At 50.4% G+C, this 57,671-nt stretch carries 42 protein-coding genes and 2 pseudogenes (2 of these 44 only partly in view); 31 read left to right on the top strand and 13 right to left on the bottom strand.

Annotation, left to right across the window (positions count from 1 at the left end; all coding sequences use genetic code 11):
• The 3 genes from F4V51_RS26825 to F4V51_RS26815 form a co-directional block, all read left to right on the top strand.
• Positions 1 to 666, top strand: the end of a protein-coding gene (locus F4V51_RS26825; protein ID WP_153980230.1) for a DEAD/DEAH box helicase. Its footprint begins 825 nt before the window's first position; the window shows 666 of its 1,491 coding nt (coding positions 826–1,491); its start codon lies off the left edge, out of view; the stop codon is at positions 664 to 666.
• 339 nt (positions 667 to 1,005) lie between these two features.
• Positions 1,006 to 2,205, top strand: a complete 1,200-nt coding sequence (locus F4V51_RS26820; protein ID WP_153980229.1) for a hypothetical protein — start codon at positions 1,006 to 1,008, stop codon at positions 2,203 to 2,205.
• Positions 2,206 to 2,236: 31 nt separating this feature from the next.
• A complete protein-coding gene (locus F4V51_RS26815) occupies positions 2,237 to 2,407 on the top strand; it encodes a hypothetical protein (protein ID WP_153980228.1) in 171 nt (56 codons plus the stop codon).
• A gap of 443 nt (positions 2,408 to 2,850) precedes the next feature.
• Here the strand turns inward: F4V51_RS26815 and F4V51_RS26810 are convergent, their stop codons facing one another.
• Complete coding sequence (locus F4V51_RS26810) at positions 2,851 to 3,783, bottom strand: hypothetical protein (RefSeq protein WP_153980227.1); 933 nt, start codon at positions 3,781 to 3,783, stop codon at positions 2,851 to 2,853.
• 433 nt (positions 3,784 to 4,216) lie between these two features.
• Between F4V51_RS26810 and F4V51_RS26805 the strand changes: the two genes are divergently transcribed.
• From F4V51_RS26805 to F4V51_RS26755, 11 genes are all read left to right on the top strand, one after another.
• Complete coding sequence (locus F4V51_RS26805) at positions 4,217 to 6,010, top strand: vWA domain-containing protein (protein WP_153980226.1); 1,794 nt, start codon at positions 4,217 to 4,219, stop codon at positions 6,008 to 6,010.
• Positions 6,011 to 6,235: 225 nt separating this feature from the next.
• On the top strand, positions 6,236 to 9,625 hold the full coding sequence (locus F4V51_RS26800) for a tubulin-like doman-containing protein (protein WP_153980225.1): 3,390 nt from the start codon (positions 6,236 to 6,238) through the stop codon (positions 9,623 to 9,625).
• A 1-nt stretch (position 9,626) separates the two neighbouring features.
• Complete coding sequence (locus F4V51_RS26795; RefSeq protein ID WP_236146649.1) at positions 9,627 to 12,071, top strand: transcription initiation factor TFIID; 2,445 nt, start codon at positions 9,627 to 9,629, stop codon at positions 12,069 to 12,071.
• Positions 12,072 to 12,144: 73 nt separating this feature from the next.
• Complete coding sequence (locus tag F4V51_RS26790) at positions 12,145 to 13,428, top strand: vWA domain-containing protein (protein WP_153980224.1); 1,284 nt, start codon at positions 12,145 to 12,147, stop codon at positions 13,426 to 13,428.
• 21 nt (positions 13,429 to 13,449) lie between these two features.
• Positions 13,450 to 14,097 (top strand): beta-mannanase, encoded by a 648-nt coding sequence (locus tag F4V51_RS26785; protein WP_153980223.1) that lies wholly within the window; start codon positions 13,450 to 13,452, stop codon positions 14,095 to 14,097.
• Between the two features lie 47 nt (positions 14,098 to 14,144).
• Positions 14,145 to 15,404: a TRAFAC clade GTPase domain-containing protein gene (locus tag F4V51_RS26780; protein WP_153980222.1), complete on the top strand. Its 1,260-nt coding sequence runs from the start codon at positions 14,145 to 14,147 to the stop codon at positions 15,402 to 15,404.
• On the top strand, positions 15,401 to 18,589 hold the full coding sequence (locus F4V51_RS26775) for a GAP1-N2 domain-containing protein (RefSeq protein WP_153980221.1): 3,189 nt from the start codon (positions 15,401 to 15,403) through the stop codon (positions 18,587 to 18,589). Before F4V51_RS26780 ends, F4V51_RS26775 begins: the two co-directional genes overlap by 4 nt.
• 43 nt (positions 18,590 to 18,632) lie before the next feature.
• Complete coding sequence (locus F4V51_RS26770; protein WP_153980220.1) at positions 18,633 to 18,902, top strand: hypothetical protein; 270 nt, start codon at positions 18,633 to 18,635, stop codon at positions 18,900 to 18,902.
• Between the two features lie 323 nt (positions 18,903 to 19,225).
• Entirely contained in the window at positions 19,226 to 20,113 is an 888-nt protein-coding gene (locus F4V51_RS26765; RefSeq protein ID WP_153980219.1) for an ABC transporter ATP-binding protein, read from the top strand.
• Positions 20,114 to 20,204: 91 nt separating this feature from the next.
• A complete protein-coding gene (locus F4V51_RS26760) occupies positions 20,205 to 21,017 on the top strand; it encodes a ferric iron reductase (RefSeq protein WP_153980218.1) in 813 nt (270 codons plus the stop codon).
• A gap of 143 nt (positions 21,018 to 21,160) precedes the next feature.
• Entirely contained in the window at positions 21,161 to 21,640 is a 480-nt protein-coding gene (locus tag F4V51_RS26755) for a glutathione peroxidase (RefSeq protein WP_153980217.1), read from the top strand.
• A gap of 73 nt (positions 21,641 to 21,713) precedes the next feature.
• On the opposite strand, the gene pelA is transcribed toward F4V51_RS26755, so the two are convergent.
• Positions 21,714 to 22,886, bottom strand: a complete 1,173-nt coding sequence (pelA, locus tag F4V51_RS26750) for a pectate lyase (RefSeq protein ID WP_227779673.1) — start codon at positions 22,884 to 22,886, stop codon at positions 21,714 to 21,716.
• Positions 22,887 to 23,426: 540 nt separating this feature from the next.
• Between pelA and F4V51_RS26745 the strand changes: the two genes are divergently transcribed.
• The 6 genes from F4V51_RS26745 to F4V51_RS26720 all read left to right on the top strand — a co-directional run bounded on the left by F4V51_RS26745 (position 23,427) and on the right by F4V51_RS26720 (position 31,369).
• Positions 23,427 to 24,788, top strand: a complete 1,362-nt coding sequence (locus F4V51_RS26745; RefSeq protein WP_095360026.1) for an FAD-dependent oxidoreductase — start codon at positions 23,427 to 23,429, stop codon at positions 24,786 to 24,788.
• Positions 24,789 to 24,934: 146 nt separating this feature from the next.
• A complete protein-coding gene (locus tag F4V51_RS26740; protein WP_153980216.1) occupies positions 24,935 to 25,405 on the top strand; it encodes a DinB family protein in 471 nt (156 codons plus the stop codon).
• Between the two features lie 163 nt (positions 25,406 to 25,568).
• The gene (locus F4V51_RS26735) at positions 25,569 to 26,408 is read left to right on the top strand and encodes a formate/nitrite transporter family protein (RefSeq protein ID WP_153980215.1); all 840 of its coding nucleotides are present in this window, start codon (positions 25,569 to 25,571) and stop codon (positions 26,406 to 26,408) included.
• Between the two features lie 390 nt (positions 26,409 to 26,798).
• A complete protein-coding gene (locus F4V51_RS26730) occupies positions 26,799 to 28,862 on the top strand; it encodes a molybdopterin-containing oxidoreductase family protein (protein WP_153980214.1) in 2,064 nt (687 codons plus the stop codon).
• Between the two features lie 172 nt (positions 28,863 to 29,034).
• Positions 29,035 to 30,258, top strand: coding sequence for an MFS transporter (locus F4V51_RS26725; RefSeq protein ID WP_153980876.1), 1,224 nt, complete (start codon positions 29,035 to 29,037; stop codon positions 30,256 to 30,258).
• A gap of 196 nt (positions 30,259 to 30,454) precedes the next feature.
• Positions 30,455 to 31,369, top strand: a complete 915-nt coding sequence (locus tag F4V51_RS26720; protein WP_153980213.1) for a class I SAM-dependent methyltransferase — start codon at positions 30,455 to 30,457, stop codon at positions 31,367 to 31,369.
• A 100-nt stretch (positions 31,370 to 31,469) separates the two neighbouring features.
• On the opposite strand, the pseudogene F4V51_RS26715 reads toward F4V51_RS26720, so the two are convergent.
• A pseudogene (locus tag F4V51_RS26715) lies at positions 31,470 to 33,181 on the bottom strand (ABC transporter ATP-binding protein).
• 223 nt (positions 33,182 to 33,404) lie between these two features.
• Entirely contained in the window at positions 33,405 to 33,533 is a 129-nt protein-coding gene (locus F4V51_RS29330; protein WP_268893526.1) for a hypothetical protein, read from the bottom strand.
• Positions 33,534 to 34,116: 583 nt separating this feature from the next.
• Between F4V51_RS29330 and F4V51_RS26710 the strand changes: the two genes are divergently transcribed.
• The 3 genes and pseudogenes from F4V51_RS26710 to F4V51_RS26700 all read left to right on the top strand — a co-directional run bounded on the left by F4V51_RS26710 (position 34,117) and on the right by F4V51_RS26700 (position 39,525).
• Positions 34,117 to 35,133 (top strand): LacI family DNA-binding transcriptional regulator, encoded by a 1,017-nt coding sequence (locus F4V51_RS26710; RefSeq protein WP_153980212.1) that lies wholly within the window; start codon positions 34,117 to 34,119, stop codon positions 35,131 to 35,133.
• Between the two features lie 114 nt (positions 35,134 to 35,247).
• Positions 35,248 to 36,015, top strand: coding sequence for an alpha/beta hydrolase (locus tag F4V51_RS26705; protein ID WP_153980211.1), 768 nt, complete (start codon positions 35,248 to 35,250; stop codon positions 36,013 to 36,015).
• A 130-nt stretch (positions 36,016 to 36,145) separates the two neighbouring features.
• Positions 36,146 to 39,525, top strand: a pseudogene (locus tag F4V51_RS26700) (GH36-type glycosyl hydrolase domain-containing protein).
• Positions 39,526 to 39,665: 140 nt separating this feature from the next.
• Here the strand turns inward: F4V51_RS26700 and F4V51_RS26695 are convergent.
• On the bottom strand, positions 39,666 to 40,856 hold the full coding sequence (locus F4V51_RS26695) for a methyltransferase domain-containing protein (RefSeq protein ID WP_416226497.1): 1,191 nt from the start codon (positions 40,854 to 40,856) through the stop codon (positions 39,666 to 39,668).
• 196 nt (positions 40,857 to 41,052) lie between these two features.
• Here F4V51_RS26695 and F4V51_RS26690 point away from each other — a divergent pair, with 196 nt between their 5' ends.
• The gene (locus F4V51_RS26690; RefSeq protein WP_153980209.1) at positions 41,053 to 41,556 is read left to right on the top strand and encodes a GNAT family N-acetyltransferase; all 504 of its coding nucleotides are present in this window, start codon (positions 41,053 to 41,055) and stop codon (positions 41,554 to 41,556) included.
• 26 nt (positions 41,557 to 41,582) lie between these two features.
• Entirely contained in the window at positions 41,583 to 42,371 is a 789-nt protein-coding gene (locus F4V51_RS26685) for an SDR family oxidoreductase (RefSeq protein ID WP_153980208.1), read from the top strand.
• Positions 42,372 to 42,506: 135 nt separating this feature from the next.
• Here the strand turns inward: F4V51_RS26685 and F4V51_RS26680 are convergent, their stop codons facing one another.
• From F4V51_RS26680 to F4V51_RS26670, 3 genes are all read right to left on the bottom strand, one after another.
• Entirely contained in the window at positions 42,507 to 43,088 is a 582-nt protein-coding gene (locus F4V51_RS26680; RefSeq protein ID WP_153980207.1) for a hypothetical protein, read from the bottom strand.
• Positions 43,089 to 43,302: 214 nt separating this feature from the next.
• Positions 43,303 to 43,851, bottom strand: a complete 549-nt coding sequence (locus tag F4V51_RS26675; protein ID WP_095291130.1) for a GNAT family N-acetyltransferase — start codon at positions 43,849 to 43,851, stop codon at positions 43,303 to 43,305.
• A 32-nt stretch (positions 43,852 to 43,883) separates the two neighbouring features.
• On the bottom strand, positions 43,884 to 44,141 hold the full coding sequence (locus F4V51_RS26670; protein WP_095291132.1) for a DUF2164 domain-containing protein: 258 nt from the start codon (positions 44,139 to 44,141) through the stop codon (positions 43,884 to 43,886).
• A 191-nt stretch (positions 44,142 to 44,332) separates the two neighbouring features.
• On the opposite strand from F4V51_RS26670, the gene F4V51_RS26665 reads away from it, so the two are divergent.
• Positions 44,333 to 46,060, top strand: coding sequence for a glutamine--tRNA ligase/YqeY domain fusion protein (locus tag F4V51_RS26665; RefSeq protein WP_153980875.1), 1,728 nt, complete (start codon positions 44,333 to 44,335; stop codon positions 46,058 to 46,060).
• A gap of 78 nt (positions 46,061 to 46,138) precedes the next feature.
• Here the strand turns inward: F4V51_RS26665 and F4V51_RS26660 are convergent, their stop codons facing one another.
• On the bottom strand, positions 46,139 to 47,332 hold the full coding sequence (locus F4V51_RS26660; RefSeq protein ID WP_153980206.1) for an MFS transporter: 1,194 nt from the start codon (positions 47,330 to 47,332) through the stop codon (positions 46,139 to 46,141).
• Between the two features lie 150 nt (positions 47,333 to 47,482).
• Here F4V51_RS26660 and mobA point away from each other — a divergent pair, with 150 nt between their 5' ends.
• Positions 47,483 to 48,097 carry a molybdenum cofactor guanylyltransferase gene (mobA, locus tag F4V51_RS26655; protein WP_236146849.1) on the top strand — a complete coding sequence of 205 codons (615 nt, stop codon included), beginning with the start codon at positions 47,483 to 47,485 and terminating at the stop codon, positions 48,095 to 48,097.
• 86 nt (positions 48,098 to 48,183) lie between these two features.
• On the opposite strand, the gene F4V51_RS26650 is transcribed toward mobA, so the two are convergent.
• On the bottom strand, positions 48,184 to 49,674 hold the full coding sequence (locus tag F4V51_RS26650) for an aminotransferase-like domain-containing protein (protein ID WP_153980204.1): 1,491 nt from the start codon (positions 49,672 to 49,674) through the stop codon (positions 48,184 to 48,186).
• Positions 49,675 to 49,853: 179 nt separating this feature from the next.
• On the opposite strand from F4V51_RS26650, the gene F4V51_RS26645 reads away from it, so the two are divergent.
• On the top strand, positions 49,854 to 50,462 hold the full coding sequence (locus F4V51_RS26645; RefSeq protein WP_153980203.1) for a LysE/ArgO family amino acid transporter: 609 nt from the start codon (positions 49,854 to 49,856) through the stop codon (positions 50,460 to 50,462).
• Positions 50,463 to 50,571: 109 nt separating this feature from the next.
• Here F4V51_RS26645 and F4V51_RS29430 read toward each other — a convergent pair whose 3' ends face one another.
• The 3 genes from F4V51_RS29430 to F4V51_RS26630 all read right to left on the bottom strand — a co-directional run bounded on the left by F4V51_RS29430 (position 50,572) and on the right by F4V51_RS26630 (position 55,080).
• On the bottom strand, positions 50,572 to 51,408 hold the full coding sequence (locus F4V51_RS29430; RefSeq protein WP_153980202.1) for a methyl-accepting chemotaxis protein: 837 nt from the start codon (positions 51,406 to 51,408) through the stop codon (positions 50,572 to 50,574).
• A gap of 320 nt (positions 51,409 to 51,728) precedes the next feature.
• The gene (gene moaA, locus F4V51_RS26635; protein WP_095291142.1) at positions 51,729 to 52,730 is read right to left on the bottom strand and encodes a GTP 3',8-cyclase MoaA; all 1,002 of its coding nucleotides are present in this window, start codon (positions 52,728 to 52,730) and stop codon (positions 51,729 to 51,731) included.
• A gap of 127 nt (positions 52,731 to 52,857) precedes the next feature.
• The gene (locus F4V51_RS26630) at positions 52,858 to 55,080 is read right to left on the bottom strand and encodes a methyl-accepting chemotaxis protein (protein ID WP_153980201.1); all 2,223 of its coding nucleotides are present in this window, start codon (positions 55,078 to 55,080) and stop codon (positions 52,858 to 52,860) included.
• Positions 55,081 to 55,658: 578 nt separating this feature from the next.
• Between F4V51_RS26630 and F4V51_RS26625 the strand changes: the two genes are divergently transcribed.
• The 3 genes in view from F4V51_RS26625 to F4V51_RS26615 are tightly spaced (each overlapping or abutting the next) and all read left to right on the top strand, a layout consistent with a single transcriptional unit that may run on beyond the window.
• Complete coding sequence (locus F4V51_RS26625; protein ID WP_323131792.1) at positions 55,659 to 56,474, top strand: ABC transporter ATP-binding protein; 816 nt, start codon at positions 55,659 to 55,661, stop codon at positions 56,472 to 56,474.
• The gene (locus F4V51_RS26620; RefSeq protein WP_153980200.1) at positions 56,455 to 57,267 is read left to right on the top strand and encodes an ABC transporter permease; all 813 of its coding nucleotides are present in this window, start codon (positions 56,455 to 56,457) and stop codon (positions 57,265 to 57,267) included. Before F4V51_RS26625 ends, F4V51_RS26620 begins: the two co-directional genes overlap by 20 nt.
• Positions 57,264 to 57,671 carry the 5' portion of an ABC transporter permease gene (locus F4V51_RS26615; protein WP_236146648.1) on the top strand. 528 nt of this gene lie beyond the right edge of the window, so the window shows 408 of its 936 coding nt (coding positions 1–408); it begins with the start codon at positions 57,264 to 57,266; its stop codon lies beyond the right edge, outside the window. The genes F4V51_RS26620 and F4V51_RS26615 overlap by 4 nt, the downstream gene beginning before the upstream one ends.

Genomic DNA, 57,671 nt, shown 5'->3' with positions numbered 1-57,671 from the left:
CTGTCCCAGTCCAAGCGTGAGAACGTTATGAAAGCCTTCCGTGATGCAAAATTGCAAATCCTCGTGGCTACCGATGTGGCGGCACGCGGACTGGATGTGGAAGGCGTAACGCATGTATTCAACTATGACATTCCTCATGATGCAGAGAGCTATATCCACCGGATCGGCCGTACAGGTCGTGCTGGCGGAACGGGTCTTGCCGTGACGTTTGCAACGCAGCATGACAGACCGGAGCTTGCACGTATTGAGGAAGGCACCAATCAGAAGCTGACCCGCATCCAGTGGACAAGCGAAGGTCCAGTGGCCTCCACCGGAGCAGCTAGACGTTCCATCAACAGTCAGGATAATGATGAACGTTCAGGTGGACGCTCTGCCGGAACAGGCAGTGCCCGTCGCGGCGCAGGCCGCAGCGGACGTAATGAAGGTGGCCGCGGAGGTCGTGGTTCCCGCGGCGGTGAAGGTGGACGCAGCGGTGGTCGTAGCGGCGGCCGCAGTGGCGACAGCAGTCGCGGTGCAGCAGGCCAAGGTGGCCGCGGCGGGCGCGGTGCAGGTCGCAGCGGTGATGAGCGCAGCAGCGGCTGGGCTGGCCGCAGTGCGGACAAGCGTAATTCAGGTGGACGCGGGCCAGCCAAAAGTGACCGCCGCGATTCTCGTCGCGGACGGTAAGACCTTGTCGTCCGCGGCAGAGAAGCCGCGCTGGACGATCAGTTTGACGCCATGCATAGGATAACGGCATGGCGAGAATACGAGAGCACTCAGGTACCAACGTACCGAGTGCTTGATGAGAGGGTCGCGACGAATTTTGTCGCGGCCCTTTTTACATATGCGGTATTGCACGCAACGCTCTGCTACTTGGAACGTATTGGATAGATATGTTGAAATATGTGAAAGACCCATTGCTCGGATTCCATGGTGCATATGTGGATCATGCGGGTATACAAGAAGTGAAAAAATCTCGCCAGCGGGCCTGTTGGACGTGATGAAGCAGGCAGATCGGAGGTTTTCATGAATACATATCCTCTAATACAGGAACAGCGCAAGATCCTGCCATTTTACTGGCGGTTTACACGATTAATGATGGGCATCGCCCTGCTGATTGCACTAGCTTTGGTTGCTGTACCCCTATACCTAATCTGGGAGGTAGCTGCGGTGTGGACCTGGTTTACGATAGTGTTCATTCCGCTCGGGGGATGGATCTTCTATACCGTTTTGCACAGGATGAGACACTTGTCCTGGAGAAATCAGCATTTGAACCGAACGGAGATGGATAGTTATCAGATTCTCTACATCAGGTGGAACCCGGATTCCCATACTCTTGAAAAACACCGATTTGAGCGGTCAGCCATCCAGCGCGTGTATTATGGGCGTTATTTGACGAAGGAGGCACATTTCTACCAACGGGCAGAATTCAGGGAACCGGTACGTACCATTCAATTTTGGCCTGAAATACATATCCTCTATCAGCAAGGTCTGGAGCACAGACTATGTACAGTACGTTTCTATGAAGAAACAGAGGCCAATGCTTGGCTTAGCCAGCTGGCATCACAGGGAGTTGAACTAAGATTCACTATGTATTCCACCGGGAACCTTGCTCCGGAAGCTGAAGTACGTGCTGCTCTGGAAAAGGATGAGCATCAGGAAGTGGTACCTTGGAACATACCGGTTGAGAACAACTTCGAAATCTATCGGCAGAGAGTGGTAGAGGATCTCATAAGTCACAATCATCCGTCCATTCGGATCACGGAAGAGAAGAAACAGGAGAAGGAGAAAAGGAGCGCAGCACGAAAACAGACCAAGGCATTTCGGAGTGTGGGGTGGGCCTGGATGGTGTTTGTGCTTCAGTGGGGGATTGCATTCCTGCTAATGGAACTGGCGAAGAAGGGTCAGCTCAATCCGGACACCATGTTCATTCCGTTCATAATCTGGGTAGGTATGGGTGTGCTGTTTGCATTCTTGACCAAAGTTTTTGTGTGGAAGCATGTGCTCATCTACTCGGCATTTACATTCGTGAATGCAATTATCATGAGTGTTTCGCTATATGAAACCGAGGATATCAGTCCAGGTGCCCGGATGTTGGATTCACTGGGCAGCGCCAGTCTGCTGGGTATTCTCTTTATCTGTGTGCCGCTCCTGGTCTATCGATTCAAGGTGGCTGCAGGTGAAGCATTGAACAAAAAGTACAATAACAAATCAACACACAGATAGGTGTGAACAGAAGGAAACGAAGGAGGCGGGCATGGATACAGATGATAACTCCCTGAACAGCTTTCAGGAGCTGATTGAGACACCAAAGCCAATGAGGCCATCTGTGAAGTCGAAGCTAACCACACATCGGATCGTGGGGATCGCGATGGTTATCTTGCCGCTGGTGCTGATTGTGCACCTAGTATATATATCATGGGATTAAGTTTGCTGTTTTATATATTGGTCAAAAGGCTGCGTTGGAAGCAGATTCTCATATACACCATCGGTTCCTTTATCAATCTGATGGTTGCAAGTATGGTCCTGGAGCTTCTGGATCATACCGAGCCCACAGCACAAATGTACGTTTCCTTATATGGGAGCGTGTTGTTGTGCTCCGTGCTGCTCTGGATTCCATACGTCCTGATCTACCCCTTGAAGGCAAGAAAAAGAGATTAACATGGCAGACAGATTCGACTTGAGTCGTTATGCAATTGTTGAAAAAAAGCACCCTACTCTCATGTGAGAATAAGGTGCTCTTTAGGTTGTGGTCAGGTAGATATGGTATAGGATTGCTCTTGCATATTCTTGTCCCTAAAAATCGATGCAGGGGTCCTTGGGAATCACATCGTCTATATATTAGGGAATTGTTGTGCATGAACATGCTCTTTAGGAATGAACCTCGGTAACGTTGTCCCGATATTTCTCGTTATATACTCTCCCAACGGATTCAGCCAAACCGCCACGTGCCTTGCCAGGATACAGTTCAAGCGTACGATAGAGACGCATGAACCGGTCTTTGGGCAAGAAGCGTGCGTAGCGGGTAATAAGACTTGGGAATAACTCGATATATTTGCTTTTACGCACAGCCGCTGCAGCTACAGCGGTCAGAATCTGAATTCCGTTGTGCAGCTGCAAAATATTAACTTCGTATGTGGCGATATACCGGATCGCATCTTCACGAATCAACTCCGGCTTAAGCCTGGCGATTTCACCGATGTATTCGGCGAGCAGCCGCTCGAAGCTGCGCAGCAGCAGGGGCTGGAGCTGCAGATCCATATCACTTCGCAGCACGAAGGATTGCAGCAGGGCAACCTGCTGAAGGCGAATCCGGTCATTATAGACGAGCGATCCAATCTCGCGCAGCATCTCGTAAGCGAGCGCCTCGTCTTCTTTGCGGGCTTCGGCGACGAGTGCCCAGTTTCGGTTGATCCCCTGACGGATGTCCTCCCGGTCTTCATTTAACATGCGCTTCATCTGCCGATTTTGCTGGGCAGGGAAGGTACGGTGATGCATGAAGATGAGCCATCCGATCAGCAGCAGGGTCACGGTGGCTGCCATCATGGTCTGATCCGTGGTTTCACCGAAGTAGGTGGCGGCAGCTCCGAGTATAACGGCAAGGAACAGATCGCGTGCAATCCGGCGCTTCACTCGTGAGCCGGCACGCTCCTGGACAGAAACGAGGGCGCTGCGACCACAGGAGGTACACTCATCCTCCCACAAGCAGGTATATTGTCCACAACGCTTGCAGACGTGCAGCTTCTCAAAAGCATAGGTCGTTCGGTTAAAAGGTCTGATGGATACCACTTGTTTGGTACTCATGCTTAATCACGCTCACCATTCAGTATAGTGTATAGGGTACGGTCCGAATCCTCCCTAGTCACGGGTTTGCGACCCTGGAAAAAGAGCGAGATTCCTTTTATAAGGACAAAAAGAAACAATATGGCGAGGCATCCGTATGTAACCATAATCGATTCCTTTCTAGGCATAGTTGTTATGCAGAATAGTGTAAATCTGAAACAAGGTTTCGTTATATTGCAGTTTGCTGGCAATAACTATATCATATTTCCATAGTTGGAATTAAAATGCCAGTAGAAGCGCCGAATAGGTCGATTTTTGTCAGTCATTACAAAACTGTAACTCAAGATAGGGGTGCTTTTCAGAATATATTAGTAGACTGTTAAGATTTCCTTAAGGCTTGACGCCTATAATAAACTATTCCCATTTTAATCTCAAACGTGAAGGAGTACACCCAATGCTGCGGACACGCAAAATACGCTGGCTTAGCGGAACCCTGGTTCTGCTGACATTTCTAACGCTTCTGCTGCCTAAGGCGTTGCTGCCCCAAGCTGCAGCTGCTCAGGCACAGACGAGCGGGATCGACGCCGTACTTGTAGCCGATGTAAGTAACTCGATGAATACAAGTGACCGTGACAAGATCAGTAATGAAGCCATGAAAATGTTTATTGATATGCTGCCGGTCCAGGGGGACAAGGTAGGGATTGTTGCTTATACCGATCAGGTAGAGCGGGAAAAAGCACTGCTGGAGATTCAGTCCGATGCGGACAAAAGCAGTCTGAAGGACTTTATTGATCAGCTCGGCCGCGGGCCATACACTGATATTTCCGTCGGGGTGGCTGAAGCGGTGAATGTGCTGAATCATGGTGCAGATGCATCGCACTCACCCATGATCGTACTGCTTGCAGACGGCAACAATGATTTTAACAAAACCAAAGGCCGCACCCAGGCACAGTCTGATGCAGATTTGGCGAAGGCTGTTCAAGAAGCCCAGGATCAGGGCATTCCGGTCTATACGATCGGACTGAACGCAGATGGCAAACTGAACAAGGATGCATTAGCTGATCTGGCCAGTCAGACAGGAGGCAAGTCATTCATCACGGATACGCCGGATGATCTGCCGCAGATTCTGAGTGAGATATTCGCAGATCATGCCAAGCTGAATGTGGTGAAGTTGCCTTCCATCACAGGCGACGGCAATTTTCAGGAAGTTACGGTCAACGTGCCGAATGACAGCGTGCTTGAGGCTAATATCTCAATTATGTCTTCCAAGCAGGTAGAGATTGAATTGACCGATCCTTCGGGCAAAGCGGTGGATCTGAACTCGGATGCGGCCAAGCTCTCGACATCCAAAAGTTATTCACTGGTCAAGCTGCTCAAGCCTCAGGAAGGCGACTGGAAACTTCGGGTAAAAGGGGCTCCGAAAGACAGCATCGATATCAACCTGCTGTTCAACTATGATCTGCAGCTCGTCGTGGACCCAATTAAGACCAAGTCCTATACGAAGGGTGACAAGGTGGATCTGACAGCCAAGCTGGAGAATGGAGGTCAGCCGCTCCAGGATAACGATCTGTATGCAGATATGAAGGCGACGTTGGTCGTAAACGATCTGGATACGAACAAGAGTGAGGAGCAACCGCTGGAGAATACAGGCAGCGGCTTTGCAGGTACCTTTGAAGTGCCGGACAATCATAACTATGAACTGGTGATTCGTGCGGAGGAGGACAGCTTTTACCGTGAAAGTGCGCCTATTACCATTAATGCAGGGGGGACGGCAGGTGCGGGAACACAGCCAACCACCTCAGGTGGTGAGCAGGACAAGCCGTTTCCATGGTTACCTGTGATTTTGGGAGTCGTAGCCTTGCTGGTGATTGGAGTGGGTGCCTGGTTCCTGATGGGCTGGCTGAAACGCAAAAACCGCGGCTTTGTCGGCCAGATCATTGTCGAGATTCGGGATGAGAACACCGGGGACAAGTCCTATCCACAATACAAAAAACTGGCATCCTTCCGGGGCAGATTCCATCTGCACCAGCTTTTACAGCTGGATCCGGAATTGAAGGAAACCGAGAAATATATATTTACGCCCAGCAATGGGGACCGAATTATTATTCGCAATACCGCAGGCGGTACATTGGAGAAATCCGGACGTGCCGTGGATGCAAGCTCAGGCGTTGAACTGAAGAACGGTGACCGGCTGAGCATCCCGCTGCAACAGGCGGATAAGACGATTTTGATTGAGTATCTGGTCTAAAAGGAATGCCAATAGAAGTTGGTACTAACCGTTTACACGAGAACGCAGAGGACAGAAAAAAGCTGTAGAAGCGAAGTGTTCGCCTTTATCCCTAGATTTTCACCTTTGAAAAAGAGAATCAAAAAAATCTGGGGATAACAGCGATCGGAAGCTTGTTCTGTCATCGGAGTGGTAAGTGTAATTATGTTGTAGTTCCGACTGCGTTAACCAAAGGGAGGATATGGAATGAAACCAATTGTCAGAGAACATATTCAGCAGCTGGATGTATCGCTAGGCGGAGGGATTGTCAGCGAGAAAATCAGGGTCGATACAATTGATAACCCGATCCTGATTATCGGTCTTGGAGGAACGGGAATTGATGCGCTGCTGCGTCTCAAATATCAGATTAACCGCCGCTTCAAGCTGCCTCAGGACCCGGTATCCAAGAAGAAAATGGACAAGCCGGACAACGTGGAATTTCTCGCGTTTGAAACCAACGAGCAGGACCGTGCGAAGAAGTACAAAGGCATCGGGCTGGACCCGATTAACGAATTCGTGCTGCTGTCCAATGCGGAGATCGGTGGACTGCTGCAGAACCGCAGTGTGCTGGAGCCGTATATTACGGACTGGCTGTCTCCGGAACTAAGCATCACGGACGGCATGAATGGAGCAGCAGGGGTACGCCAGGCTGGACGGTTGCTGCTGTTCACCAAGATCAACCAGGTCGTGCAGGCGATCGACAAAAAGATCAAAACATTATCCGTAGGCACCAACAAAAAGCTGATGGTATTCCTGCTTACCGGTTTGTCCGGTGGTACAGGGAGTGGATGCTTCCTCGATATCTCCTATATCGTGCGCGGCATCATTGAACGGGATCACGGTTCTGCCGGGATCGACCGCGTCAATACGCTGGGTTACCTGTTTACGCCAGACGTGAATCTATCGAACAAAAGTTTAAGCGAGCACACACGCGAATATATTCGCAAAAACGGCTATGCTGCGCTCAAAGAGCTGGATTACTGGATGAATGTCGACAGCCGCGGCGAGCGTTTCACGCAGAAATACGGCAACATCCTGAATGTTAATTCACCGCTGCCGCCGTTTAACCTGTGTCACCTGATTTCGGCAACGAATACGGAAGGTAAGCTGCTGGAGAATGCCTATGACTACTGCATGAACGTGACGGCCGAGAACATCACCAACTTCATGGCCAGTGAGGAGAAACAGTCGGGCGAAGAATTCGCGATTCACGATTATATCAGCAACATCCGTACCAACATTGCACAGATGAACAAGGCGTATCCGGCCAACTATGATTACAACATTATCGGTGCTTCCTCAGCGGTACTGCCGATTGAAGAGATGACGACGTATCTTGCTTACCGGATGTTCGACAAAATGAGCACCATGTTCTCCAAAGCTCCGAACCAGGAGGACACGGAGAAATTCGCCCGCAAGCTGGGCATCGATCTCGAAAGTGTCGTGAAGTCCTTCGAGTCCCGCGTGCCGGAGCCGCTGCCGGGTTATCAGAACAGTGAGCGTCTGTCATACGGCAATGTCGTGAAATCACAGGTCGTGAACATGGACACCGAGCTGGAGCAGAACTTCCTGGCCCGTGCCCGTGAAGAATATATCAAGGCGAAGAAACAGCTGCCGGGCGAGATTGCCGGTCAGTTTACCGAACAGATCCGGCGCATGTTTTTGCATCCCGAACAGGGTCCGTTCTACGTTTCCCGTCTGATCTACACCGAAAAAGGCTTCTGTATACTGAAGATGATTCAGTCGTATATCGAAACGCTGCGCGAGAATGCATTCCGCATTCCACGCGACATTGAAGCTGCGCAGGAGCAATCGGAGGAGAAACTGGGTGACGCGAAGAGTGCCTTCGTCTCCAAAGAGAAGAAAAAGAATGCTTATATTGAAGCTAAAATTCATGAGTACTGGCTGCACGCCGACGTGGAACGCAACGATCAGATGATCGAGTTCTATGAGGATCTGTATGAACTGTTGAATCAGGAAAACAGCCGCATCTATAACGTATTTACCGAGACGCTGAATGCGCTCAGCTCGATTTTCTCCAAGAACGGAGATATTCTGACACGTGGTGAAGAACAGTCCGATCACAAAGGCAACAAAACCTACTACTGGAACGTTGTTAGTGTACCGGATATCGTCAATGTGGTGGATGGGCTGCTGGACAAGCGCGACACGGATGACCTGATCCGCGATTTCTCCCGTGAGCTGCTGGAGAACTCCAACCAGTGGGTGAAGGAGAACGAAATTGATGTGGTTAGTTCCATTTCGGACTTCCTGACCGAGAAGTTCGGGGACCTCATTACCCGTTCCATGGAAGATTTCCTGGTGATCAAATACGGGCAGGATGAGTCTGTAGAGAAATTCGTGGAGCGTTACATCGCTGGCAAGCTGGATGATGAGGCCGTTCCGGTGTTCAATCTCAGCAACAGCACAGGCAGTCTGCATTTCCCGTCATGGGGATTCGTCTCTGTGCCGACACAGGCGCCAGGCATTCTCAAAGGGATTCGCAATTATCAGAACAATGCGGTGGGCAAATCCCACTTTACCGTCAAGGAAAGCGAAGTCCGCAACCGGATTTTCTGGCTGAATACGCGCAACGGGGTGCCGCTGTTTGTGTATACGCCGCTCAAAGTATATGAGGAAAGCTATGAACGTACCATTTTGGACAAGGAAGGCATCGGACGCCATCTGGTACAGACGGAGAAAAACAACTGGACCTACCTGCCATCTCCGATTCCCGAAAAGTCCTGGGGCGATGTCTACGAGAATGCCCGGGTGAAGCAGTATAACGCGCGGGTACGTACCGAATTCGAGCAAGCGATTGGATACAACATCATTACGGCCAAAACAATCGATGAAAATACGAGCAATCGTTATGCTGTTGTCACAACGGAACCGTTTGACCTGGCCGCGAAGCTGAATGCTTACGACATGCGTCTGACGTCAACGACCCCGAATCTAGGTGAGGTAAAACGGGCAGTGACTGAACTGAAACGTCTGCAATCCGAAGGATTGCCGCGTGTAGGGGTGAAGGATATTTTCGGCAGTATTAATGAAGATATGGCCAAAGAAAACCTGGTACGTTCCCCGCAGCTTATCGCACGGGTACGTGAAGAACTGGCGAAGATGAATGCCATCTCGGCCAAAGTGGCTGAACTCGAAGGCATTCTGGCACAGCATCAGGATGAGGAACAGTGGTATGATCGCTTCATCGAAGCTCTGTATACCGACACGATCGTCAAGAAGGGCGCACTTTACGTCTACGACCGCGATCCGGAAGAGGATGCCTGGGAGCCGTTCGCGAACCTGATGAAGAGCCGCAACTTTGCCGAGTATGAAGTGTTTGGCAACTTCCGCGGTCTGTCTGAAAAAGATCGCAGTACACTGCTGCGCAAAGCTTCCCGCCGGGATAACGAACTAACGGCTTCAGAGGACATCGCTCCGCTGCTGGCCAAACTGGATGACCTGGCTGCCCTGTTCATGGAATCGCGCGATCGTCTGGAATATGAACGCGTGGAGCTGGCGAACGGCGAAGACATCTATCAGTTCTACAGAACAATGTCATCGAAGCTGAATGACATCCGCAGAAGGCTGAAGTAACATGGGTGCCGGGATGGAGTTCAAGCTGAACAATACCCTGAAGCGGGATCTGGAGAAGTACGCAGCACAGTATGCGGCAGAGCAGGAGCGGCAAGGCAGCCTGGGTGATGGACGAAGCAGTATCCATTACCCGGCCCTGTTTCTGTTTGTTGGTGACATGGTCGAACCGGCCATGGATGCAGTGCGCGAGATCAATCAGTTGAAGTGGGATAACGGAGAAGGTGTGGTGTATCTCCAGATTGGAACAGAGGGCCGGGAGAAACAAGGAGGACGGGAGCATCGGGATTCATCGGAAGACGGTCAGGTGACCCGTCATATCCTGCCTTTATCCACCGAACAGGCTGGACGTCCTTCGAAGACGATGCGCAAGGATGTACACCGCAGTTTTCACGATTCGGAGCAGGCCCTCTTTGGTCTGAATCGCACGCTGCGCCGGGTGAGCAATCGGATCGCTGAATACGGCCGGTTATATTCATCGTTTGACCGGATCTATGTAACCGTCGTGACAAGGGCAGATGATCCACTGAACGTGCTCCTGCCTGAACTGACCAAGCTCACCGAGAACATTTTGGCCCAATCATTCAAGTCGGTTCAGACGGATCTGCATGTACTGGTCAGCGAGATGGAGCAGGTGGAGTCCTTCGGATATGCAAGTGCAGCCGGACTTGCCTTCTTGAGGGAACTGGATCATATGCAAGCACTGGACTATACGTTCAGCGGTAATCTGCTCGTAACGGAAGATGGGATCTCCATTCCCGTTGTGCACCCTTCTTCGCCTTTGTTTGATCTCGTCTATATCCTGTCTGACAAAAATGAGCGAGGAACCGGCGTGGCCGGGGGATGGATAGAGAATGCCGAGATTATCTGCCGCATCTGCCTGCTGAAGAACCGGAAGCATGATCCGGATGCACTTGGTGCGGTTGCAAGTACAGGGGCCAATACCTACAATAATACGTCGTTCAAAAACAACATTCGAACAACCTCGGATCAGCATGGCTATGCCAGTGCGGGTTTTGCCGAGATCAGACGGCCCAACCAACCCATTGCGCTCGCGGTGTTGTACCATCTATACCGCTATCTGTTGAACCTTATGCGACAGGAGCCGGATTGGAGCATGAAAGACAAGCTTGCTTTCTTCGGTCTGGACGCTTCATCCGTAGAGCGCAAGGTGGAAGGGCTGCTACCCGAGCAAGATCTGGTGGGTGGCATGAGCGGCATTATGACGCATAACGTCAGCTTCTCCGATCTCAAGCCGCTATCCCTGCGCGAAGCAGAGCGGGCGCTATTTGGTCAGGGTGCTGAGGCGTACTTCCGTGACAATATGGTACGTCCAGCGGAAGAGCGTCTCCGTCAGCGCAGCAGTCAAAGTTCCTTACTCCGCCGGGCAGAGCAGTCACGGACGGAGTATCCGGAGATTGGCTATTTCCAATGGGCTTCATGGAGTGACAGCAACCCAGGGAGCGTACGTGAGGCTTTGCTGGGACTCATTCGTGACAAATCGGTTCAGCTTGAATCGGCACGTGCCCTGCTGGAACAGCGTCAGCAGGAGCAAGTGGAGGATCAGCCAATTAAGCGGGCATTATTCCGGGACAAGCAAAATGTACGGAATCTGATCGATTGTTTGTTGGAACGCGTGTATGTGCCCAAGACAGAGCTGTTACGACTGGAAAATGAACTGCAATTGCTTCGCCTCTACGATTCGGAGATGGAACAGCTTCATAACTTCAGTCGCAATGTAACGACTGCTCTCGAAGCGCTGGAACGTACGCTGCGTGAAGCGGCAGAAGAGCGTATCGCAGCCGCGGATGAATATATCGGACAGAATGTGATGGAGTATTACGGGAAGGTAACGGAAGCATTGATTGCCGATTTGGAGGCCAAGCGGGGCCGGGATGTTTGGTTCGAGGAGCGTTATATGGGAGACATTAACCGGCTTGCTGCCGAAGGCAACGAGCGTCTGCTGCAACGTTTGATGGAGGTATGCCATGCGCTGCTGCTCACAGCAGAACCACTGAGATTGCCTTTTGAGGAAGAACTGCTGCAGCGGGCGAATGTAACGATTGCCTATGGGGACAAAAACGTATTGACCCGCGATGATCTGTTCCGCAGATTATACCGTACGCTGGAAGATCAGGCGGTTGTGAGAATACGGGTATTCGATTATACCCAGGAACACCGGTATGAAGAAAAGTATTTCTTTGGCGATCATCACAGTGCTTTCATGGATTATGCGGCACATGCCGAGGAAACATCCCGCATCTATAAGCTGGGAGTTGTGTACGAAGAACGCAGCAGTGGTGTGGAAAAGCTGAACCTGATGGGAGGGTTCCATCTGGAGGATCTGATGGTCTATCGCAATGGTAAGGTGTATTACGACTCGTATACGGAGAACGGTTATGAGCTTCATCCAGCAGGCCTGGCTGATAAGCTATCACCTATGCGATAGAACGACATGTCATGATCAACTCCGGTATTAATTCAGCCTATGGTGGGCTGGTTTGGAAAGGATGCATGCGAACATGCAGCGAAAAATCAATCTTCTCCTGGTCCTGTTCAGCCTGATTGGCGGAGCCGTGGGATTTGCGGCAGGAGAAACCATGCTGCATCAGTGGCTTGGGGAGATGCCTCGCCTGCTGCTGATGGGGTTATACTTCGGCGTGCTGGCGCTTAGCGTAGGTCTGTTCTGTCTGCTCGCCGAGATGATCTCGCCGAAGCTTAACGGAGCTTCCTGGAAGCTGAGATATCTTGGCTTGTCGTGGAAACTGCTCGTTCCGGCAACACTGGTGTTCCTGTTTGTCGTTGGGCTGGTCTTTCAATTGTTGTATCAGATCAATCCAGGCGGTGTGAAGCAGGTGAAGGACATTGTACTGATGATCGATAATTCGGGCAGCATGTCGGAAACGGACCCGGATAATGGACGTTTCGAGGCAGCCAAGACGTTAATTAGTCAGATGGAAAGTGACAAGCAGGTCGCAGTCTTTACATTTGATGATCAGCCGCAGTTATTGCAGCCTTTTATTGCACTAGATAGTGAAGCCGCAAAGGCAGAGGTCAACGGTAAGATCGACGGGATTGTCACAACGTCGGGTGGTACAAACTTCGATGCCGTGCTCCGGGAAGCCATGGAGCAGATCCAAAACAAGCAGGATCCCAAACGCGGTACGGTAGCCATTTTGCTGTCGGATGGATTCAGTGAAGCAGATACTTCGGATATCTTATCCCAGTACACGAACGAACAGATTGCTGTGAATACGGTAGGTCTGAGTCTGGTCGACACATCGGGTACCGACTTGCTGCGCAGTATTGCTCAGCAGACAGGTGGCATGTACTATGACGTACCGGATTCTGGTGGTCTCAGCATGGCATTTCAGCAAATTTACGATACGATTGATGAACGGACATTGGTGACGGAACGTACAGGCATGATGGAACACAGTACCTATCTGGCCATCTTCCGCGTTGCTGCTATGCTGTTCATTGGTGTAGCATTGGGCGTATCGCTTGGGCTGGTGTTCGATAACCGCCATCTGGCAGTCAGCTTCGGGATCGGTGGAGCGGTGTCAGGCCTGCTAGCGGGCCTTTTGCTGGAGTGGGGACTGGACGGTTCTTCTGTAGGGGATGCATTGGTGAGACTAGGTGCGATGTTCATATTATCTGGGGTACTCACCCTGTTCACCTGGATCATTCCGGTCAAGGAGAATACGCCGCGGAAGAGCAAGGGCCGCCGTGAGGCGGGCAGGGGAACTCCGACCGCAGACGGATTCGGTCAGCGGGGGAGAGACACACGTAGCAAAGGATTTTAAACATCGGGAGGTTGGCGACACATGCGATATGCAGATGCGGACCCTTCGGTACCTCTGATTCGCAGACTTACACTTGCTGTGGATGATGGTTACTGTACCCTGCGCTGGCTCTGGCCCGAAGGCGTAGAAGCCGTGTACGTGGAGCGGTTTGAGCTGGAAATGGTCGAAGGTGGACAGAGCAGGGATCAGGCTGTGAATGGCAAGCTGAAACTGTATACAAGAGAAGAATACAAGGCGAGTAACGGATATACAGACCGGATGACAGGGTTTGGTGCCATCCGGTACACGATACATGTTTGCCGAATGGACGAAGACGGTCCTGTGCTGCTGCGTCAGCAGAATGACGAGAATACGGTCACCGCCAGTGCAGGGAAAGCAGATATCCGTTTCTCCATTCGTTACAAAAGCGGCTTTTTTCAAAAAAGGAAGACAGTTCTCATGACTGTGACGGCTGAAGTACCCGTGCCGAAGGAAGCCCTCTGTTATGTACGCAAGCAGGGCGGAGTTCCTCTCAATAAGGAAGATGGCACGGTCTATCCTTTTGTCAGTGATTTTACTCCAGGGAGAAATGAGATGCCGCCCGTGGAAGTGGCCAAGGATGACTATGTGAGGCTGTTTTTCACGGACGGACCGAGATACGGAGCCGTTTACCGCCTAATATCAGACTAGATGAATGTGAGGCAGTACAGTCTGCCTGAACAGGGAGGGGAGTGGCTATGAGCTTTTTTAGTCGGTTTTTGAAGAAACAGCAGCCCGTAGAACGGCCGCTGTTTTACGATATTGTCTGTCCATATTGCTTCAGCAAGTTTTCGCCGGAAGAAGTGGTGTTCCGTGCTGCGCATCACCGGGATGATGATGAGGATTATGCACTGGGGGAAGATGCGAAGCTTAATCGGTATCGTGAACGTTTTGGGCTGGACACAGTATTTGATATGGAGGCCGTTCTGGCTCCACATGATGTGCCTGAGGAACATCGCATTTATTCGGATAACATCGTGATGGGACTGAACGACCGATATGGTGTGGTTACACGGCGCCGGCTGTGCCCGCATTGTCATAATGAGCTGCCGGTGACGGCAGGCAAGGCACCAAGCAATATCATTTCCATTATTGGGGCATCCCAGGTGGGGAAATCGGTGTATATGACATCGTTGATTCATACGCTTCAGCATTATACGGCTGACCACTTTGGTGCGGCCTGCATGCCGCTGAATGCGGAAATTAGCCGCAGATTCCGCGCAGATTACGAAGAACCGCTGTTCGAGCGGGGAGATCTGCTGGATTCCACGCAGAAGGAGAAGCTGCAGGAGCCGTTTATTTTCCAATTTGTATTCAAGGATGAAGATAAGGCACCGCTGACGCTGGTTTTCTTTGATGTGGCGGGTGAAGGTATGGTCGAGCAGGATTATCTGGGACTGCATGGTCAGCATATCAAGAACTCAGCGGGTATTTTGTTTATGGTGGATCCGCTCCAGATTCGTTCCATTCGGGACAAAATCCGCATTAACCTCGGCAACGAGCCGGGCGAGTGGACGCCAAGATATGATGAACCACGTGATGTTGTGCTGACCCTGTTCGGTGATTTTATCGCTTATCAGGATAAAGCCAAGACAGATATTCCTACAGCCGTTGTGCTGACCAAGAGCGACATGCTGCACTCCCTTAAGGATGAAGAGGGGGATTATATCAAATCCAACAGCAATGTATTCCGCAATATGGTTCACCGCGATTGGTTCGATCTGACCGAATTCGAGAATATCGACGGGGAGATTCGGCGCTTTATCGAGAAGGTGGACCGTCCGTTCAAGGGCACGATGGATGTGTACTTCAAGGATACGGCCTATTTCGCAGTATCTGCGCTGGGCAGCAATCCGGTGGATATGAAGCTGCAGGGCGTCGTGAGTCCCATTCGTGTGGACGAGCCTTTCCTATGGCTGCTGTACAAGCTGAAGTACATTGAGGGGAGAGTGGAATGATGCGTTCTTCCATGACCCCGCCCATTGAACAACAGATGTACACAAGAGAGCGGCGCGGGGTGTTTCGCACAACGGAGGGGTTCGATACGGTTGCAGCATCACCGGGACTGGACCCTTCCTTTATTAAAAAAGTACTTCATCCTTATTGCGTCTATGACGCTCCAGCGGAATTAACGGCGCGAAGCGAGAAGGACCAGGCGAAATTCCCGCCATCCATCCATCTGATTCATCTGGAGAGCGGGGAGACGATCCTTGGTCAGAATGTGTACCAGTCTGCTGATTTTACCGGGCTGCGCAGCGCCTTTTTTGCACACAACTATGTCCTGTCTCCGGAGCGCTCCGAGGAACAGATGAAGCAGGGGAACTGGCTGGATGCCGTATTCGCCACGTCATATGACATCGAACAAGGCACGGTATTGCCTGCCCTGACGGAATTGCCGGGTGCACCACTGAATGGCCGGGAGGCCGCCACCGGAGCAGGCATAAGTGCCCGCTCTGTAGCGCCAGCAGATCTGCTAGCCTCACTGAAAATGAACGAAACTCTCTTCAAGCGCCTGCTCTATGCCGTCATGCAGGCAGTAGCAACCCGGCGGAAGGTATACATTGCATTCGATCTGCCTGCTGAGGAGATCACAGCCGGAGCCAAGGAACTGCTTCGCCTGCTCTACGCGGCACTGCCCTATGCGTTTAGGCGGCAGCTCGGCTTCATGACATTTGCCAAGGAGCCTCAGGCCAAGAAGGGAGTCCATCTTCAGTTTGTAGAGCGGGGCACGCTCCGTCCTAAAGACCGGAATACGGAGAAGGACTTTACCTTCGACTTGGCTACGGGCAGGGTAACCCATGCGGAAGTGTCGGTTGCCCAGCTTCCTTATGCGGAATTTGCCTGGTCTCTTCTGCAGGAGCCAGATGTGGCGGATGCGTTTTATACTTTTGCCGACGAGATGTTAGCCGGCACAGAACCGGGACGCGAGCTTTCCATCCAGTCCTATGGAGAGTTGTCCATGTTTTATCGTCTCGAGCAAGGGATGGAAGACCTCTACCTGAATGATAAAGGCGGGGTTCTGAGTGGGCTGCTTACTTATCTAAAACCTGAAGGTGGAGTGCAGCGACGTTCACGGTTGAACGAACTGTTCCTCACTCTGCTCAGCCGGGAACTGGACAGCGTCAAAAGAGAGAACGTACCTGAAGAGACGGTTGCTTCACGCATCGCGGAATATTTCCGCGTCGCTGCGCCTGTCGTTCAATCCCGCATCGTGGATTATTTCATCTATGCGGTGAACAATGCCAGGTCTCAGAAGCGGATGAGGGCGGTACAGGAATTGTATGATCTGCTCGACCGCGATTCCGGGCTGAGTCGTGCGTTCTTCGATAAGGTACTGGCCAATGAATCACTAACAAAATTGCTGTTTGAGCCTTATCTGGACAATCAGCTAAAACGTACCGAGACTGCTTCCGATGTGATCGGCGTAATCGAACGCTGGGTAACCACGCATGTATCTGCGGTATACAACAGCTTCCTGCTGGACCGGACCGCGACAGAGCTGCGTGAACGATTATGTTCGGCGCCGAATCCGGTTCATGCTGCGAATGAAGCACTGAAGCGGGTTAGTGTGCTGGATCGCCTTTCTTCTGACATGCTCGTGGGTGATGGAATTAAGGCTCGAATTGGGCAGTCTCAGACCGTCACCCGATCCGGCCGTTCGAGCGGAGCCGAGTCAGCGGGATTATCCGCGTATCAGGAAGAACTGACACGCCTGGCTGACAAGCTGGCCTATGTCATTAACCTGTTTTTGATACAGGATCTTGATCTGGAACGGGTGAACCGTGAGCAGTTACTGAGCATTGATATTTTGCTGCATGACAGCGAAGTGCGTGATTGGGCGGCGCGTCAGGGACAGGATGTAACGGCTCGTACGAACATGATGCTGGCAGCCAGAGCATGGCTGAGCGGCGAAGACCGTGAAGAAGAGGTGCTTGAATCACTTAGCCTTGCGGAGCGGAATGAACTTCAGCGTTGGGTACGCAGATGGCTCGCAGGGGAACTGCGGGACCAACCGGGAACACCTGCATATGAGGCGCTTCCGCTGGCTTTCTACCGCGGAGGAAGCGGCAGCAAACTGGACTATGCAGGGCTGATTGAGTTTGTCCGCAGCATTGCTGACAGTAAGGAAGTATTGTATTCATTTTTTGAATGGTCAGGAAGCCAAAGGTTGTTCTTACGGAGTTCCCAGGCGAGCAAAGCCTACTCAGACGCCATTGTAGCCTATTTCAAAGATCATGACCGTGAAGCGTTCAAGTCCAAATCGGCATTCAAGCCGTATTACGCGAGAGCGAGTAAAACAATGAAGCCGGTCTATGATCGGGCCAAGAGCGAACTTTCATCACCGCTTGTCCGCATGCTGACAGGCAAAAGAAAGAATCTTTTTCTAGGGTCGGTTATCGTTATCCTGATCCTGGGGATCGCCGGGGTAACGTATGCCCTGACGAATAAGTCGGACGCGCCAGAAGAGGCTGCGCCATCGACACAGGAACCGGTAGTTCCGGCAGAGCCTGAGGTACAGTTAGCTGAGCAGATCGCCTATGTCATACCGGGAGCCGAGGTGGATGGCACGACGACCGAAGCGCAACTCGTAATCCGTTTCATGAATGAAGCGGACAGCAATGCGTTATTATCTGGTCCGGTTCAATTAACGTTGCAGGATGGCACAACGCTGGAGATGGATGCCGCGTCGGACTGGGAGAGTTTTAACCGGAATGAGGACCCGGATACGGCAGGTTCAGCAGGCGGTACATCTTCTACGGAGGAAACCGATGAGGAACCATCCACCGGATCGGTGAATGACAATCAGCAGGGTGAGGAGTCTGTTCAGGGAGCAGATTCGACTACGTCCGATGATTCTGCTGCAGATTCGGCGGAAGGCACAGAGGCGAGCGGGGATGTGTCCGGTTCTGCGGACACGAATGAAGATCTTGGAGAAGTAACAGGCACCACATCGTCCGAACCTTCAGGTCCAGCAGGCGAGTCAGGACGTTCCTCTTCAACGGAATTGACGCCTGCTGAGGCAGATCGTCTGTATCCTTATGGTCAGCAAGTGCTGCTGCCTGATGAGATTAATCCGGAAGATATCGTAAGTGTCCAGAGCGGTACAATGACTATCCAATTGGTGCCAGAGCCTAAGCTTTAGGATCGTTAAGATTTGTTTTTGACCAAAATGAAATCATTGCAGGATGACCTTCGATTGTAAATCGGGGTCATCTTTTTATATTTTCCCTGCAAGAACAACAACGAATATCGGTCTCACAACGGAATTGACGAATGAGGATTGGTACACGGAACCGTATGAAATAACATTGACTCAAGCACAGCTCGAAAAGATTGATGGATCAGAAGCCAACATTGTGCTGCATGCCTATTTTCAGGGCGGACGGTCAGGTTATAAGGACGAGAAGAAGATGATCCTAAGTGCTTCCCAAGCTCTGCTGCAGGAAGAAGAGTAGATGTTTTCTTTTGTTCACAAATCAGACACAACCTCCGGATTCATCATTCTTGGACAATCCCCAACAGGGACCAACTGCACGTATACGTTGAGAAAAGCTCTCATATAAATGAGATGAATTCTGATCGAAAAGTCCTCTGAACTGCTATATAATCGCTCCAAACAAGCAAGAAGTTTGTTATTTCTTATTGACAAATGATAATGATTATCAGTATCTTTGTTATAGAAGATTTGTTGCGCCGGAAATACGCTGAACATATAAATTCGTTTTCGTTATCGATAGCCGGAATACATAACCGGGATAAATGAGAGAGGGATGATCGCATGTTTCGTCTGGAGACGTCCAAGCTGGATATCGCTTATGAAGAAAGACTGATTGTTGAAGATCTGAATATTCAAATTCCCCAAGGAAAAATTACAGCGCTTGTTGGAGCCAATGGTTCAGGTAAATCAACCATCCTGAAGACGATGGCACGGATCATGAATCCAAAAGCAGGCAGTGTTTTGCTCGACGGGAAGTCCATTCATAAGCAATCCACCCGTGAAGTAGCCAAGCAGCTTGCGATTTTGCCGCAGAATCCTACAGCACCAGAGGGACTCACAGTAACGGAACTGGTATCCTACGGAAGATTTCCTTATCAAAAAGGCTTCGGTTCCATGCGTGCGGAAGACAAGCGCATGATTGAGTGGGCCATCGAAGTAACGGGCATGACGGAGTTCCACGACCGCCCAATTGATCAATTGTCAGGCGGACAGCGTCAACGTGCCTGGATTGCCATGGCTCTTGCACAAGAAACAGATATCCTGTTCCTGGACGAGCCGACAACGTTCCTCGACATGGCTCATCAGCTTGAAGTATTGCAATTGCTGGAGATGCTGAACGAGACAGCGAATCGCACGATCGTTATGGTTGTGCATGACCTGAATCATGCTTCCCGCTATGCCCATCACATGATCGGCATTAAAAAAGGTAAAGCAATCGCTACAGGCTCCCCTGTAGAAGTCATGAACTGTGACGTGCTTCGCGAAGTGTTCAACATTGAAGCGGATATTGTGATTGATCCACGTTCCGGCGTGCCGCTGTGCCTGCCATATGCTCTTGCCGGCGAACGCCAGCAAACGGCGGTGCCTGAGCAAATGGTGATGAACGGTGCCATGATGAATGCTGCCGGACGCTCCGAACAACGTGTTCGCACTGCAACAGGAAGTTAATATAGCGGACCATTTGTGGTCTTGAAATATAGAATAAGCCGCTTTGCATATATGCAGGCGGCTCATTCGCATTCATGGGAGGCATGCTGAGATGGGAGCAATCAACTATACCTGGTTACAGCAATATGGAAGAATTACAACCGTTCCTGGGGATGAACCAGTTTGGGAGATTCACATGACTGAGCTTAGACAACCGGAGAAGGCGAGAGAGCTGCTGGATGTGTATAATCAACATCTTCAGGCAGATTCATTCCGAACCGCAGCGGTGTACTTCATGCATTCGGTGCGTGGGCTGATGCTGGGGATTCATTATATGACGGCACTATGTGATACATGGCTTGATCTTTCACTGGAGAACATGAAGCTGCAGCTCGAGGTTCAGGATGGCCGTGCAGCCTTTCGTTTTCAACTGCTGGATGGAACAGAACATCCTCACCCTGAACCAGTGAAGCTCATAGATACAGCCCAATCCTCATGGCGAAAAGATATCCTAACCGCATACTATACGGAGCAGCTGCGTCCTTTGATTGAAGGGGTTGCTTCTGCCGGAGAAGCGAGCTTTGGTCAGATGTGGTCACAGCTTGCCTCCATGCTTCGCTGGTACAAGACGACAGCGTTACAAATGAACATCGAAGAAGCTGAGCGAAACGCGGTGATGGAAGGGTATGAGCATGTCATTGCTCTACCTGCCAGTCTGCTCGGGTTGAAGAAGAATCTATTATCGTTCAAGCCGGTAGAGATTGATAATCCACATCAACCGGGAGAGACCATGCTGATGAAGCCGGTATGCTGCCTTCATCACCAGGTGTACGGAGGCCAAAATTATTGTTATAGCTGTCCCAAACTTAGTAAGGCCGAACGGCAGAAGCGTTATGATGACATCCTGGCAGCCAAGTCTGGATAACAGGCAGGAAGGCTTCAAGGCTGAATTTGGTAATTGGTAAGCACCGGGTCTATAATATGGAGACAGGCGCTGTATTATGTTGTATACATACAAGGTAATGACAGCTGCCCCAAAACCAACACCGATCATGGGAGGAATCAGTCATGTCCGTATATTCATATCAGGCCGTAACACCAGCCAATCAGGAAGTATCACTGGATCTGTACCAAGGTAAAGTTCTTGTCATCGCCAATACAGCCAGCAAGTGTGGATTGACTCCGCAATATGGAGAGCTGCAGAAACTGTATGATCGTTACCGCGATCAGGGTTTGGTTGTACTGGGTTTCCCTTGTAATCAGTTTGGAGAACAGGAGCCGGGTACAAGCGAGGAAGCCGAATCCTTCTGCCAAATAAACTATGGTGTGAACTTCCCTGTATTCGCCAAAGTGGACGTGAACGGTGAGGATGCACATCCTTTGTTCCAGTATCTTCGCGAGCAGCAGCCAGGGGCAGCTGAAGACGACACGATTCAATGGAATTTCACCAAATTCCTGGTCAATCGTGAAGGTGAAGTGGTGGGACGCTTTGAACCCAAAGAGTCTCCTGAAGCGATGACTGCAGAGATTGAGAAACTGCTGGGATAATTAAATAGAACAGATCAAGCCTGCCTCCAGCTGGAGGACAGGCTTTTTTTTGATGCTTTGTTTACCATGAAAGTTAAGGCAGTGGTTTGCTTAAATTGTAATATCCCTGATCCGAGGCAAGCTGCAGGAGGTTACGGGCATAGTTGCCTGCCCAGGAATAGCCGTGCCGGCGCTCCTCGCTGATCTCCATAATATCCATGTACTTCTTGCCGTCACGGTCCGCGTAGAAGGGCACATCTTCATCTACATTGTAGAAACGGTACCAGATCACACTGGACGGGTCAGGCTCGAAATACACCGGTCCTTGACGATTATATTTGGTTCCATCCTCTCGGACCTGATCAAACCAGCGGAGGACGCTCTTGGCTGCATGTTCAATCTCAGGTGTCTGAGGTCTGGACATGAGGAAAGCTGTAATAGCCACCGATTCGGATCCGGATTTCGAGGGCAATTCATAGGCTCTGCCGGATACAGGCGCGTAGGTTACCGGGTCATGCTGGGCACCCCAAACTGTAGGCACACCGTCGTTTTTAATTTGAGCTTTCAATGTATATGCGATTCCTCGATCCAAGGCTGCAGCCAGTTTCGACCGTGTATCCTCACTCAAAATATCGTTGTTGAAGCCTTTACGCTTCTCAATGATGTCATCAATGAGCACCATGGTTCGCACCATGGCATTGTCATTATATGTAACGCTGTCGGAGTAATTGCTCCGCTGTGGATAAACCTGAGGCCATCCGCCTGAAGGATATTGGGAGACCAGGATAAAATCCACCGCTTTGCGGACACTGTCCCGGAAGAGGGGATTGCCCGTCTTTTCGTACATATCAGCCAGGAAGCGGATCTCGGTTGTCGTTGCATCATTATCAAACGTTCCGAGCTCTACGCCTTTGGGGTCTTTCCAATCCGAACGCGGCGTAACGCCATCCCATGAAGACTTGTATTTCTCCTCCATTGCTTTGAAAAAACCACCATGCGGCAGCTGCCAGGATACGATGTTTAGCGCATAAGCGGTGTCCTTGACCAAGTCACCTGTGGAGAATGTGCTGTAATCCCTGAACTTATTCAGTAGTGAAGATACATCAACCCCTGCAGAAGTTTTGGAGGATAACACCTCGGTTTTAATGGTGACAGGCGGGGAATCTGCAAAAGCAACCACGGGCCTGGCGATATCTGCGGTCAACATGGCGATGATTGCAGTGACAGGAACCAGCGTTAATGAAACAGAGATGGAACGTTTCTTCAAAGGAATGCCTCCCAACATAATTGGTATTCTATTCATATAAAATCCAAATAAAGGGCTAATATTATTGTAAGCGCTTTCTAATATAAAAATCAACTGATAAGCTTAAAATTTATATTTGTTATCGCTCAGCGATCAGCCGCCAGCCTAACTATGCGGTGAGGATAAGGGCCTTTTTTCTCCAAAAGGTTCAATAGCATAAACCGTTATTGGTCAGGGGACAATAGGTTTTAGAGGTTGAAGCAGCGGCTCGTTCACAGGGCGATATCCTATTTTTTAAATAAATTTAAGAAAACACTTGTAATGTGAAAAAGATCACATTATAATAAGGACATGAAGTGAAATAAATCACAAAGTCGCCAGGTTGGTAGTGAATGTTTTCACATAATCGTTTAGCTTCATTAGTGAATGTATTCACAAACAATTAACAAACAATTAACAAGAGAGTATACCATTGTCGTTTTTAAATTCTAGGAATCAAGCGCAGCAATCTAATACATGAAGCACGGTTTATATTTTATAACTTCAAGGGGGACCTTTATTATGAAAATCGCAGTTATCGGATGTACACATGCAGGAACCGCAGCCATCATCAACACCGCCAAATTGTACCCGGATGCTACCATCACGGTATATGAGCGCAATGATAACATTTCCTTCCTATCTTGCGGTATTGCCCTTTATGTAGGCGGGGTTGTGAAGGATCCGGATGGACTGTTCTACTCTTCGCCAAACCAGCTGGCTGAGCTGGGTGTAGTCACCAAGATGCTGCATGAGGTTACAGCAGTGGATGCCGCGAATCATAAACTTCAGGCTAAAAACCTGAAGACAGGGGAAGAATTTGAAGATACGTTCGACAAACTCATCGTGACAACAGGTTCATGGCCTGTCGTTCCAAAACTTGAGGGGATCGAGATGGAGAACATCTTGCTCTGCAAAAACTATAACCATTCCAATACGATCATCGAAAAAGCCAAAGAAGCCAAACGCGTTACCGTTGTCGGTGCAGGGTACATCGGTATTGAACTGGTTGAAGCATTCCAAATGAACGGTAAGGAAGTCACCTTGATCGATAGTGTGGACCGGATTCTCAATAAATATCTGGACCCCGAGTTTACAGATGCCATTGAGGACACACTGACTGAACGCGGGATCAAGCTTGCACTGGGTCAGACTGTACAGAAATTCACCGGAGAGAATGGCAAGGTAACGAAGGTCATCACATCGAAGGGTGAATTCGAGACAGACCTCGTAATCCTGTGCATCGGTTTCCGTCCGAATACCGAACTGCTCAAAGGGCAGGTGGATATGCTGCCGAACGGCGCAATTATCGTCGATAAATATATGCAAACAAGCCAAAAAGACGTATTCGCTGCAGGTGACAGCTGTGCCATTCACTATAATCCAACAGGCAAGGCTTCTTACATTCCACTGGCAACCAATGCGGTAAGAATGGGTACCTTGGTAGCTCGTAACCTGGTTCGTCCAACAACGCCGTACATGGGTACACAAGGGACATCAGGAATTAAAATTTACGACCAGAATATTGCAGGTACAGGATTGACCGAAACATCTGCTACAGATGACGGGCTGGTGGTGGAAGCTGTAACGCTTGAAGATGCTTATCGTCCGGAGTTCATGCCAACGGCTGAGAAACTGCTGCTCAAAGTTATTTACGAGCAGGCTACACGCCGAATCGTCGGAGCACAAGTGATGTCCAAGGCGGATCTGACACAATCGATCAATACGATCTCGGTTTGCATTCAGAACAACATGACCGTAGATGAGCTCGCCTTCATCGACTTCTTCTTCCAACCGCATTACAACAAACCATGGAACTTCCTGAACTCGGCTGGTCTTCAGGCTTTGCCTCCGGTGGAAGTGAAAGCACCAGCGATGGTTTAAAATAAATAGGAATTCGAGAGCTGCCGCAGAAATGCGGCAGTTTTTTTATATAACTTGATGTAGTTGGTTCTGGAAATGGGTGCTATATTTAACAACAGGTAGAGGTCAACCGCAATAGATATGAACATGAAGGAGAGGTTCACAACATGCTTACAGATACAGTATCCGAGCTCAAAGTTCTGCTGCAATCCGTACCCCGTTCGTTTCTTGCACTGAATCCAATTGAACTTGTACAGCCACGCATGGAAGGGAAATGGTCGCGTCTTCAGATTCTGGGTCATTTATGTGATTCGGCTCTTCATAACGTAAGCCGGTTTGTCCAAATGCAGCATCAGACTGAATCATTGTTTATAACACCTTATCATCAAGACCAATGGGTAGAGAGCCAACAATATATAAGTGCACCGATTGAAGAGGTGTTAAATCTCTGGATCAGTCTGAATCAGTCTGTCATTCGTGTTCTATCCAGCATGCCGGAGACAGGGGAATCACCAACGTGCATATTACCGGATGGAAGTGTGGTTACGATGGAATGGCTGGCACAAGATTACGTCCAGCATCTGCAGCACCATCTGCAGCAAATTTTTGGTGAACATCATCACCTGGGAACAGAATAAGTAACCAAGCAGCTGTACTCAAGCAAGAGAGCACGGAAGCTGGAACAAGGGACTTTTAGGGCTTTGTGATAAAAGTAACAAACTTGCCGAACCCTTCGCGATACAATGAACATATCAACGATGTAAGCTGATTTCGTTCATGAACAGTGAAGGAGAGGATGGCATGGCAGCTAAAACACCTCTTGAGGTTGCACAATATACGGTGAACACGGGGATGAAGAAAGGACAGAATCCGGTGTCCTCTGTGCTCGTTCTCAGTTTCCTGGCAGGGGCATTCATTGCGCTTGGGTTCCTGTTGGATATTCGCGTGATTGCCTCCGCGCCGGCGGAATGGGGCAGCTTGGTTAACCTGATCGGTGCAGCGGTATTCCCCGTGGGCTTGATCCTGGTATTGATTGGCGGGGGCGAACTGCTGACAGGCAACATGATGGCAGTACCGCTCGCCACACTGGCCCGTAAACTGTCCGTAGGCAGCATGCTGAAGAATCTTACCTTGGTCACGATCGGAAACTTTTTGGGTGCACTATTCGTGGCATATGCGTTCGGGCATGTACTTGGTCTCACAGGAGAAGGTGTGTATCTAACCAAGGTTGTGGATATGGCGGGACACAAGCTGCATGACGGCTTTTTGCAGGCGTTTATATCCGGAATCGGGTGTAACTGGCTGGTAGCCCTGGCGGTGTGGCTGTCTTACGCTTCGGATACGATGAGTGGCAAGGTGCTCGGCATCTGGTTTCCGACCATGGCCTTTGTCGCTATTGGCTTCCAGCACGTGGTTGCCAATATGTTTCTTATTCCGGCTGCCATCTTCGAAGGGCACTACTCATGGGGGCAGTACATCATGAACTTCATCCCGGTATGGCTCGGTAATCTGACGGGAGGCGCATTGTTCGTTGCTGCTGCCTACTGGATGGTGTACCTGCGGAAGGCGGAACCCGAGGTCAAACCGGTTGTTCAGACAGTAGAGCCGGAAGCCAGACCGATGTGGAGCAAACAGGCATAATCGCTCCCACATTTTCCACTGAATATATTAAAGCGATCCCCTACTGCCATGAGTTAGCGGTGTATGTTATACCGTAAGCCGGCGAAGATGGGATCGCTTTTTTTACAGACAAAATAAATTCGCCATGACAAGGTTCGGGGGAACGAAACCTGTTCATGGCGAATTTCGGGAGTGGTCCATGATATGGCATGAGGAGGAAGTGGGGAAACACTAACCTAATGCCTTGCTTTTAATTTACCCCTGAATTTCGAGGATGAATCATGGAGCCAAAACTTTTTTTGGATTATAGGCATCAAGCCTGAGCGCACAAAACATGACTGTTCTCTTTACGTCATAACCTCCAAAATTATATGATGTAAGGATAGATTTAAATGGGGAGGACTTGTACATATGATCGATCAGGAAAATGGCGTGTTTCCGGCGGTTTGCCCGCTTGACTGCCCGGATACTTGCGGCCTGCTGCTTCATAAGGAGAACGGAAAAATCGTGAAGGTGGCGGGCAACCCTGACCATCCGATTACGAAAGGTGCCATCTGCAATAAAGTCAGAAACATGGCTGAGCGGATATATCACCCCGAGCGGCTGCAATATCCAATGAGACGTGTCGGCGCAAAAGGCGAAGGCAAGTTCGAACGTATAAGCTGGGATGAAGCTATCCATGAGATTACGGGAAAATTCAAATCTATATCCGCGAAGTATGGATCCGAGAGTATCCTGCCGTACAGCTTCTACGGCAACATGGGGATCCTTGGGGTAGACGGGATGGACCGTCGTTTCTTCAATGCGCTTGGTGCAAGTATGCTGGAGCAAACGATCTGTAATGCGGCCGGGAATACCGGATGGAAATATACGATGGGCGCCAATCGGGGGACTGTGCCCGAAGATACGGAGCATGCGGACCTGATTTTGGTCTGGGGAGGCAACATTGTAAGTACAAACATGCACCAAGTTGTCCTGGCTGAAAAAGCCCGCAAAAAAGGTGCCCAAATCGTGGTCATTGATGTTCACCGGAATCGTACAGCTCAATGGGGAGACTGGTTTATTCCGCTCTATCCGGGGACAGACAGCGCACTCGCACTGGGACTGATGAATGTACTGTTTGACCGGGGCCTGACGGATGAGGCCTTTATGCAAAAGTATACTGTGGGTCATGAGGCACTGCGTGATCATGTCCGCGACTATACCCCTGAACGGGTCGCTCGTATTACGGGTGTACCGGAAGCAGATATCGTGAAGCTGGCTGAGCTGTATGGAAACGCACAGGCGGCACATATTCATATCGGCAACGGTCTTCAGCACCATGACAACGGAGGCATGAACGTGCGAAGCATCGCCTGTCTGCCTGCCATCACGGGACAATGGCTGAAGCGAGGCGGCGGAGCCGTGCGCACCAATAGCTATGCGAGCACCAATAGCGATGCGCTGGAGCGCCCTGAGCTTCGGAGCAACCCGGAAGCACGGGTTGTGAACATGAACCGGATTGGCGAAGCATTGCTGGAAGACCAGCAGCCGATCCGGGCGTTGATGGTCTACTGCAGCAATCCACTGGTGGTGGCACCGGATACCGAGCGGGTGGAGCGAGGTTTTGCACGGGAAGATCTGTTTACCGTTGTGCATGATCTGTTCATGACGGACACGGCCAAGTATGCAGACATTGTGCTGCCGGCCAAGTCTTCGTTTGAAGCGACAGATCTGTATACGTCCTACTGGCATCAGTATGTTCATCTGCAGGAACCGGTCATTGCGCCAATTGGCGAGAGCAAGAGCAATGTGGAACTGTTTTCGCTGCTGGGACAGGCGATGGGATATGACCCTGAGATCTTCGGTGAGACGCCGGAACAGATGATTGCGGACGCCCTGGCGGATACAGGTAATCCTTATATGAACGGAGTAACGCTGGAGGCCCTTCAGGAGCATCGTTTTGTGAAACTGGACATGTCGTCGCATGATTCATTCCTGGAACAGCTGCCTACGCCATCCGGTAAGATTGAGCTGTATTCCGAAACGATGGCAGAAAGAGGCCTTCCGCCGCTGCCTACATATCGTGCTCTAGTTGAAGGGTATGACGGGGAACATCCGGCCGGACCTGATGATGTGCATCCACTCATGTTCCTGTCGCCACCGAATCACAATTTCCTGAATTCCACCTTTGCCAATACGGAGAAGCATCAACGTATGGAGAAAATGCCCATGCTGCAGATTCATCCGGAGGATGCAGCTCACAGAAACATTGAAGATGGCGATGCGGTAGTTGTGTGGAATGACCGGGGACGGATCGAACTGACTGCCAAGGTGAGCGAATCCATGCTGCCGGGTACGGTGATCAGCCAAGGTCTATGGTGGGATGGAAGCGGACGGAAACAGCGGGTGAATTCACTGACATCCAATCGGCTGTCGGACATGGGCAACGGGGCAACGTTCTTCTCGGCCACTGTCGAAGTGAAGCGTCAATGAGTGTACTTGCAGATTGAGGCTTTTCAGGTAAGATGAACAAGGGATAAACCTTGAAGCAAGAATAAAAGGCAATGTTTAATAATACAAATGGCCTCCGCTCAGGTAGTTTAAGCCGCCGTGAGTGGAGGTTTGTTTTGTTCGTTTAAGGTAGTAAGGAGAATGAATGAAGATGATGAGATGGTTGGATACATATCCAAAAGAAGTCAAAGTATTTTTGCTGGCAAGTCTGGTTAATGCAACAGGGAGTGCCCTGATGTGGCCGCTGACCACAATGTACGTATTTGATGAACTCGGGCGGACGATGGCTAACGCGGGATTCGTCATTTTGATCCAGTCACTTGGCGGTATCTTCGGCCAGCTGCTTGGCGGTGCATTATATCACAGGGTCGGCGTGAAGAAGCTGATCATTGGATCGCTTGCCCTTAATGCACTTGGGCTGTTTGCCCTGCCCTGGATTAGTGCGTACTGGGTTGTATTTATATGTGCCATGGGCTGGATCGGTTTGTTCAGTTCCTTGTCGCTGCCTGCGATCCAGGCCTTTATTGGCTTTCGGTTTGCGGAGCGGCGTGGAGAGCTGTTCAATATTATTTATGTAGCGAACAATATCGGTGTAGCGATTGGGACGGCACTCAGCGGTTTCCTGGCTGACTTTTCCTATCACCTCAGCTTTGTACTGAATGGCGTGACCTCTGCCGGATTTGCAGTCTTCTTCTGGTACTATCTATCGCGGGTGGAGCCGGATCAGGGAGAAGTGCATCTGACGAAACGCAAAAAGGTCCAAAATGGACCCGGGATCTGGGCGCTGCTTGGCAACACCAGGTTATACCTGTTTATGAGCCTCGGGGTACTGTTCATCCTGTTTGGCAATTCCATCTGGAACACAGGCGTATCGCCGTATATCATCTCGGAAGGGATGGAGAAACGAATGTACGGCCTACTCTGGACACTGAACGGGGTTCTGATCTTCGTGGGCCAACCGTTCACGAGTTGGGTTAAACGCACCATGGCTCGTACCTCGACTGCGCAGATGGCAGCGAGTGCGATATTCTATGGATTGGCTTATATCGTCATGATCACGATGTACAGCTATCCAGGCATGGTGTTTGCGATGGTGCTGGCGACCTTTGGAGAAATGCTGATCTCACCTGCAACTCCTGCCTTTATCTCTGACCATGCGGGCAGAGCGGCACCATTTTACATTGGAGTCTCCGGTGGTATCGGATCGATTGGTCGTGTCATTGGCCCATATGTGATGGGTGTGATGTACGATAAACAAGGCCTGATTTCGGTAGCCTGGCTGGCAACGGCGATGGCAGGGGTGGCCCTGCTCGGTTTTGCACTTCATGCCGTCCTGAATCGCCACCGTGAGGTGAAGGAGTATGGGGTGGATACCTAGAGTCTTCTAGGCGGGAGTATCATTGGAACAGACATGTTGGACGAGTAGAAGATTTACCCAACATGTCTGCATGTTCCACAAAATTTTGATTGACAAAAATGTGTTTTTATGCTATAATTTACATATTAAATCATTCCGTATATACTAAGGTTCTCCTGGCCAGGGGGACCTTATTTTGTTATGCGGGAGGATAAATATGAAGCCAAATGAATCCAGCATTACGTCTTTGATCTCGGCCTTTGGCCGCGCCTATCACAGCCAATATGACTCACCTCTGATTTTCGATGATCATCTAGCCAAGGCTCTGATTTCTCCACAGGAGTTTGAACAGATTCGGGAGCAAATGGTGCAGGGCATTCATTTTTTTAATCCCGAAATGGCCGATATGGGGAAGGAGGACCCCGATAAAATATTGAGGTGGATCACCCAAGTCCAGTTGTCTCCCATTGCTTTGGCGAGGGCAGCCTATTGCGAGCAGGTGCTGCTTCACGAAGTCAACCTGGGAGCCAAACAATACGTCATTCTGGGCGCAGGAATGGATACCTTTGCGTTAAGAACCCCGGAACTGAACGACAGGCTGCATATCTTTGAAGTCGACCATCCGGCCACGCAGCAGTTTAAGAGCGATAGGCTGAGTTGGGCCAACCTGTCGATCCCGGACAACTTGCACTTGATCCCAATGGACTTCGCGCATGGGTTTGCCTATGAAAATCTGACCAGCAAGGGTTTCAAAAATCAGAAAACGTTCCTCAGCCTGCTTGGCGTATCGTATTACCTGTCCAAAGAGGTATTGTTCAATCTTTTGCGGCAGGCTTTCGCCAACCTTCCGTCTGGGAGCTCGATGGTACTGGATTATGCAGATGAACGACTCTTTGAGGAGAAAGGCATCTTTAATCGGGTAGAGAACATGTTGAAGCTGGCTGCGTCCTCCGGCGAGCCAATGCAATCCTGTTTCGCGTATCACGAGATCGAAGGCCTGCTGGCGGATGCAGGACTTCTCATCTATGAGCATCTGACACCAGACGATATCCAGGAGAGATACTTCAACAATCGTACAGATGAATTGACTGCTTTTGAGACGGTTCATTTTATCCATGTTGTAAAAAAATAAGCTATCTTAGAGTGAAGCGTGACATGCTCTAAGATAGTAAAATATACCCTTCCTCCAATAAGTCAGGGGGAAGGGTATTTGAGCATAATAATGAAGCACTTTATCCAAACTGAGCCTGATGCAGTCGGCTATAGGAGCCTTCTCGTTCGAGAAGTTCATCATGGCTGCCCTGTTCGGCTACGCCACCGTTCTCCACGACAATAATGCGGTCCGCATGCCGAATGGTTGCCAGTCGGTGCGCAATAACAAGCGTTGTACGTCCCTGGGCAAGCTCGGACAGCGCCAGCTGAATGGCAGCTTCTGTTTCGGTATCCAGAGCCGAAGTTGCTTCGTCCAGGATGAGGATGGGTGGATTTTCAGAATCATGCGCGCAATGGATAGGCGCTGTTTCTGTCCGCCGGATAATTTTACGCCACGTTCACCGATCATGGTGTCGAGTCCTTCCGGCTGTGACCGTACCAGCTCTTCCAATTGTGCCCGGCGGATGGCTTCCCAGATATCCTCATCCGATGCATTCAATTTGCCGTAGGCAATATTTTCACGAATGGTCCGTCAAACAGGAATATGTCCTGCTGTACAATGCCGATATTGGAGCGCAGCGACTCCAGCGTCATATCCTTCACCGGAATGCCGTCAATGGTGATATGGCCAGCATCTACATCATAGAAGCGCGGGATCAGGCTGCACAGTGTGGATTTGCCCGCTCCGGAGGGTCCAACCAGTGCAACCGTCTGCCCGGCTTGAATCTCCAGATTGACCTGTTCCAATGTAGGCTTATGTTCACCATAGGAAAAGCTAACATTATGGAAAAGCGATATCTCCACTTACGCTTGTGATGGGCTTAGCCTGCGGTGCATCTTCTACATCTGGCACAGCTTCCAGCAGTTCCAGATAACGCTTGAAACCAGCAATGCCTTTCGGATAGGTTTCGATGACAGAGTTAATCTGTTTGATCGGACCCAGGAATATATTCGACAGCATTACGAAGGCGATAAATTCCCCGTAGGTCATGCTTCCTTGAATGACAAACCATGTTCCGCATACCAGCACAAACAGTGAGACGAACTTCATCAGAATAAAGCTAAGCGAGGAGTTCCACGCCATAATGCGGTAGGTGATCAGTTTGGTGAGGCGGAAGCGTTCGTTATTTTCAGTAAAACGACCGATTTCATGATTTTCATTGGCAAAAGCCTGTACCACACGGATTCCGCTGACCGTGTTCTCGACCCGAGCATTATAGTCTGCTATATCGGCAAACATGCGTTTGAAGGCACTGGACATTTTGCGGCTGAAATATAGGGACAGGTAGATCATCAGCGGCACGATGATGAAGGTCAGTACGGCGAGCTGCCAGTTGATGCTGAGCATGATGCCGAAGGCACCTGCTAGTGTCATCAAGGCGATGAATAGATCCTCCGGTCCATGGTGCGCGATCTCTCCGATATCCATCAGATCATTGGTCATACGTGATACCAGGTGGCCTGTCTTGTTATTGTCGAAGAAGCGGAAGGACTGCTTCTGTACACGCCTGAACAGTTCTCTCCGCATATCGGACTCAATGTTAATCCCCAGCTTATGTCCCCAATAGGTGACTGCAAAATGGAAAAAGGAACTGAGCAGATAGATGCCGAGCAATGCGGCCACATGCGGTAGAATCATGGACCAGTTGCCCTCAGGGAGCAGCTTGTCCACCACCTGGTTTACTGCCAGCGGAAACACGAGTTCCAGCAGGGCAGCTGCAATGGCACAAGAGAAATCCAGAATAAAAAGTCCTCTGTAAGGACGGTAATACGCCATGAAACGGCGAAGCATATGTATTTCCCCCTTCTGCAACGCAATAGCCCAGGCAGGCTTCAAGGCCTGTCCAGACACAGCGTTCGGTCGTGTTGAATTATTTTATAAATGCTATTTACTTGCGGGTTCTGCTGCGTACGTTCCACAATCATATCAGCGAAGTCCTCTGCCTGACCCTGAATGCGATCGGATCGAAGTACCCAGTAGCGAGCCTCTGTTAGTTCGTACACTTGGTTGTTCTTCACAGCCGGCAGGTTGTTTCGGCCGACATGTTGGTAGTTTTCGCACCTGCACCGCTGCTGCAGGCAGGCAGAATCTCATGATGCAGCATAAAACAACAAGCCGGAAAAACGTTAATTGACGGCAACATCGGTAAGTTCCCCCTGTGATAATCAATAATGATTATTATTCTCATTAATAACATAGAGGAAGATTTTACATTTGTAAATGGACAACTATGATCAATGTTCCATGGACAATGTTATTTTGTGCAATATAGTCTGCTGCTGTTCAATAACCGATAGTGGATCAATTCGTAAAACTTGTCTTCTTCAATCTCATAGACTTGACCATTGCCAACGGCATTTATTTCGGTGAAAATGAATAAAGAGGTTGAAATCGCTATCAACACCGACTATAATAAAAATGTCGAAACGTTTCAATGTCTTGCCAAGAAGCATGTCCATACGATCTTTGTAAGGAACTGCCTGTTGAGTTGTACATTGAAAGCTTGTCTCGATGCTAATGGATCTCCAGTTAAAGCTGGTCCGAATGAGCCGTTGGGCAAGAAGTCAAATGGAAGAATTTTTTTGATATCACTTCGAAACGTTTCGATTGAATAGAAACGGCTATCATTCAATGATAAAGTATAGAATTTGGTGGTTGTCACAACCATTTACAGTATAAAATGTAGGTAACTTATAATTGGTCAAGTTAGAAGGAGCGAGCGTGGAATGGCAACGATCAAGGATGTGGCAAAGCTGGCAGGTGTGGCGCTCTCGACCGCCTCCTATGCATTAAACGGGGACAGCAAGGTTAGCGCCAAGACCAAGGCAAAAGTGCTGGAGGCAGCCCGGGAACTGAATTATCGCAAAAACGGCTTTGCCATGGACCTGAAACGGAGCCGGACGAATACGATTGCGTTAATTCTGACTGATCTTTCGGGTCCGTATTACTCGGAGTTGATTCGCAGTGTTCAGGATGTGGCGCTTGCGAATGGCTATGATCTGATTGCATGCAGTTCGATGGGTGGCCGCGATTCGACTGCAGTCCGGTTTTTGCGGGAAAAAAGAGTGGATGGTGCAATTGTACTCGCACACAACATCCATGATGACATTTTGGTGGAATCTGCGGGCCAGCGTTTTCCTATTATTGTAATGGATCGTCATCTGTCGGGTGACCATCTGGTCAATGTGCTGGTTGACGGTGAACAAGGTGGATACCTGGCTACGCGTCACCTGATCAATTCGGGGCACCGGAAGATTGCCTACATCAGTGGTCCATCCAACTCGTATGATAATGCCCTGCGTTACCAGGGATACTTGAGAGCCATGCAGGAAGCGGGGCTTGAGGAGAAATCCAAATGGCGTTTAAGCGGCAATTTCGTTCGTGAAGGCGGGCATAGTGCAACCAAAATGATGATTATGCAAGGCGAGCTTCCAACTGCTGTATTTTACGGGAATGACGAAATGGCTATAGGTGGTTTGAAGGCATTGGAAGAGAGCGGCATATCCGTGCCAAAAGATATTTCGGTTATCGGGTTTGATGACATTCAATTGTCTGAATTCGTTCGTCCTCCCCTCACTACCGTAAGGCAGCCGAAGCACGAGGCCGGATCACTTGCAGGACATCTGCTCTTCCAGATGCTGAATGGTGAAGCCGTGAACCCATCGTATACGTTGACGATTGATATGGTGGAACGTGAGTCCGTACGCTCTGTGCAGGCAGAGTCGGGTACCCAGCCCGCGTAAGAAGCAGCGTTTGGATGGATATTTTTCCTGGTATGCCTCGAGCATAAGGGACCGCTTCTCAAATAAATAATCTAATGATCATTACGTAAATCTCGTTGAACAGGAGATGAAGCAATGGCTTTGATCCAATGCCAGTTGTACGCCGAAAGTCTTGGCGTGTCTACAGACATTACACTTATACTGCCTGAGCATTCACCGCTTCGCGCAAGTCGGAATGGAAAACTGCCTGTCCTTTATTTGCTGCATGGGCGCGGTGCAGACCACTCCGAATGGGCAAGGCATTCATCCATCGAACGTCTGGCCGAGGCCCGGGGAATTGCGGTTGTGATGCCATCGGCAGGGCGAAGCTACTATATGGATATGCAGCAGGGCGGGTCTTATTTTACATATATAAGTGAGGAACTGCCTGCATTCGTGAAGTCGCTCTTTCCGATCTCGGACCGCCGTGAAGATACATTTGTAACAGGCGTTTCCATGGGCGGGTATGGTGCATTCAAGCTGGGTCTGCGTTTTCCGGAACGATATGCTGCGGCAGCCAGCCTCTCGGGCGGGCTTGATCTGGCAAGCAGGGTACGTGGCGAGGGGAACTTCACCCCTGCAGAAATGCAGAGCATCTTCGGGAGTCCGGAGCGAATTGAAGGCAGTGATGACGATCTGCTGGCCGTTAGCCGCAGGCTGGCTGCGTCAGGGACGGCGTTCCCGCAATTGTATCAATGCTGCGGAACAGAAGATTTTCTGTACGAAGCCAACCAGACATTTCGGCATACGATGAAGGAACTGGATGTACAGGTGACGTATGAGGAAGAGCCAGGTGGCCATGAGTGGAGTTATTGGGATATGAAGATCAAGCGTGTTCTGGAATGGTTGCCTGTTCAGGTATAGCCAGCATGAAAATAAAACCAGGGGTTCGTAACCGAATTGGCCTTTTAACAGGTCAGTTTGCAGAGGAACCCTATTCTTTTTCGGTCGATTCGAAACGTTTCGATTTTTACTAAATGAAGGAGTGAATGACATGACAACGATGATTAATGAACCGATCCGGCTGACTGCCGGGGAATTGACGTTTACCTTTTTGAACAGTGGGATCTGTACCAGGCAACATCCGGTACAACCATGCTGAACCAGCTGCTAAGCAACCAGATCGATGGTTCTCTGAACAATCTGTACCTGCGAGTACACGAGGGAGAGAACATTAGCTCTTACCCGCTGCTGGGTGCACGTTCGAGCAGTAAGGTGATTACAAGCAAGACTCAGCCAGACCATCAGCTGATCTGGGAAGGCAGCATTCCATTGGAAGGCCAGGAACAAGGCATCGGTTATCAGGTCGTGTTCACGGCAACATCGCAAGGCGTTTGGTTCTGGGATGTAAAACTGAAAGGGCAGCATAACGGAGTGGATATTGTCTACGGACAGGATGTTGGACTGGCTGATCCGGGTGCGGTACGCAGCAACGAGGCCTATCTGTCACAGTATATCGACCATACTGTCTTTGAAGATGGAGCGAAGGGATACGTCGTATGCTCCCGTCAAAACCAGCCACAGGGCGGCGCATTCCCATATATGCAGCAGGGTTCTTTGACCAAGGCAGTCGGTTACTCCACAGACGGCTTCCAGTTCTTCGGTCTGTCCTACAAGGAAACCAATGAACCGGAAAGTCTCAGCCGTAAAACTCTGGCTAATGAGACTTATCAATATGAGTTCGCATATACGGCGCTGCAATCCGAGCTGCTGAATCTGAACGGGGAAGCTGAGGTTGTCTTCTATGGACTGGCGAAGTCCAATCATCCAGAAGGCATCTCCGCCCTGGAGTATGCAGATGAAGTGGCTGCGGCTTGGGACGCAGTACAGAATCTCGAAGTTCAGCACGGTGAAACACTCGAGCAAGTGAAGCTGTCTTCCAGCCTGGGCGTGCCGCTTGCGGCACTGGACATGACGGAAGAGGAAATCAAGAACCTGTTCCCAGATCGTCATCAGGAAGAGCGTAATGAGGATTCACTTCTATCCTTCTTCACAGGCAGCTACGAACATATCGTGCTGAAAGCCAAGGAACTGCTGGTGGAGCGTCCTCACGGTCATATCCTGATGAGCGGTGGCAACGTGAAGCTTGGAGCACCGGTTATTACAACAACATCTTATATGTACGGTATCTTCAATTCGCAGCTGGTTATCGGGAACACCAATTTTAACAAAATGATCAGTAACGCCCGCAATGCATTGAATGTGCCGAAGACTGCCGGACAACGCATTTATGTAGAGATGGATGGGCAATATCGTCTGCTCACCATGCCGTCATTGTTCGAAATTGGCTTCAACTATGTGCGCTGGATGTACAAAACTGAATCCGATACACTCATCGTAACGAACTATACAGGTGCACATACAACTGAAGTGAGCATGAATGTGCGTTCTACAAGCGGTAAAGCCTATCGCTATCTGGTAACCAACCAGATCACAATGAACGTGAACGAATACGAATATCCACTGCACATGACGCAGGATGGTAATACATTGGTCTTCAAAGCGGACCCAAAAGCAATCAGTGCCGGCACATATCCTGACTTGCAATATCGCATGTCTGTAGAGGGTGCCTCGATAAACGCAGACGACGAGACGCTGCTGGCAAGCGGTATCCGCAGTGGATCTGCTTCGCTCGTTACGCTTAGCCTGGAAGAGAGTGCAGAGTGGACGCTTAAAGTGCAGGGTGTACTGGAAGGCCAAGCTGATGAAGCTGGATCAACTCTTACATTTGAAGAGGAAGTACAGGCTTACCGCGAATTCTTTGCGGGTGTAATGAATGGCTTCCGTTTGTCCCGCGGGGAAGGTCAGCGTGCTGAGGATCTGTTCAAAGTGAATGCCTTGGCCTGGTGGTACACACACAACATGCTGGTTCACTATTCTGTGCCTCACGGTCTGGAGCAATACGGCGGCGCAGCATGGGGTACACGGGACGTATGTCAGGGTCCGGTTGAATACTTCATGGCTACTCAAAAATACGAGCAGGTACGTGACATCATCAAAATGGTCTACACGCACCAATACGAGGATGACGGCAACTGGCCGCAATGGTTCATGTTTGACAAATACTTTGCCATCCAGCAGGAAGAGAGTCACGGCGATATCATCGTCTGGCCGCTGAAAGTGCTGGCAGACTATCTGACGGCGACGCGCGACTATGCGATTCTGGATGAGAAGGTGCCTTATACCGTCAAACACAGCTTCGGCTTCACGGAAGACACAGCAACGGTACTGGATCATGCGAAGAAAGAGATCGAATACATTCGTTCGCACTTCCTGCACGATACGTTCCTGTCTTCCTATGGCGATGGGGACTGGGACGATACCCTGCAGCCAGCCAATGCACAGCTCAAGCAGTTTATGGTGAGCAGCTGGACGGTAGCTCTGACGTATCAATCCGTCAATGTACTGTCACAGGCTTTGAAATACAAGGATGCTTCCTTCGCAGAGGAGCTTGAAGCTCTTGCTCAGGGTATCCGTGAAGACTTCAACCGTTACATGCTGGGAACCGATGTTATCCCGGGCTTTGTGTACATGGAGGAGGCGGATCAGGCGAAGCTGATGCTGCATCCGACCGATACCGAGACAGGCATTCAGTATCGTCTGCTGCCTATGACACGCAGCATGATCGGTGAATTGCTAACGGCAGAACAAGCTGAATCGCATTATGCACTGATTCGCGAGCATTTCCTGTGCCCGGATGGCGTGCGCTTGATGAATCGTCCGGCTCAATATGCCGGCGGTGTAAGCAGCCACTTCAAGCGGGCAGAACAGGCATCCAACTTCGGACGCGAGATCGGGTTGCAGTACGTACACGCCCACATTCGTTATGTGGAAGCGATGGCCAAGCTTGGTAAAACCGATCAGGTATGGAATGGACTGGCGATGATCAATCCGGTTGGCATCGGTGAGATTGTGCCTAACGCAGAGATCCGTCAAGCCAATGCGTACTTCAGCAGTTCCGACGGCAAATTCAACACACGTTATGAGGCGCAGGAGCATTTTGATCAATTGCGCAAAGGTACCGTGCAGGTGAAGGGTGGATGGAGAATCTACTCCAGCGGCCCGGGGATCTACATGAACCAGCTGATCTCGAATGCACTTGGTATCCGTCAGGAAGGTGGGGATCTGGTCATTGACCCTGTCTTGCCAGCTGAGCTGGACGGCATGCAATTCGAATTTGAATATGCAGGTGAACCGGTAACGTTTATCTATCACCTGAACGAAGGAGCGGTTAACCGCGTAACCGTAAACGGCAAGGAGATCCGTACAGAAGTTACGGCGAACCGTTACCGTCAAGGCGGAGTCTGCATCTCACTGGATGAGTTCAGACAGCTGCGTACTTCGGACCGTACCATCGTGGATATTTATATGTAACTCACTTCTTATACTTGATGCTTGAGTGTAATGAAAGGCCATCCTCCTTAACAGGCAGGATGGCCTTTTTCTATATAAGTAAGAGACAATGGTCCACGGCCTGTGTCTTATGTGGAGCAAACGAGGGCTGTTCACCATTATCAACGCAGCGGAACTGCGAGCATCGTATGCAGCAGCTCATTGTGACGAACGGTTTTTGTAACGTAGCCATGCGACTCAAGCCAACCGGTTAATTCATCCAACAGGGGGAAATGGCGTTCTCTTATGGCAAGCAGCTGCTCACTGTTTCCATCTGCCTCAGCTTGTCTTATATAAGCTTCGCGGTGAAGTGCATCCGCAAACATGAGATCGGTTAGACAGATTCGTCCCCTTGGGGTTAATACCCGCTGCATCTCCTGCAGTGCCAGCTGCTGCTGGTCCGGACTCAGATGATGGAAGGCGAAGCTGGATACAAGAAAATCAAAGGTCTGATCGGCAAAAGGCAGCGCCAGGAAGTTCCCCAGCTTCACATGCATCCCGGGATACTTGGTACGGCATGTACGCAGCATTTCTCTGGACTGGTCAATTCCTGTCATGATGGCTTGGCGTTCCAATAACTTGCCTGCAAGATTACCTGTACCCGTTCCGATATCAAGCCCGTGTTCACCAGGAACAGGGGAGATCCATTTCGCAGTCTGTTCCAGCGCCTCGTCATAGTTGTGATATAGATAAAAAGAAGACGACGGGGCTGTTTTGGTATCCTGGTGTTCTCCGGCGTTTCTGGATTCGTTATAAGGCATGCTACCTGCTTCCTCCGGGAAAGATGGGGAAGATGCGGAAGATGCAGAAGATACAGGTATGCTCCCGCTCTTCGCCTGAACACGCTCATCATGGATAGCTGCCTGAGTATCATAGTTCCATCGATCATGCCAGTTCTGGCGTGCTTCCCGCAGGCGGCGGGAACTGTCTGCGAGCTCATGGAGATGGCTAACATTCAGCGGGCCGTCCTGACGATTGAGATCAATCATGCGCTGGGTTGTATCCAGCATGCGTTTCAGTTCAACCCATTGGGCATACATGACGGCCTGCTGCAGCTCCAGATATTCCTCCAGCCGCTGCTGGTTGCCTTGATCAATCTCACCGAGCGCCTGAGTAATATCCTGAAGTGACATGCCGATCTCCCGCAGTGCGGCAATCGTCTGAAGCCGCCAGATGTCATTTTCCGTGTAGCTTCGGTATCCATTGCTGGCCTGCTTGGCGGGAAGAATTAATCCTTTTTCCTCGTAAAAACGAATCGCTCTGGGGGATATGCCAAGCCTGCCTGCCGCCTCTTTGATATTCAAGGGCCGCACCTCCTTCATGATCTTCAGTATAAACGATGACGTAACGTAAAGGTTAAGTAGAGATCCCCATTTTAGTTCGGGCTTAGGGCTGTGCTACAATATAATCAAATGAAAAATATGCGCTAATGGCATCCCTCAGCTATAATCCAAGGGCCATGCAACGCGCTGCGATAATGTAATTACCTGTATGAAAGGTTGAAATGCGATGCTTACCCGCCAAACATATAAAATTCGGCCATCCGAGATGAAGGATGCACCCCAACTAATGGAGATGGATGCTCTCGTGTGGGATATACATACCTCTCCAGCGCCATTCCATTGGAAGTCCAGACAGCAATTTCTGCAGCATTGTCCACCCGGCAGCCAGCTGGTTGCCGTTCAGGGAGAACGGGTCTGCGGCTATGTGGGCTTTTATCCGCCTACGGGGATGCCTGTCAATCGTCATGTCTACGAGATTAATATTGCTGTCCACCCCAATGATCGACGCAGTGGCGTGGCCACGTCCCTGATGCATGCCATGAAAGAATATGCTCGTGAACAGGGGATTCATAAGCTGCGTCTTCGCGTGCTGTCGAGCAATCCGGGAGCGATAGCTTTTTATACCCAATGTGGATTTGAGACGGAGGGCCGGCTGGTGTCGGAATTTTATATCGCCGGGAAGTACGTGGACGATATTCTCATGAGTTATTTTATCTGGAATGAACGGTAGTTCGATGACGAAGGAGGAACAATATAATGGATATGGGACTTCGGGGTAAAAAAGCCCTGGTGCTGGCATCCAGCCAGGGACTGGGCAAGGCGGTGGCAGCACAGCTGGCCGCAGAAGGTACAGACGTGATGCTTGCGAGCAGGAACGAGGAGAAGCTCGCAGCCGTCAAGCAAGAACTGCTGGAACTGGACGGCGGAGGACGCGTTGAATACTGCGTAACGGATGTTACACGCAAGGAAGACATTAACACATTAATCCATAAGACAGGGGAGCTGTTCGGGCAGATTGATATTCTGGTGAACAACTCTGGCGGTCCTCCTTCGGGAACATTTGAATCATTGACAGATGAGGATTGGGAACGTGCATTTGAGTTGAATGTTATGAGCTATGTACGTATGATTCGGGGGGCCCTCCCTTATATGAAGACCAACGGCGGCCATATTGTGAATATTGCTTCAACTTCGGTGAAACAGCCAATTCCGGGGTTGATTCTGTCCAACACGTTCCGCACGGGTGTCTTTGGTCTGGCGAAGACGTTGTCACAGGAGCTTGCCCCTTATGGCATTCTGATCAATACGGTGGCACCCGGACGAATCGGAACAGATCGGATACGTGAACTTGACACAGCCCGCGCAGAGCAGAATGGAATTAGTGAAGAAGAGGTAGCCGAACAGTTCCGCAAGGAAATCCCTCTGGGAAGATACGGTCAGCCCGAAGAGTTTGCCAAAGCCGTTGTGTTCCTGTTATCCGGGGCCAATACCTACATTACTGGTACTTCGCTAGTGGTGGATGGCGGGATGGTACGAGCTCTCTAAGGTGGAAAGGTAATTGTCTGAAGAGTTCCGGTTATATCTAGGAACGAGGTAAAACCCTCTGTCACACCTATGGTGAAGACAGAGGGTTTTTGATCAAAAACATGTAGAATCATACAAACGAGCTGGCACGATCCATCAGGCTTGATCCGTGCTGTTCGTGCTGCTGGATTCGTCTGAGCTGCCCGAATCGGATTCAGTTCCTGATGCCTCGCCACGCTTGCCTCTGGAACCTTGTCGTGCTTCCGGCAATATGCCGTTTACCAAGTCCGTCACCCGTTCGTTCAGGCCGGCTATCCGTTTGTCATACTGGCTTTGTGTAATATTCCCGTCAGACAGCTGCTGCTGCAGCTCGCTCTTCCCGGCAGCGACTAGCTTGTCGATTACAGTCTGCACGTCCACCTGATTGCTGGCAGCAATCTCGGCAATCGTGCTGCCTGCCTTGCGGGCTTCCTTCAGCTCGTCTGCTGTTACGCCGAGGGCGGAGACCAGTTCATCAGTGTATCGGCCATGCCCGGCTCCCTTGTTAGCGTTTATGGATTTTGATGATTTTGATGTATGTGAATTCGTTGCGGGGCTGGCATTTTTCTTCTGAGCGGAAGTGCCTGCAGCAGGATCGGCACTCGCAGTGGTATTTGCAAACCATCCTCCGCCAAGCGCGATCGTCAAAGCCATCGTGCTGGTAATCATCATGGTTCTTGATGTTCTGCTTCTCTTCATCAGCGATCATCCTCTTTCTCAGTATAGTGGTGTTGGGTATGGGCCAAGAACCCACAACGTTATCTTAGGCATCCAGGATGAAGAGAGGCTGAAAATGACCTTAAGGGGCAGTAAAAGTTGAATTTTGTCGCCCTAATCCAAAATGCCCCTTACCTGCATGAAGGTAGCTTCGTGCAGATAGGGGCATTCCATGTTGTATCCATATGTATGAGGGTTAGCGTAAAAGCTCCCATTCATGCTGCAGCATGCCGTACACGGCATGATTGACGTATCCCTTAGGCAGTTTCTCTGCCTGACGAATAACGCCTTCCAAGACAAATCCAAGACGCTCAGGGATGGCGCGGCTGCGCTTGTTGTTCGTAGCTGAACGAATCTCGACCCGGTTCAGGTCCAGGGTGACCAGAGCATAATCGACCAGAACACGACAAGCGCTGGTCATGAGTCCCTGTCCTTCAAAGCCCTTGCCAAGCCAGTATCCAATGCTTACCGAACGATTGGTCCAGTTAATCTCGTGGAAGCCGATAATGCCAGCGAGCTCGCCCTTTAGCCAGACACCTGCGGTGAAGCCTCCGTTCTCGGCAGCCTGCTTCAGTGCGTTGTTAATGAAACTTGAGGTATGTTCAATTTCGGTGACATGGTCCACCCATGGAAGCCAGTGTCTCAATTGATCGCGGGAACGATCCGTAAGTTCAAACAGCGGCTTCGTGTGCTCTATAGAGAGTGGACGGAGTTCGGTATATTCATCCAATGAATAGGTAAACATGAGTGCAACCTTCTTTCTTTATAAGTAGTGGTTTAGCGGGAAGCAGAGGGCAGTTTGCGCTCCAAAGCAAACAGATCTTCTTCCATGGAGGCCATGCGTTGATTCACAGTGGTGCGAGCATCACTGAGAGCCTGATTATATATGTAGGGAGCGAGCTTCGTCATAAACAGATCGAGCACCCCCCAAGCGGCCAGGTCGCCAAGTTCTTCGCCGCGTTCCTCTTGGAAATACGACTGGATCGTGCGAATGGCTTCATCCTGCTGTTCTTTGGTCAGTTTCAGCGTGTTCAAGTGGGAATCCCTCCCTATATTTTGTTTTTACTATCATGCTACATGATTCGTGCGAACCCGTCAAAATGGTTTTTGGCCTATCTTGCATACAGGCAATCCGGACTTTGGTGCCGTTCTTTATTGAACTCGTCTCTCGTTAAAGGTATATTTAGATGAAACACTTTGTAATTTCTGAAAGCTCCAATCAATTCATGAAAGGTTTGATACCTGTGGACAATCGTACAACCCCTCCTAACTTTATCAAAAATATTATTACCGAAGATCTCCGGTCAGGAAAAGTCCAGGAAGTCATTACCCGTTTTCCTCCGGAACCGAACGGTTATCTGCATATTGGCCATGCCAAGGCCATCTGGATCAACTTCACGCTGGGCGCTGAATTCGGCGGCAAGACGAACCTGCGCTTTGACGACACGAATCCGGTGAAGGAAGATGTGGAATACGTACAATCCATTCAGGAGGATGTCAAATGGCTCGGCTTTGAGTGGAACGAGAAACGTTTTGCCTCGGACTATTTTGACGAAATGTACAACCGTGCTGTCCTGCTGATCCAAAAAGGAAAGGCTTACGTCGACGACCAAAGCGCCGATGAAATTCGTGAAATGCGCGGCACACTGACTGAACCGGGCAAGAACAGCCCGTATCGTGATCGTTCCGTTGAAGAGAACCTGGATCTGTTCGCACGGATGCGCGCAGGCGAGTTCCAAAATGGAGAAAAAGTGCTGCGTGCGAAGATCGATATGGCTTCGCCTAATATCAACTTGCGTGATCCGGTCATCTACCGTATCGCTCATGCACATCACCACAACACGGGTGACAAATGGTGTATCTATCCGATGTATGCCTTTGCTCATCCGCTGGAAGATGCCATTGAAGGTGTGACACATTCCCTCTGTTCCCTGGAGTTTGAGGATCAACGCCCATTCTATGACTGGGTAATCGCTGAATGTGAGATGGAGAGCCAGCCGCATCAGTATGAATTCGGTCGCCTGAACCTGTCCCAGATGGTAACGAGCAAACGGAAACTGAAATTGCTTGTGGACGAAGGACATGTGGATGGATGGGACGATCCGCGCATGCCAACGATTTCGGGTCTCCGTCGCCGGGGTTACACACCGGAAGCGATTCGTGATTTTGTCTTCGAGACAGGCATTTCGAAAAGTCAGGGTGTTATTGACCTGCAAACGCTGGAACACTTTGTCCGCGAGGATCTGAAGCTGAAAGCTCCGCGTACGATGGCCGTTCTGCATCCGCTGAAAGTGGTCATCACCAACTACCCTGAAGGGGAAGTGGAGTGGCTGGAAGCAGAGAACAATGTGGAAAATCCGGAGATGGGCAGTCGTAAAATTCCATTCTCCCGCGAAATCTACATTGAGCAAGACGACTTCATGGAGAATCCGCCGAACAAATACTTCCGTCTGTTCCCTGGTAATGAGGTTCGATTGAAACATGCGTACTTCATCAAATGCAATGATGTGATTAAGGATGCCGAAGGCAACGTGACCGAGATTCATTGTACCTATGATGTGGAGACGAAGAGCGGCAGTGGATTCACAGGCCGTAAAGTCAAAGGAACCATCCACTGGGTGGAAGCAAGCCAGGCTGTTCCAGCTGAATTCCGTCTGTATGAGCCATTGATCTTGGCAGAAGCACCGGATGCTGATGTAGAACCGGAAGTAGCCGGGGCTGAGATCGTGGAAGAGCAACCGGAAAAAACATTCCTGGATCAATTGAATCCGAACTCCCTTGAGATCGTTCACGGGTATGTGGAGCAAGAGATGCAGGAGGCGAAAGCACAGGATAAATTCCAGTTCTTCCGCCACGGATATTTCAGTGTGGATCCGAAGCATTCGGAGCCAGGCCGCCCTGTATTCAACCGGGTCGTATCGCTGAAAAGCTCATTCCAGCTGCCGAAGGCATAAGATACATGAAATAAATAAAAGGGCGTCTCTGCGCAATAGCTGCGTGGAGACGCCCTTTTTCTTACTTCCCTTTTTCCATTATTCATCCTCATCCATGCTTCCCATTTCAGTCAGCACAATAGGCTGGTAGCCATTTCTGCGATTGATTAACCACATGACGCCAAAGCCGGCTGCACCAATGAGAGAGAAGAAGACGCCAATGTTATACATGACCTCGGCACCGAAGCTCTGGAATAACCAGCCCCCGAACAAGCCGGCAATGACACCAGATATACCGCCCCAGGCCATCGTATACACAGCTTGGCCAGAGGAACGATAAGGTCTCGGAATAAACAGCATGGTCAGCTGGGTTCCGACATAGAAGTATCCGCCAAACGTAATGGAATGCATCAGCTGGATAAATACAATCTCCAGGGGATTAACGGCCTCGGCCATCAGCTGCCAACGAACGGCGAATAACAGGCTGACGAGCACGAGACTTGCAAGCAGCATGCTCATTTTTCGTTTCAGGAAGCGATCCAGCAGCAGGAACACACCCACTTCAAGAATGGATGAGGTGAAGATGGCCCACCCGACCATCTGTTTGTTGCCGCCCATCTCAGTTATATAGAGAGACATAAATGTGCTATTCATCGCATTCGGAACCGACACCAGCACACCCAGTCCGATAAACGTCATGAAATACGGATTGAACATCACTCTGCCGAAACGGCGGAAGGTCACTACTGGAGTGTCCGACGCAATCGGCTGCCTTGGCAGAAACATGGCAAACGCAAATGCAATGATAATCAAGCAGGCAAACACAATCGAAACACTGCCGACGCCCAATCGGTCGATAAGTGGTCCTGCTGCTGCCGCAGTCAGAGCCCAGCCGAGGGAACCCCACAGCCGGAACGTACCGAATTTCTGTGTGGTCCCATCGATATACCCAAGAATAAGACTGTTGGTTTGGGCAAACAGCGGACTTTGGAAGAAATAAAAGAAGATCATGGCTCCATAGATCCAGGCATAGGTCGGCGCATGAAAGACCGCTTGGGCCAGCACAAAGGTGCCCCCCATCATCATCATCAGGATGATGCGAATATTGCGGGACTTGTCGCTCCAGAAGCCCCAGAACGGATTGGCAAATAAAGAGACAAAGGGGCCGATGGCCATCAGACTGCCGATTTCCAGCTTGGTCATGCCGATCTCCTGCAAATACAATTGGAGGAAGCCGGCGAAGATGGAGATGGCTCCATATATGAAAAAGTTATATAGCTTCAGCGAAACCAAAGAGGGATTGCCTCTTCCGGGTGCATATCTGTCCAAATAGAGCCATTCCTTTCAGAATCAATATTCTACAATGTATCATTTGTTGAAAGGGGATTCAATGTATAGAATAAGTTTATTATATGAAAGCCGGAAGGGATGATAACCGTGGAAATGAAGGAATGGACTGGCATTATACTGGCAGGGGGCTTATCCAGCCGGATGGGTTCCAACAAGGCGCTGCTGCCTCTGGATGACTCCATTGTGCTTGAGCATGTGGCTGAGGCTATAGCTCCTGCAGTGTCCCGTATCATCGTTGCGGCCGGACCCAATGTGGATGCTTATCAAGCGCTCGGTTATACGTGTGTTGAGGATGGCTACCCTGGAAAGGGACCACTGGCCGGCCTTCATGCCGCACTTGAAGCATCGGAGACCGAGTGGAATCTGGTCTGTGCCTGTGACATGCCTTTGGTCCAGCCCTCCTTATTTACCACATTGCAGCGGTTAGCTGCATCGGACAAGGCACATCCCGCGATGGTACCGCGCCTGGAAGGACGGGTTCATCCACTGGTAGGCATTTATCATATTGATGTGCTTCCCAGCCTCGAGCAATGCTTGAAGGAAGACCGCTTGCGGGTCACCCGCTGGCTGGAGGAGATTGGGTGTCGTTATGTGGAAGCAGAGGATCTGAAAAGAGCGGGAATCCAGGATGCTGCGGCACAGTTAAGCAATATGAACACCATGCAGGACTATCAGGATCTGGTAAACAAGCGTCCGCCGAGCATGTGAGCAGTATGTATTACATCTAGACGAGAGCCCACCTTTGACCACACAAGACCTGGTGAGACATCCTCATGGTCCTGTGTGGTCATTGGTTATGATTCCAACAGCTTTCTGGCTGCTTTGGCTAACAGCTGCATTCCACGCTCCATCTCTTCTTCCGAAGCATACGCATAGGACAGTCTGAGGTGGTCCGCATCGAGGCGGTCATACAGAAAACCAGGGTGAATGAGCACCCCATCCTGGAGGCAGGCATGGAACAGCTGGCGGATCGAAAGGGGGCCGGCAGTGAACCTGAGCCAGATGTAAAAGCCTCCGGCTGGTTGGTTCCACTCTGCAATGCTGTTGAAGTAACGTTCCAGCAGATCCAGCATGAAATCTCTCCGGCGGCGAAGCTCTGGCCGCAGACGCTCCATGTGCCGTGTGTGATATCCTTCTGCAAACCAGAGCGTGGCCGCTTCCTGCGCCAGTGAACTGGAGCCATAGTCCGTTTGCATCTTAATGTCTGCCAGGCGGCGAATAACCGGCTCAGGTCCTACCAGCCAGCCCAGACGCAGACCAGGGCTAACAGCCTTGGACAGTGTGCCCATGTGAAGCACGCGGCCATCCGTGTCCCTCGCTTTTAACGATAGCGGCGGGGGCGTGTCCAGCCACAGGTCCGTGTAGGCAGCATCCTCCAGAATGGATATGCCTCCGGCACGGGCTGCAGACATCAACTCGTTTCGGCGAGTATCACTCATGACGGAACCCGTCGGATTGTGGAAACTCGGTATGGTGTAGAGCAGCGGCGAAGGATGACCCTGATGAGTGCCACCACCGATCATATCTTCCAGACGCGGTATGTGTAATCCACCTGAATCCATGGGAACACCATGCATTTTTAATCCGGCGGATTGAAATGCATGTATGGAATAGAGGTAGGAGGGCTTCTCCAGCAGGACAGCCGACCCGCGGGGAAGCAGGCCCACCGATATCAAATGCAGCGCCTGCAGCGAGCCCGAGACAATTAGAATGGCACTGGGAGACGCCTGAATGCCGCAGGTCAGCAAATAGTCAGACAAGGATTCACGGAGCTCCAGGCTGCCTTGAGGCTGAAGGTAATTTAACGTACGGGAGCGTTCCGAGAGGGAACGCAGGATGTCATTGAAGGCCTCCTCCGGCATTAGTTCAGGCGCAAGCTCTCCGGTACCGAGCCGAATGATGCCAGGCTGGAACTCAGCTCGGTTAATGAGCTGTACTTCAGGAAGGTTGGGGTAATACCAGCCTTCCTCAATAGCTTCATTCCAGTTGGGCGGAGTCCCGTGGGCAAGTGCATGCCAGCCGGAACCGGAGACATAGGTTCCTCCGCCGCGTCTGCCTTCAATCATGCCGGCAGCGATCAGGTTGTCCAGCGCAGCGACCAGTGTACTGCGGTTGACGCCCATGGACTGAGCCAGTACACGCTGGGAAGGCAGGCGATAGCCCGCGGTCCACTCTCCGGTTGTTATTTTTTCACGGATATATATTTCAATCTGACGGAATAAAGGCAGGGGGATTGCAGGATCGGGTTTCCAGTCAATGCCCTGTCTTGGATCGGGATGCTTCATACGGAGCTAGCCTCCAGTGGGATAAGATGATTCAGGCATTTAGTTGTATACCGAATTTGTAGACCAAAATGGTATACCGACAACTATATCATTTTGGTTGGTCTCCTTGCCATCCAATTGGTTGGTCACACGGAAAGTCATCCCCTCTACTATAGAGACATATACAAGGGGGATGAACAATGAGTGTAATTATTCACGCCGTGGTACTGGCGTTTGGTCTGATCCTGCCACTTGGCGTGCAGAACGTGTTTATTTTTAACCAGGGGATGAGCCAGCGAAGTTTACTGCGTGCACTTCCGGCAGTAGTGACTGCTGGTATTAGCGATACATTATTGATTGGAGCTGCGGTCGGAGGAGTGTCCCTCATTTTGCTGCAGTGGCCTCTGCTCTCCGGTGTGCTGTATGCAGGCGGCAGTGCGTTTCTGCTGTATATGGCATGGAGCATATGGAAGTCATCCGGAACCGTGAGTGGGTCAGCATCCGCGATGGGTGCAGGACGGCAGATTGCCTTCGCCGCTTCCGTATCCCTGCTTAATCCGCATGCACTGCTGGATACGGTAGCTGTCATTGGCACCAGCTCACTTGAGTATGAAGGGATGGACCGGATTGCTTTTGCCATCACGGCAGCGGCAGTTTCGTGGGTATGGTTCCTTGGACTCGCAAGTGCTGGAAGGTGGATGGGCAGAACAGATACCACTGGACGGATCAGTCGGGTCTTCAACCGGTTATCGGCAGTGGTGATGATCGTGATGGCGGCCATGATGCTGTGGAAACTAATTCGTATGTAATGTTCCGGGAATTTTTGCTTAGAAAAACCCCGCACGGTCTCGTGCGGGGTACATTGTGTTACAAGCTGAGCTGCAGCCAGTCGTAACATCCGGTCATGCTTGTGTATCGTTATTCTGTCTTCAGAATCATGGATTGAATAAAGGACTTCAGTTCCTCACTCACATTGTTCAACTGGTCAATAACCTCGCTAAATTCCGTGACGAGTTCAGCCTGCTGCGTGCTGGACTGGGAGATGGATGCGATCTCCTGCTCCATCTGACGGATGGAATGCTGAACGTCATGAAGGGACCGTTCGATATTCACGGTAGCTTCCTTCGTTCCGGTGGACAGCTTGCGCACTTCGGAGGCCACTACACCGAACCCTGCGCCCGCTTCACCCGCTCGTGCCGCTTCAATAGCCGCGTTGAGGCCGAGTAAATTGGTTTGTTCAGAGACTTCCCGGATAAATGAGGCCACTTTATTAACTTCCGCTGCATTTTGAACGGCGACCTTGGTATTGTCCAGAATTTGCGAAGAGGAGGCAGTCAGCTCTTCGGATTGGGCCGCTACAGTTTGGACCATGTCTGTCAGCCTGCCGCTAATGCTGCTGATTAATTCGGTGAAATGTCCAAGCTGCTCTTCATTTTTGAGGGAGAAACCAATGGCCAGGGTACCCACAATGTTTCCCGCTTCATCGCGCAGAGGCGTAGCTGTGGAATTAAGGGCTGTTCCGTAATGCTGTGCTTCAATATGATTGGCAGAAGTCTCACCGTTAATGAGGGCACGGCGTAATGTCGGATCCTCAAGTGAAATGGGGTCACCTGCCTTAATGCCGAGGTCAAGATCTTCACTTGGTGCATAATACCAGAATTTCTCGGTGTCGGTTACAGCAATCATCAGATTTTGTCCCTTAAGCATGATTTTGAAATATGGACTTGCTGCGACCATGGCTTCAACAATGTTCATCCAGTCAGCTCCTAAGTGCGGTATATTTGTTTGATTTTTTCTTTGACTATACATCGTCCAGATCAATGAGATTATGAAGACCTAGAGAGAAATATATATTCAGTTTTTCTTATTGTAACAATTTCAGTAGCAGAAAGGAAAAAGGAAGTCCTATTTTATAGAGTCATCGTCTTAGGATTTCATGAAAAAAAGCCGCAAAGGATATCTCCTTCGCAGCTTCATAACAAGCTAGTATTGGTAGCACAACGTTGGTTGAGCTCACTTACCATTCACAGAATTCCTTCATTTGTTCGAACCGATTATACGGTTCAAAAGAAGACCTACCCGCCGATCTGGGACATGCGCCGTACGGTTGGGGTATGGCTTTGCATTTTTTGCTCAAGCGCCAGTGCCATTTCATGGTTCTTTGGCTTCGTGCCAAGTGCCTTGAGGAAGAGGGCAGCCATTGCATCCGGATCATCAACATAGCGGCGAACATTGTACTCATCCGACCAGTACAGACAGGCCTTGATGTGTCCGTCTGCCGTCAGGCGCAGCCGGTTGCAATTATCACAGAAGTGATCGCTAACCGGGTGAATCAGTCCGAAGGTTCCCTGTGAACCAGCAATCTTCATGTTGCGGGAAGGACCATTGCCTGCCGGTCCGGATGTGCTCTCTACGGTCCAGCCGGCTTCCGCACATACATCGGTGACGGTTTCCAGCGGGAGATACGATTTGCGCCATGAATCCGAAGCATGTCCGATTGGCATGTATTCGATAAAACGCACATGCAGCGGTTGATCGATCGTCATCGCTATGAAATCCTTGATTTCGTCATCATTGATGCCTTTCATCAGAACCACATTCAGCTTGATTGGCGCAAGTCCGGCAGCCGTTGCAGCTTCAATTCCCTTGAGCACTTTGTTGACGTCTCCTCCGCGGGTAATCATGGAGAATCGGTCCGCATGAAGGGAATCGAGACTGATATTAATCCGGTTTAACCCAGCGTCTTTCAGTGCCTGGGCCTGTTTATCCAGCAGGAGCGCATTGGTTGTCAGCGCAATATCCTCAATCCCGTCGATGGCCGAGATCATGCCAACAAGTTTATGCAGATCCTTGCGTACCAGAGGTTCACCGCCAGTCAGGCGAACTTTGCGCATGCCCATCGGGGCGAGCACCTTGAGCACCTGGGTGATTTCCTCGTAGCTCATAATTTCATCATGCGGGGCGAACTCCATGCCTTCGGCTGGCATGCAGTACACACAACGCAAATTACAGCGGTCCGTAACGGAAATACGGATGTAGTCATGGATCCTGCCAAACGAATCCTGGAGCATTTCCATGCAGACCACCCTTTCATTGATTCAGATTGGAAAGCTTCTATAAAATGAACGATACGACAATGTCGAAATTCAAAAGAACAGTTGCATCAAATTTTAGCTATTTCTCCAATCCACGTCAACGATAACGTCAGGTGGCAGCAATTTTTTCGGGATGAGTCAGCTGGAATTGACCCACGATTTGCTGCAGAAATACCGTGATGGCTTCCACATTATGCGAAGACTGTTGAACATGCATCATGTCACTGAGCAGTGCCATCATCTCGGTCTCCACCTCTGCGGACGTGGAGCGGTTTTTATGACTGATGGCAGCGATATTTTCCATAAGTCTAACGACCTGATCCACGACCTGTGTCCTTTGCGAATCTTCGGCAGACGCACTTTGCAGCAGTTGTGCAGCTGCTTGAACCAGTGTGCTGCCTTCAGCCAGTACCTGATCTCCCTCATGAATGGAGCGGGCAGCGGTATCGGCTGCGGTAGTGATATTGTTCAGAATCTGATGGATGTCCTCGGTAGAGGAACGGGACAGCTCGGCCAGCTTGCGAATCTCCCCGGCAACGACAGCGAAACCGCGGCCATGTTCTCCGACACGTGCTGCTTCAATGGATGCATTCAGCGCAAGCAGGTTCGTTTGAGCGGATATCTCATCAATGGCTGCCAGTGCACGGTAAATGTCCTGCATGGTCTCCATAAAGGAAAGAATTGTACGGTTGGTATCCTTGACGGTGCCCGAGATCTGCGTCATTTTGCCGCCAATGCGCTCCACTTCCTGACGAGCAACATCAATCTGTTCTGTGGCCGAGGCCTCCAGCTGCTGCAGGGTAAGACGCATATGATCGGCAGCCAGCTTGGCTTGATCGAGATCCTCCAGCTGTTCACGTATGCCGTGGATCATGGATCCGATCTTATGATTGACACGTTCGGTCGTAACTTGGGTCGTTTCGGTGGAAGTGCGCATCTGATACTGGTTGTTCATTACATCCACGGTGGCAACCTGAACCTTGAGCATGATGCCCTCGAGCGAGTCAATCATGTTATTAATCCATTTTGCAAGTTCACCGGATTCATCCTGTGCAAAAGCGGATGTATCGAGCCGCTGGGTCAGATCGCCCTGACCCTCCGCGTTAATCCGTATAAACCGGCTGATGCGCCGCAAGTCCTCGTGCACACGTTGATGATGTCTCCGCTGCAGCTGATCTGCTGTGACCAAACCCAGAATGATATTAAACGCCGCCAGAGCTGCTGCACTCCATGCACTTCCTGATAAGGCATATACGAGGGCAGCTCCCCCAATGCCTGATAAACCGATAAACAGGCTGTGCAGCTTGAACTGACGCCAGCCGATACTGCGTACCCGGTATACTTCCTCCAGATCACCTTCGCACATCATGCCCCATCGATCGGGACAGTGGGGAAGCTGGAAGGTGATGCCTTTGCCAATAACCGAGATGTGACGGTAATCGGAATAGCCTGGATAGGCTGCAAACAGATTTGACCCGTTACGAATGGTATTAGCAACGCCGGGATGCAGCTCCCCAGTGGAAGGGTCGGTGAACATCAACTCCAGTTCGGTATGCTCTTTGACGGATACAATCCCCCAATTGGTGGTGACACCATCCTTGAGATTTTCGCCATGTGTAAATGTATGATCCTCAAATCGGCTGCGAGACAGAGCAGTTCCTGGCTGCAGATGCGGGCGCAGTTTCGACTCGGCCATGAAGAGATAATTATCTCCCGAATCGGGATAGACATGTCCGGACTCCCGTTGGATCAAGTCCCCGAGCACATCATTGGGGATTCGGCAGCACAGTGAACCGATGTAGCGTCCTTCCTGCAGCATGGGTTCAATGAACATGAGCGTGACATCATCGTGAAAAGAGGAGGAGCGAGGCCCGATCTCCAAGGTCACTGGGTCCGAATAGGGACCATAGAGACATCTTTTCCCGGCCGCATCTGCTCTGGTATATTTCAAGCCTGGTCCAATGGAAGCTTCGTTAACTTCATAGATCTGTCCAATATGTTTTTTATATGTAGAAAATACAACCTGATTCTGTTCGTCCAACATAAAAATCTCTGTGCTATCTGCTGCCCGGATGTACGCTGCTTTGAAGCATGCATCCCATTTGCTGCTATTTTGTACGATCTGTGCTGTGTCCAGAAGTCCCGCTGACTGGATCTGATGCACGAATTGATCCATATGACGCCACTGTTCGTTTGCCCAATCCAGTAAAAGCTGCCGCCTGGTTTCGGCAATTCCTTCAAAAATCTGCTCCACATCATTCTTGATATGTGCGTTCAACCGGTACGACCGCCATAACGGCCACCCTTTTTTCCAGCCAAGCCAATCAAACATACAGACCACTCCGATCTTTGAAGTTGAAAGCCTTATTTACCAAAGCCCTTTCCTGATAAACGATATGGATTCTGTCATTTCTAAAAGTAGGGCATTCCTATCTTTTCCATATAAAACGTTATACAAGAAAAACGACAAGAATACGAGGGTATATGTCAAATTTTCCGAATATTTATTCAATAAATACAAAGAAACATGCGCTTTTTAAGAAGGACAGGCATGCGAAGGACCTATATTATAGGTCTTATTGTACTGGAATCCGTACCCAGTTCGATATACATGCACGAATTAGCCGGCTATATTGAACTTTGAAATACAGGCAATATATGCATATCGAATAACGTGGTGTCAGATAAACCATCCATGGGCTGACATCGTTCCGAATGAGAATTTTTCTCATTTTACACTGTGTAACATGAACAGGCCCATACTCAAAACAGTCTGTATAATGTAATCTCCGCCCAATGATTTATAGTATTACCTAACCAGAAAAACCTGTTACGTTCGTGAACGCAAACCTTCCATTCGGCCTTGGTGTGAAATGAAACCTAACTTCCCCCGCGAAAAGGAGAATGCCTATGTCATCCATGAACGTCCCCGAAAATCGCCACATTGAAATTGATCATGTATCCGTCGTTTTTGGTACTGGAACCAAACAGGTCACCGCACTGTCTGATGTGTCGTTCCATATCCAATCCAATGAATTCGTCTCGCTGCTTGGTCCCTCAGGCTGCGGCAAGTCGACATTGCTCAGGATCATCGCCGATCTGCTGCAGCCGACTTCGGGCAGCGTCCGCATTGCAGGTTCGGAACCTGAAAAGGCGCGCCTGCAGCGACAATTCGGTATCGTATTCCAGACGCCAGCCCTGTTTGATTGGCGCACGGTACGTCACAATGTAGAGCTGCCGCTGGAGATCCTGGGCACAAGCAAAAAAGAATGCCGCCGCATCAGTAGTGAACTGCTTGAGATGGTCGGGCTCACGCGATTTGCTGACCACTATCCCTGGCAGCTCAGTGGAGGCATGCAGCAGCGGGTATCCATTGCCCGTGCGCTCTCGTTGGATCCGCCGCTGCTGTTGATGGATGAGCCGTTCTCTGCGCTGGATGAATTCACGAAAGAGAAGCTTCAACTGGAACTGCTTGAGATCAAGCGGTTCACGGGCAAAACCTTCCTCTTTGTCACGCATAGTATCCCCGAAGCCGTATTCCTGTCAGATCGCATTATTGTCCTCTCGGCACATCCCGGGCAAGTACATTCCATTCACTCTGTGGCGCTGCCTTTGGATCGAACCAATGAACTGAGAGAGACCGAAGACTTCTACCACATGCTGACGACCATTCGCAATTGTTTTCATGAGGAGCGTGATCCGGGCCATGTCCCTGCGCTCACTTAAACTGGATTACCGATCCTGGATCGTGATCTGGATTTTATCGCTATTGCTGCTGTGGGAGGGTATAGCTTGGATTCTCCACATGTGGATGTCACCGCAGCAGGCTGCATCTCGCCTGCCTTACCTTCATGATGTTCTCGCCGCACTGGTTCGCTACTCGGGCACTCTCGCTGAGCAGGGGGCAGTGACGTTTGGCAATGCAGCGATTGGATTCGCGGGAGGAGCAGTACTGGGGCTGATGCTGGCGCTTCTAATGAGTGCGGCCGTCTGGCTGGAACGGACATTGTCTCCCTATGTTATCTCCTCGCAGATGATCCCAATTATCGGTCTCGCACCGATTGTATACGGCATTATTCATCATGCCGAGTGGGCCAGGATCGTCATGGCGGCTTATGTTACATTTTTCCCCATTGTCATTCACACGCTAAAAGGGTTAAAGAGCGCCGCACCGGAGCATCTGGAGCTGATGCGTTCGTGCGGAGCCTCGCTGACGGCCAGATATATCAAATGCCTGCTGCCTTCAGCTCTGCCAGGACTGTTCTCCGGCATGAAAATCGCTGCCCCGCTAGCGGTCACTTCTTCCATCGTCGTTGAACTGATGGGTGCACCCGATGGACTCGGTGTCCTGATGGTCAGTTCCTTGTATTATGGCAGTGCTCAAGTCGGCATGTTCTGGGCTACGATTATGCTTAGCATCGGCATTGGTCTAATCTCGTATCTGGTCATCAGCCTGGCCGAACGGTGGTTAACGCCTTGGCAGCCCGAATTCAGAGCGAAGGGAGGGAACGCGGTATGAGCGAAGGGGTAATGGTGAACCGCAGCCGGGAGGAGAATGGAACAGCTGCTGTGTCCGGCTCTGCGTCTTTGCCCGGTTCAGCTATGGCTGCTTCTGTCCCCGACTCGGAAATTCAGGGGCAGCAGGGACAAGCAGAACAGGAACGGCCAGTCGGTACTGCGCGGAGTAAACGGGTCGTTCTGCATTTGCTCCCCTGGCTGGCCGGCCTATGTTTTCTCGCCATGTGGCAGTTCCGGTTGTTTCATCAATTATTCTCACTGGAAAGTTACCAGCTTCCTGTACCTTCAGCCATTGCAGCATCCATCCGGGATAACGCGGAAATGCTCTTCCGATATGCTCTATATAGTGGAACGGAAATGCTGGGTGGTTTCCTGCTGGGTTCCCTTCTGGGGGCTGTCGCAGCC

It is taken from the genome of Paenibacillus xylanilyticus (assembly GCF_009664365.1).
Classification (GTDB): Bacteria; Bacillota; Bacilli; order Paenibacillales; family Paenibacillaceae; genus Paenibacillus; species Paenibacillus xylanilyticus_A.
The sequence above is the reverse complement of the archived record's forward strand: the minus strand, read 5'-3'. Positions and strand labels throughout refer to the sequence as shown.

Bases quoted from the DNA above. Each gene is read 5' to 3' on its own strand.
- F4V51_RS26820 (WP_153980229.1), top strand. From the start codon at position 1,006: ATGAATACATATCCTCTAATACAGGAACAGCGCAAGATCCTGCCATTT.
- F4V51_RS26815 (WP_153980228.1), top strand. From the start codon at position 2,237: ATGGATACAGATGATAACTCCCTGAACAGCTTTCAGGAGCTGATTGAG.
- F4V51_RS26810 (WP_153980227.1), bottom strand. From the start codon at position 3,783: ATGAGTACCAAACAAGTGGTATCCATCAGACCTTTTAACCGAACGACC.
- F4V51_RS26805 (WP_153980226.1), top strand. From the start codon at position 4,217: ATGCTGCGGACACGCAAAATACGCTGGCTTAGCGGAACCCTGGTTCTG.
- F4V51_RS26800 (WP_153980225.1), top strand. From the start codon at position 6,236: ATGAAACCAATTGTCAGAGAACATATTCAGCAGCTGGATGTATCGCTA.
- F4V51_RS26795 (WP_236146649.1), top strand. From the start codon at position 9,627: ATGGGTGCCGGGATGGAGTTCAAGCTGAACAATACCCTGAAGCGGGAT.
- F4V51_RS26790 (WP_153980224.1), top strand. From the start codon at position 12,145: ATGCAGCGAAAAATCAATCTTCTCCTGGTCCTGTTCAGCCTGATTGGC.
- F4V51_RS26785 (WP_153980223.1), top strand. From the start codon at position 13,450: ATGCGATATGCAGATGCGGACCCTTCGGTACCTCTGATTCGCAGACTT.
- F4V51_RS26780 (WP_153980222.1), top strand. From the start codon at position 14,145: ATGAGCTTTTTTAGTCGGTTTTTGAAGAAACAGCAGCCCGTAGAACGG.
- F4V51_RS26775 (WP_153980221.1), top strand. From the start codon at position 15,401: ATGATGCGTTCTTCCATGACCCCGCCCATTGAACAACAGATGTACACA.
- F4V51_RS26770 (WP_153980220.1), top strand. From the start codon at position 18,633: ATGACCTTCGATTGTAAATCGGGGTCATCTTTTTATATTTTCCCTGCA.
- F4V51_RS26765 (WP_153980219.1), top strand. From the start codon at position 19,226: ATGTTTCGTCTGGAGACGTCCAAGCTGGATATCGCTTATGAAGAAAGA.
- F4V51_RS26760 (WP_153980218.1), top strand. From the start codon at position 20,205: ATGGGAGCAATCAACTATACCTGGTTACAGCAATATGGAAGAATTACA.
- F4V51_RS26755 (WP_153980217.1), top strand. From the start codon at position 21,161: ATGTCCGTATATTCATATCAGGCCGTAACACCAGCCAATCAGGAAGTA.
- F4V51_RS26745 (WP_095360026.1), top strand. From the start codon at position 23,427: ATGAAAATCGCAGTTATCGGATGTACACATGCAGGAACCGCAGCCATC.
- F4V51_RS26740 (WP_153980216.1), top strand. From the start codon at position 24,935: ATGCTTACAGATACAGTATCCGAGCTCAAAGTTCTGCTGCAATCCGTA.
- F4V51_RS26735 (WP_153980215.1), top strand. From the start codon at position 25,569: ATGGCAGCTAAAACACCTCTTGAGGTTGCACAATATACGGTGAACACG.
- F4V51_RS26730 (WP_153980214.1), top strand. From the start codon at position 26,799: ATGATCGATCAGGAAAATGGCGTGTTTCCGGCGGTTTGCCCGCTTGAC.
- F4V51_RS26725 (WP_153980876.1), top strand. From the start codon at position 29,035: ATGAGATGGTTGGATACATATCCAAAAGAAGTCAAAGTATTTTTGCTG.
- F4V51_RS26720 (WP_153980213.1), top strand. From the start codon at position 30,455: ATGAAGCCAAATGAATCCAGCATTACGTCTTTGATCTCGGCCTTTGGC.
- F4V51_RS29330 (WP_268893526.1), bottom strand. From the start codon at position 33,533: ATGTTGCCGTCAATTAACGTTTTTCCGGCTTGTTGTTTTATGCTGCAT.
- F4V51_RS26710 (WP_153980212.1), top strand. From the start codon at position 34,117: ATGGCAACGATCAAGGATGTGGCAAAGCTGGCAGGTGTGGCGCTCTCG.
- F4V51_RS26705 (WP_153980211.1), top strand. From the start codon at position 35,248: ATGGCTTTGATCCAATGCCAGTTGTACGCCGAAAGTCTTGGCGTGTCT.
- F4V51_RS26690 (WP_153980209.1), top strand. From the start codon at position 41,053: ATGCTTACCCGCCAAACATATAAAATTCGGCCATCCGAGATGAAGGAT.
- F4V51_RS26685 (WP_153980208.1), top strand. From the start codon at position 41,583: ATGGATATGGGACTTCGGGGTAAAAAAGCCCTGGTGCTGGCATCCAGC.
- F4V51_RS26680 (WP_153980207.1), bottom strand. From the start codon at position 43,088: ATGAAGAGAAGCAGAACATCAAGAACCATGATGATTACCAGCACGATG.
- F4V51_RS26675 (WP_095291130.1), bottom strand. From the start codon at position 43,851: ATGTTTACCTATTCATTGGATGAATATACCGAACTCCGTCCACTCTCT.
- F4V51_RS26665 (WP_153980875.1), top strand. From the start codon at position 44,333: ATGAAAGGTTTGATACCTGTGGACAATCGTACAACCCCTCCTAACTTT.
- mobA (WP_236146849.1), top strand. From the start codon at position 47,483: ATGAAGGAATGGACTGGCATTATACTGGCAGGGGGCTTATCCAGCCGG.
- F4V51_RS26650 (WP_153980204.1), bottom strand. From the start codon at position 49,674: ATGAAGCATCCCGATCCAAGACAGGGCATTGACTGGAAACCCGATCCT.
- F4V51_RS26645 (WP_153980203.1), top strand. From the start codon at position 49,854: ATGAGTGTAATTATTCACGCCGTGGTACTGGCGTTTGGTCTGATCCTG.
- F4V51_RS29430 (WP_153980202.1), bottom strand. From the start codon at position 51,408: ATGAACATTGTTGAAGCCATGGTCGCAGCAAGTCCATATTTCAAAATC.
- moaA (WP_095291142.1), bottom strand. From the start codon at position 52,730: ATGGAAATGCTCCAGGATTCGTTTGGCAGGATCCATGACTACATCCGT.
- F4V51_RS26630 (WP_153980201.1), bottom strand. From the start codon at position 55,080: ATGTTTGATTGGCTTGGCTGGAAAAAAGGGTGGCCGTTATGGCGGTCG.
- F4V51_RS26625 (WP_323131792.1), top strand. From the start codon at position 55,659: ATGTCATCCATGAACGTCCCCGAAAATCGCCACATTGAAATTGATCAT.
- F4V51_RS26620 (WP_153980200.1), top strand. From the start codon at position 56,455: ATGTCCCTGCGCTCACTTAAACTGGATTACCGATCCTGGATCGTGATC.